Origin of the sequence: Bradyrhizobium stylosanthis (genome assembly GCF_001641335.1) — a bacterium.
GTDB lineage: Bacteria > Pseudomonadota > Alphaproteobacteria > Rhizobiales > Xanthobacteraceae > Bradyrhizobium > Bradyrhizobium stylosanthis.
This window is the reverse complement of the sequence record NZ_LVEM01000007.1, coordinates 1-56179: the sequence shown is the minus strand read 5'-3', so window position 1 is coordinate 56179 and position 56179 is coordinate 1. Positions and strand designations below refer to the sequence as shown.

The following is a 56179-nucleotide window of genomic DNA, read 5'->3' as shown; positions in this document are numbered from 1 at the left end:
GAATTGAGCCTGCATGCCGGCGACCGCGTTTCGCTGGTGCCGGACCCCCAGCGCATTCACCGCTTCGACGACGGCGGCAACGCCCTTCGAGGCTAACAAGAAACGGCAAGACACGGATAAACACCATGTACCTGGAAAAATTCAGATTGAACGGCAAGACCGCGTTCATCACCGGCGGCGGGCAGGGCATCGGCCTGGGCTGCGCCGAGGCGCTGGCCGAAGCCGGCGCCAAGGTCATCATCGGTGACCGTGACAGCAAGGTCGCCGACAGCGCGAAGGCCGAGTTGAAAGCCAAGGGTTTTGACGTCGAGACCGCGATCATGGACGTCACCGACACCAAACGCGTGGCCGAGGTCGCAAGCGACCTCGTCGCCCGCCACGGCAAGGTCGACATCCTGGTCAACAATGCCGGCATTGCCCGCAGCGAGACGCCGGCCGAGACCGTCACCGACGAGCACTGGCTCAACGTCATCGACGTCAATCTCAACGGCACGTTCTGGTGCTGCCGCGAATTCGGCAAGCACATGCTGAAGGCCAGGAGCGGCGCCATCGTCAATGTCGGCTCGATGTCCGGCTTCATCGTCAACAAGCCGCAGGAGCAATGTTTCTACAATGCTTCCAAGGCCGCCGTGCACCATCTGACCAAGTCGCTGGCTGCTGAATGGGGCGCGCGCGGCATCCGCGTCAATGCGGTGGCGCCGACCTATATCGAGACGCCGCTCAACGCCTTCGTGAAGAGCAATCCGAAGATGTACGACGCCTGGATCGGTGGAACCCCGATGGCGCGGATGGGGCAGGTCGAGGAGATCGCCTCGGTCGTTCTGTTCCTCTCCTCGGAAGCCGCGAGCCTGATGACCGGCAGCATCGTGCTGGTGGATGGCGGCTACACTTGCTGGTAGGCTTGTCGCCAAAACTGGCGGAAAGCGACCGGGAGTGACCATGCCGCGAGCGAATATCGGCGTCGACGTGGGGACCACGAGCACGCGGGCAGGGGTGTTTGACGAGGCCGGAACGCTGCTCGCGACCGCGCGGCATCCGATCCGGATCTGGCACGAGCCCGGCGACATCGTCGAACAGTCCTCGCAGGACATCTGGGAAGCCTGCGCCAGATCGGTGCGCGCAGCGATGGCGGAAGCGGCGATTGCGCCGGGCAGCATCGGCGGCATCGGTTTCGACGCGACCTGTTCCCTCGTGGTGCTTGATCCGCAAGGCGAGCCGCTCACCGTCAGCGCCTCCGGCGACGCCCAGCGCAACGTCATCGTCTGGATGGACCATCGCGCCACGGCCGAAGCGCGGTTGATCAACGAGACCGAGGATGCCGTGCTGCGCTATGTCGGCGGCTCGATCTCGCCGGAGATGGAGATGCCGAAGCTGCTGTGGCTGAAGCGGCATCTGCGCGCCAGTTTCGACGCCGCAGGTCACTTCTTCGATCTCGCGGACTATCTGACCTGGCGCGCGACCGGTTCGCTGCAACGCTCGACCTGCACCGTCACTTGCAAGTGGAACTATCTCGCCCATGATGGCGGCGGCTGGAGTGCGCCGTTCTTCAAGCGCATCGGCCTGTCCGACTTCGTCAGCGAGAAATATGCCCGTATCGGCACCGATATCGTCGCGCCCGGCACGCGGCTTGGCGCGGGCCTCACCGGCGCCGCCGCAGCCGAGCTCGGCCTGACGCGTGGCACCCCGGTCGGCGCATCCCTGATCGACGCGCATGCCGGCGGCATCGGTGCGATCGGCGGGCGCGACGGGGCGGGCGGCGCGAGCGATGTCAGCGACCGTCTCGCCTACATCATGGGAACGTCGGCCTGCATCATGGCGACGACAAGGGAGCCGTGCTTCGTGCCGGGCGTGTGGGGGCCTTATTATTCCGGCATGGTGCCGGAGTTCTGGCTCAACGAAGGCGGACAGTCCGCCGCCGGCGCCGCGATCGATCATCTGCTCAAGTCACATCCCGGCCACACGGATGCGAGCGCGGCGGCGCGAAGCGAAGGCGTCGACCTCATCGAGTTCCTCGAACGCCGCATCATCGCGCGCGCCGGCGATGCCAGCCGCGCCGCGCTGCTCGCGCGTGACGTTCATGTGCTGCCCGAATTCATCGGCAACCGCTCGCCCTATGCCGATCCCGACACCCGCGCCGTGATCGCCGGTCTCGATCTCGACACCGACATCGCCTCGATGGAGCGGCTGTTCGTCGCCGGCCTCTGCGGTCTCGCCTATGGCCTCGCCGAGGTGATCGAGGCCTTTGCCGCGCATGGCGTGCACGCCAGCCTCATGATCATGGGCGGCGGCGCCAGCCGCAGTCCGCTGGTGCGGCAGATCATGGCCGACACCACCGGTCTCACCGTCGCGCTGCCGCAGACGAAGGAACCTGTGCTGCTCGGCGCGGCCATGCTCGGGGCGGTGGCCGGTGGCGCTTATGCGTCGATCGGCGAGACCATGGCAAAGATGTCGGCGCTGGGCCGCAAGAGCGAACCGACCGCGCCAGAGATGGCCGGGTTTCACAAGCGCAAGCGGGACGTCTACAAGCTGCTGCGCGAGGTCGATCGCGGCAGCCGTGCCGCGATGCGCGATGTCGCCAGAGGTTGAGAAGAATGCTGTTATCCTGCGGCGATGCGCTGATCGATTTCGTGCCGACGAAAAGCGCGGAAGGGCGCGAGGCGGTGATGCCCGCGGTCGGCGGCTCATGCCTGAATGTCGCGATCGGCATGGCGCGGCTGGGTGCGCCGACCGGTTTTGTGGGCGGCATCTCGACCGACCTGTTCGGGCGGATGATCGCAGACCACGCGAGCGACTCGTATGTCGCGCTCGATCTCGCCACCCGCAGCGAGCACCAGACCACGCTCGCCTTCGTCCGCATCGTCGCCGGCGACTCGCACTATGCCTTCTACGATGCCGAGACCGCGACGCGGAGCTGGACGTATCGGCGCGGGACGATTCCCTTCGCCGACGTCGAGGCCGTCCATGTCGGCTCGACCACGCTGGTCAACGACCAGGGCGCGGCCGAGACAAAGGCCCTGATCGCGGACGCGCGGTCATCGTCCACGATCTCCTTCGATCCGAACTGCAGGCCCAACCTGGTGAAGGACAAGCCGGCCTATCTCGCGCGCATGGCCGAGTTCGCGAAACAGGCCGATCTCATCAAGATGTCCGACGTCGACTTCGCCTATCTCTATGGCGAGGAGCCTTATCAGCGGCGCGCGAGCGCATTGCTGGGGCAGGGCACAAGCCTCGTCGTCATCACCCGCGGCAACAACGGCGCGATCGCCTGGCACGCGGCCGCAGGGCAGATCGAGGTTGCCGCGCCGCAGGTGGTGGTCGCCGACACCATCGGCGCCGGCGACAGTTTTCAGGCCGCGCTGCTGTTCGCCCTGCACAAGCAGGGATGCCTTGTGCGCGAGGGGCTCAAGCAGATCAGCGCTGACGAGCTTCGCCGCACGCTGACCTTTGCCGCCAATTGTGCCGGCCTGACCTGCACCCGTCCGGGCGCCGATCCGCCGTGGAGCCACGAGGTCGAGTGGAGCCTGTAGGCCGCACTTCCCTTCTCCCTTGTGGGAGAAGGTGGCGCGAAGCGCCGGATGAGGGGTTTCTCTCCGCGACGACAGTATCGTAGGGTGGGCAAAGCGAAGCGTGCCCACCACCTTTGTCGTAAACGCGATAGCGTGGTGGGCACGGCGCAAGTGCGCCTTTGCCCACCCTACGTTCCGAGTTCGTGGAGAGAACCCCTCACCCGTCTCGCCGCTTCGCGACGATCCACCCTCTCCCGCAAGGGGAGAGGGGAAGGTCACTACTCACATCCGCGCGACGGCCTTCTCTGCGCATTTGAGGAAGGTGCCGATCAGCGGGCTGTGGGAATCCCGCCGCCAGCACACCGCGATGTCGAGGGAGTCGGTGGCTTCGCGCAGCGGCCTGAACACGATGCCGCGCGGCGCGCCGAGCTGCGCGCAGGCCGGCAGGATGGCGAGGCCTTCGCCTGCCAGCACCAGGCTCATCGCCGAATGCACCGTCTCGACGCGGCTCGCGATCGGCATCACCACCTGGTGCCGGCGGAGCAGGGGGACCACGGCGGACGATGCGGGACCGTGGTCCGGATGCGGAAGCGCGATCAGCGGACGGCCGTGCAATTTCGCCATTGGCACGGAGCTCAGGCGGGCGAGCGGCGAGCGGATCGGCATGGCCAGCATCAGGCGCTGCGTACCGATCCGCGCCACCTGGATCTCGGGATGGTTGATGGCCGGCATGCACAGCGCAACCGTGACGCTGCGATCGAGCACCCGGGCCTCGCGCGTCGAGGCGCTGAGCTCGGCGAATTCGAGGTCGACGCCGGGCACCGAGCGGCGCAGCTCGGGAATGAGCCGCGGCAGCATCGCATTCGCGAGCACGAACATGTAGCCGACCGACAGCCGGCCGCGCCGCCCCGCGGCGACCGCGCGCGCGGCTTCGGCACCGTCCGCCGCCAGCGCCAGCGCCTCGCTGGCGCGTGCCAGCAGCGCCTGGCCCGCCTCGGTCAGGTCCATGCCGCGGGTGCCGCGGCGGAACAGCGGCGCGCCGATCTCGGCCTCGAGCTTGCGGATCTGCACCGAGAGCGGGGGCTGTGCCATCCGCAGCCGCTCGGCGGCCTTGCCGATGCTGCGCGTCTCGGCGACGGCGACGAAATAGCGGAGCCGGCGAAGATCCATTGGCATACCGAAAACGTATGGGTTGGCGTCAAAAATCGTATTGGACGGCGAGTTAACAAAACTGTCATTCTCGCTGTCAATGCCTGCCAACGGTGGTGGGCCTTTCGGAGCGTGATGTCTCGATGAACGGCGATCCCTGTCTGTTGTCCGCAACCGAGCTGCGCGGCCTCGTCGCGACCAAGCAGATTTCCCCCGTCGAGATCGTCAGTGCCGTGCTCGCCCGCGCCGAGGCGCTGCAGGGCGAGTTGAACTGCTTCATCACGATCTGCGGCGACGAGGCGCTTGTTGCCGCGCGGGCCGCCGAGCGCAAGGTGATGGCGGGCGAAGACCTCGGCCTGCTCCACGGCATCCCCGTCACCGTCAAGGACATCGTCAACACCAGGGGCGTCAAGACCACTTTCGGCGCCGTGCCTTACAAGGACAATGTGCCGACCGAGGATGCCGTCGCCGTGGCGCGGCTGCGCAGCGCGGGCGCGATCCTGATCGGCAAGACCACGACGCCGGAATTCGGCAGCAAGTGCCTGACGGACTCGCCGCTGTTCGGCCGCACCCGCAACGCCTGGAGCGCGAAGCGGTCCTCCGGCGGCTCCAGCGGCGGCGCCGCCGTGGCGGTGGCAAGCGGCATCGCGCCGCTGGCGATCGCGACCGATGGCGGCGGATCGACGCGTATTCCGGCCGCTTGCAACGGCGTCGTCGGCCTGAAGCAAAGCAACGGCGTGATCCCGCACAGCCAGGCGCTCGATGCGTTCGGCAACCAGACCTATGTCACGCCGACCACGCGGACCGTCGCCGACACCGCGCTGATGATGCAGGCGATGGCGGGCGAGGACCCCATCGATCCCTGGTCGATCGGCATGCCCGTGCCCGATTTCATCGGCACCGCCGCCCCGCGCGGCGACCTGCGCGGGCAGAGAATCCTGTACTGCCTGACCCCGCCGGGCCGTCCGGCCTCCGCCGAGGTCGCCGCCAATTTCAAGGCCAGTCTCGATCGGCTGGCCGGGTTGGGGGCCGAGCTCGAGGAATTTTCCGCTGACGGTTTCGACATCGAGCCGATCTGGCGCGCCATCAACCACACCGTCTGGCGCACCCGCTTTGCCAAGCTCGCGGCCGAGCACGGGGAGGAGCTCAGCGAAGCCTTTCTCAAGCAGCTCGCGCTCGCCACCGAGGTCAGCGGCGTCGATTACCAGGAGGCGATGTTCGCGCGCACCGCGCTGTTTCGCCGTGTGCAATCGCTGCTTGCGCGCGGGCACTTCCTGGCGATGCCGACCCTCACGCGCACGGCGCTGCCGATCGAGCAGGATCTGTTCGGCACCATCGAGATCGACGGGGCGCATTTCGACAGCGTCCGGCCGCACTGGTTCCCCTGGACCATGCCGTTCAACATGACCGGGCATCCCGCGGTCAGCCTGCCCTCGGGCTTCGCCCGCGACGGCCTGCCGATCGGGCTCCAGCTCGTCGGCCGCTTCCGGGACGATGCCGAATTGCTGCGCGCGAGCGCGCTGTTCGAGGCTGCCAGCGGCCTTCTCTCCCGCTGGCCGGAATGACGACATGCGCAGGCCGCAAAGCCCTTGCCTCGGACGCCCGGACATGTTGATCGTGCCGCAGGTTAGTCCTGAAGCCGAGCGCGCATGAGCGTCTTTGTCCTCCGACGTCTGTTGACCTTGCTGGCGACGCTGGTCGGCGCATCGCTGATCATTTTCCTGGTGCTGGACGCGCTGCCGGGCAACGCCGCGCAGATGCTGATGGGCGCCGACGCCTCGCCGGACGCGGTGCGCGCGCTCACCGTGAAGCTCGGGCTCGACCAGCCGCTGGCGGTCCGTTACCTGCAGTGGATCAGGGGTCTGCTCGTCGGCGATCTCGGCAACAGCTACGTCTACGGCACGCCGGTCGCCGGCCTGATCGCGGAGCGGCTGGTGCTGACCATTCCGCTCGCGATCATGGCGATGACGATCACCGTGACGCTGGCGCTCTCGGCAGGCATCTACACCGCCGCCAACCACAACAAGCTCGGCGACGTCGGCGTGATGTCGCTGACGCAAGTGGGCATCGCGCTGCCAAACTTCTGGTTCGCGATCCTGCTGGTGCTGCTGTTTGCGGTGCGGCTGCAATGGCTTTCGGCGGGCGGCTTCGCCGGCTGGGAGGACGGCGTCTGGCTTGGCGTCAGGTCGCTGCTCCTCCCGGCAGTCTCTCTGGCGGTGGTGCAGGCCGCGATCCTCGCCCGCGTCACGCGCTCGGCGGTTCTGGAAGTGCTGCGCGAGGATTTCGTGCGGACGGCGCGCGCGAAGGGGCTCGGCAAGCGCGAGGTGCTGTGGAGCCACGTGCTGCGCAACGCCATGATCCCCGTGATGACGGTGATGGGCCTGCAATTCGCCAATCTGCTCGCCGGCACCATCGTGATCGAGAACGTATTCTATTTGCCGGGCCTCGGCCGGCTGATCTTCCAGTCGATCGCCAACCGCGATCTGATCGTGGTGCGCAATTGCGTGATGCTGCTTGCGGCCATGGTCGTCATCGTCAATTTCGTGGTCGACGTGCTCTACGCCTTCATCGATCCCCGTATCAAGGTCCACGACCTGTGAGCGCGCCCGTGACCATTGACGCCCCGGTCGCGGCGCGCCGTCTGCCGGCCAAGACCTTCTGGGGCCGGGCGCTGCGCCATCGCAGTTTCGTCCTCGGCGGCACGCTCAGCCTGCTGGTGCTCGCCTCGGCGCTGCTGTCGCTGGTCTGGACACCCTGGTCTCCCTACGAGATCGACATCGCCTCGAAGCTTCGGCCGCCGTCGGCGGCGCATTGGCTCGGCACCGATTCCTTCGGCCGCGACGTCGTCTCGCTGCTGCTCGCCGGCGCGCGCTCGACCATTCTGGTCGGCATCATCGCGGTCAGCATCGGGCTCACCTTCGGCGTCTGCCTCGGCCTGATCGCCTCGGCCAGGCGCGGCTGGATCGAAGAGATCATCATGCGCTTCTCCGACTTCACCTTCGCCTTTCCGGCCGTGCTGTCCGCGATCATGCTCGCCGCGGTGGTCGGCCCCGGCATGGTGACCTCGATCGTCGCAATCGGCATCTTCCAGATCCCGACCTTGACGCGGCTGACGCGCGGCTCGGCCAACGCGATCTGGGCGCGCGAATTCGTGCTGGCCGCCCGCGCCTCGGGGAAGGGCAAATTCCGCATCACCGTCGAGCACGTGCTGCCGAACATCCTGTCGATCCTGATCGTGCAGGTCACCATCCAGTTCGCGCTCGCCATTCTCGCCGAGGCCGCGCTGTCCTATCTCGGTCTCGGCACGCAGCCGCCGCAGCCGTCCTGGGGGCGGATGCTGAATGACGCGCAGACGCTGCTGTTCCAGTCGCCGATGCTCGCGGTCTATCCGGGTGCTGCGATCGCCATCGCCGTGCTCGGGCTCAATCTTCTCGGCGACGGATTGCGCGACCTGCTCGATCCCCGGCTGGCGCGGGAGCGATGACGATGGCTGAGCGCTCCGACATGCCGCTGATCGAGGTCCAGAATCTCGGCGTCCGCCTCAACACCAGTCGCGGGCCGGCACAGGCCGTGCGCGGCGTCAGCTTCTCGCTCAAGCGCGGCGAGACGCTCGGGCTCGTCGGCGAGTCCGGCTGCGGCAAGTCGGTGACCGCATTGTCGCTGATGGGCCTGCTGCCGGACAGCGCGGTCGTGACCGGCAGCATCAAGCTCGACGGCAGCGAGCTCGCCGGGCTCGCGGATGCCGACTATTGCCGTCTGCGCGGCAACCGCATCAGCATGATCTTCCAGGAGCCGATGACGGCGCTCAATCCGATGCACACGATCGGCAACCAGGTCGCCGAGCCGCTGCGGCGTCACAAGAAATATTCGGCGGCACAAGCGCGCAAAGAGGCGATCGCCTTGCTCGACCGCGTCGGGTTGCCCGATCCGGCGCGCCGCGTCGATGCCTACCCGCACCAGTTCTCCGGCGGCCAGCGCCAGCGGATCACCATCGCGATGGCGCTTGCCTGCGAGCCCGACCTCCTGATCGCGGACGAGCCGACCACTGCGCTCGACGTCACCATTCAGGGCCAGATCCTCGACCTGATCGCCGATCTCGTCGAGGAGCGCGGCATGTCGATGATCCTGATCTCGCACGATCTCGGCGTCATCGCCGAGAACGTGCAGCGGATGATGGTGATGTATGGCGGTACCGTGATCGAGAGCGGACCGACCGACGAGGTGTTCCGTCGCATGGGACATCCCTACACGCAGGGTCTGTTCCGCGCCCGGCCGAAGCTCGGCGCGCGCAAGGGGACGCGGTTGAAGACGATCTCCGGCACCGTGCCCGAGCTCGCCGACCTCCCGGCCGGCTGCACCTTCTCCGAGCGATGTCCGCTCGTGATCGATGCGTGCCGCACCGCGCTGCCGCCGGTGGTCGAGGTCGGGCCCGGGCATGGCGTGCGCTGCATCCGGACCGACGTCTCGATGGCCGCGAATGTCGGAGCGCTGTCCGCATGAGCACCGCACCGCTTCTCGATGTCAGGGATCTCGAACAGCGCTACATGCTGCCGCGCGAGAGCCTGTTCCGCCCGCCCGGTCAGGTGCGCGCGCTCAATGGTGTCAGCGGCCAGGTCCAGGCCGGCAAGAGCCTCGGTATCGTCGGCGAGTCCGGCTCGGGCAAGTCCACCTTCGCGCGCGTCGTGATGGCGCTGGAGCGGCCGACCTCGGGGCAGGTCGCGCTGCTCGGCCGCGATCTCAACCGCATCTCGGCGGGCGAGCTGCGGCGCGCCCGGCGCGATTTCCAGATGGTGTTCCAGGACCCCTATGGATCGCTTGATCCGCGCCAGACCATTGCGCGCATCGTCGCCGAGCCGCTGACCGTGCTCGATGGCGCTGACCGCACCACCTTCCGCGACCGCGTTGCGGCCGTGCTGCGCCAGGTCGGCTTGCGCGATGCCGACATGGACAAATATCCGCATGAGTTCTCCGGCGGCCAGCGCCAGCGCATCGCGATCGCGCGTGCGCTGATCACCCAGCCCAAGCTGATCGTCGCCGACGAGCCGGTCTCCGCGCTCGACGTCTCCGTGCAGGCCCAGGTGCTCAACCTGATGCAGGACCTGCAGGAGCAGTTCGGTCTCAGCTACATCCTGATCAGCCACGACCTCGCCGTCGTGGACTATCTCTGCGACGAGGTCGCGGTGATGTATCTCGGCCGGATCGTCGAGCAGGGCAGGCCGGAGGATCTGTTCGAGCATTGTGCCCATCCCTATACGCGGGCTCTCCTGGACGCCGTGCCGCGGGCGCGCGCCGGGGGCGGCCGGCGCCGGCGCGGGGCACAGGCCATCGCCTCGCAATCGGCGGCGGCCAGCGGATGTCCCTATGTCGCGCGCTGCCCGCTCGCCGACCAGCATTGCCGCGAAACCCCGCCTGAGCTACGCAGGGTGGGCGAAGGACACTTGGCCGCCTGCCACAAGGCGGAGGCTGTGATGGCGTTGCCGCAGGCGGCCATGGAAGGTTAGTCTCCGCAGCAGGATTGGCACGGGTTCCGGGATTAGAACAGGCCGGGGAGTTACGAGATGTTCAGGAAATTATCGATCGTCGCATTTGCCGCCGCGCTTCTCGCAGCGCCGCTGCCGGTTCTGGCACAAAGCAAGAAGGACAGCGTCGTCATGGCGATGGCGCTGGAGCCCCCGGGGCTCGATCCCACCAACGCCGCTGCTGCCGCGATCGCGGAGGTCACGCTCTACAACATCTACGAGACGCTGACCAAGATCAATGAGGACGGCTCGGTCTCGCCACTGCTGGCCGAGAGCTGGACCGCTTCGCCCGACCTGAAGACCTATACGTTCAAGCTGCGCAAGGGCGTCAAATTCCAGAACGGCGAAGCCTTCGATTCCGCGGCCGTGAAGTTCTCGTTCGAGCGCAACGCGGCGCCGACCAGCACGAACAAGGACAAGAGCCTGTTCCAGGCCTTCGAAAAGGTCGAGACGCCCGACGCCGACACCGTCGTGATCGCGGTGAAATATTCCGAGCCGAACCTCCCGTTCCTGCTCGGACAGGCCAGCGGCTCGATCGTCGAGCCGAAGAGCGCGCCCACCAACGTGACGCAGCCGGTCGGCACCGGGCCCTATCAGCTCGGGGCCTGGGCCAAGGGGTCCTCGATCACGCTGACCAAATGGGCCGATTATCGCAATGCCTCGGCGGTCAAGCTCTCGAAGGTGACGATCCGCTTCATCTCCGATCCGGCGGCGCAGGTGGCGGCGCTGCTGTCGGGCGACGTCGATGCGTTCCCGCGCGTCGCCGCGGCGCGCGCCCTGGCGCAGTTCAAGGCCGATCCGCGCTTCACGGTGCTGGTCGGCGGCTCCAAGGCCAAGACCATCGTTGCGATCAACCATCGGAAGAAGCCGCTCGATGACGTCCGCGTGCGCCGCGCCATCCTTGCGGCGATCGATCGCAAGGCCATGATCGACGGTGCCGTCGACGGCTTCGGCACGCCGATCGGCAGCTTCTACGTGCCGGGTTCGCTCGGCTATGTCGACACCACCGGCGTCAACCCCTACGACCCCGAGAAGGCCAAGAAGCTCTTGGCAGAAGCCGGCGTCACCACGCCGCTCGAGCTCTCCCTCAAGCTGCCGCCGCCGTCCTATGCGCGGCAGGGCGGCGAGATCGTCGCAGCCCAGCTCGCCAAGGTCGGCATCGTCGCCAAGATCGAGAACGTCGAATGGGCGCAATGGCTGTCGCAGGTGTTCGCCGGCAATGGTCCGCATAATTTCGACCTGACCATCGTCAGCCATGTCGAGCCGTTCGACCTCGTCAAGATCACCGAGCCCGACTACTATCTCGGCTACAACAACGATGCCTTCAACGCGCTCTACAAGCAGATTGTGTCGACGCCGGACGAAGCCGCCCGCGCCAAACTGCTCGGCGACGCCCAGCAGAAGCTGGCCACCGACGCCGTCTCCGCCTACATGTACCAGCCGCAGCTCATCACCATCACCGGCAAGAAGCTGAAAGGCGTCTGGAAGGACGTGCCGCAATACGAGAACGATTTCTCGACCTGGTACTGGGAGTAGGGCAGGCACTTATAGTCTGAGTGGCGCGCGGCTCGTTGCTGTGCCCTCTCCCCCTGTGGGAGAGGGCTGAGAAGCCAGTAACCGCAGACTCACTCGGGTGAGGGGTATGTTTCCGCGGATGACCCTCTCTCGTTCTCGAGCAGCTTGATCCGCGGATAGAGACCCCTCATCCGGCGCTTCGCGCCACCTTCTCCCGCAAGGGGAGAAGGGAGGGGAATGCGCGACGATTTCGGAATTGTCGTACTATACCCCCGTTTTGCCCGACGAGTCAAACCGGCGCGCTGGCCCGTCGGCGCAAGTCATTGATCCCGCAGGCCCCGGCTACTGTGCATGGGGTTGTTTTCGCAGTTTTGGTTGAGGCCGCTCGTTACGCCGCCGCCGGCAGATCCGGATCGGCGATCGCCCCTGCGACGCGGACGCGGACGCGCAGGGCGTTGCCGGGCAGGTAGGCGATCGGCATGTCCTCGACGTCGACGGTCTTGAGGCTGTCGCGCGCGGCGCCGGCCTGGACGGCGCGGTCGGCGGCGATGTCGCGCGCCGCGGCGATCGCGTCCTCGCGGCTGAGGTCGCGGAACACCTGGTCGGCTTCGCCGGAGACCTGCGCGATCGCGGCACCCACCGCATTGGCGCAGTCGCCATGCGGCACGCGGACGATCTCGGAAATGCCCGGCAGGCGATCCGGCACCAGGAAGGCGCCGCCGCCGACGGCGAGCAGCGGCACGTCGCCGGCTTCGGTCTTCATGCGGTCGATGTCTTCCTCCAGCTTGCGCCAGGCATCGCGCATCGCGCCCTCGATCAGGCGCTTCGGCAGGTTGGCGACGCGGGAGCGGTCGCCGATATCGATGAGGCCGGCCGCGACGGCGATGTCGGTGGCGGTGAGGCGCGCGCCGCCGAACACCAGCGCGTCCGACGTCAGGCGATAGCCGACGCTGAGCGGGCCGACGCGGACCGGGTCCTCGTCGACATGGCTACCGCCGCCGAGCCCGATCGACAGGAGGTCGGGCATCCGGAACAGCGTGCGGACGCCGCCGACCTCGACGACCGCATTGGCTTCGCGCGGAAAGCCGTGACGCAACTGGCCGATGTCCGAGGTGGTGCCGCCGACATCCACGACCATGGCGTCGTCGAGGCCGGAGAGATGCGCGGCGCCGCGCATGGAGTTGGTGGCGCCGGAGGCAAAGCTCATCACCGGGAAGGCGGTGGCGATCTCGGCCTGCATCACTGTGCCGTCGTTCTGGGTCAGGAACAGCGGCGCGTCGATGCCGCTGTCGGCGATCGCCTTGCGGAAGGCGGCGACCGTGGTGACCGCGAGGTCGTGCAGGGAGGCATTGAGCAGCGCGGCGTTCTCGCGCTCGAGCAGGCCGATGCGGCCGAGATCGTGCGACAGCGTCACCGCGACGTCAGGGCAGATCTCGGCGAGGATCTCGCGCGCGGTGGTCTCGCAGGAGGGATCGAGCGGGGAGAAGCTCGAGCACACCGCGACCGAGCGCAGGCCCTTGTCCTTGATCTTTCGCGCGGCGTCCCTGAGGCCGGCGACATCCAGCGGCATGAACGGACGGCCGTCATAGTCGTGGCCGCCCTCCAGCATGAAGATCTCGCCGTTGACGAGCGAGGCGAGATCGGTCGGCCAGTCGCAGAACGGCGGCAGCGAGGCGCTGGCGGGCATGCCGATGCGGATCGCGCCGATCTTCTGCACGTGACGCCGCTGCACCACCGCGTTGATGAAATGCGTGGTGCCGATCACGACCGCGTCGACCTTCACCGCGGCGGACGGCTCGGCGCGCAACGCTTTGAGCGCGTCGAGGATGCCCGAGGTCACGTCGGCCGTGGTCGGGCGCTTGACGGAATGGACGACCTTCTCGTCGACGATCAGCACGGCGTCCGTGTTGGTGCCGCCGACATCGATGCCAATACGCTTCATGGGATCTTAAGCTCCAGCCGCAGCGGGCGAGAAGAGGGAACGGAAGTCGAGGTCGTAGCCGAACGCGCGCGGGCCGACGAATTCGAGACCGCGCGGGCTCGTCAGCACCGACGGCGCCGGCAGCGCCACCACGGTGACGCGCTGGCCGTAGCGGATGGTCTCGGTGCCGATGCCGTGGCCGTTGACGCTGTCGAGCACGCAGATCAGGTCCGGCGACGTCGCGATCGCATCCTCATCGCGCCAGGCCACGATCCATTCGTTCTGGAACGAGAGTTTCAGCTTCGTGCCGCGATCGGCATCGCTGCCGTCAACCATGGCGGTGCCGCGCAAAAATCCTTCGGTGGTGCGGCGGGCGACGTCGACGATCTTGCCGGTGAACAGCTTCTTGCCCCCTTCGGTCGCAAGCAGCGCCGCGATCGGATCCTCGTGGCGGCGGTTGGCCTCCTGCACGGCACGGCCGATGCGGATCGCCTTGGTCGTGGTGAAGTGGATGCCCCAGTCCTTCACCTCGCGTCCGGTGCGCGGCGCCTTGCTGGTGGAGGCGATCGAACCCATCTCGACGCAGATCTTGCGGCTCGCCCGCTCCATCCATTTCCAGGTCGGCACCTTGGTCACGACCGCCTCGATGCCGCGGGGATCGTAGAGCGTGCAGGGATAGGGACGCAGGCCGCCGATCGCGACTGAGGTCATCTGCGCCTCGGGGAAGGCGCGGCCCATGCAGTCGGCGTCGATCACGGGGATGCCGAGATGGGCTGCCGCCATCAGCGCCTGCACGCCGTTGCCGCCGCCGATCTCCACCGACATCACGGCGCGGAACTTGATGTTGTTGATCTCTTCCTGCATGCGCACGGCGCGCGCGATGTTGCGGCTGTCGGCGAGGCGCTCCTGTCCGACCAGCGGCGCACCCATGTTCGAGACCACCGCGACCCAGTCTTGGTCGTCGAGGTCGAGCGGCGACATCAATTGCACGCGGGTGCCCTCGGCATAGAGCCGGCGCAGGTTGAGCAGGCCGAGATAGGGGCTGCCGCCGCCGCCGGTGCCGAGGATCCAGGCGCCGACCGCGAGTGCCTCGATCTCGTCGAGGCTGATCGTCTTCAATTCCGCTTTGCTCACGACACCAGCTCCTCGACGATACGGGCCGCGGCGGCGATGCCGAGGATGACAGGGCCCGGATAGGCCGTGCGTACGCGTGCCTTGTTGGCACTGGTGTAGCTGATACAGTCCATCACCACGAGATCAGGCTCGAGGTCAGCCATCGTGCGCGCGGCGTCGTCGACCGCGGCATCGTCCGAGCCGGGGCGCAGCGTGATGCCGACGACCTCGACGCCGTCGCGCTGCCACTTCTTGTCAATCAGCGCGGTCTGCTCGGGCAGCGGCGAAAACACGCCGAGCCGGCCCTTCGGCAGCACGGCCTCGACGAGGTTGTGCAGGACGGCCGAGGGCAGGATGACGAGACCGTCGGCCGCGAGGTTGGGGAATTTGCCCGTGCAGGCCATCAGCGTCACGCCGACGCCTTCGTGCTTGAAGCGAGTGATCTGCTGGCTCGCGCGCCGCTCGACCTCCTTCTTGCTGATGGTGACGCCGTCGCCGCTCGGCAGCAGCGTGAACAGCGTATCGTATCCGTCCATCGGCGGAATGGCGTCGATCTCGGCGCGGCTCATGCCGTCGAGCGCGCCGCGCAGCTCGATCTGGATGCCCGGCGACAGCACGGCGGCGATCTCGGCGGCGACGGTGGGGCGCGGGCTCTGGCCGATCACGACCACCCCGATGCGCTGGTGCTTCAATGGCATGTTCATGTCTAGTCCTTCAAGACGACGAGATCGGCCGGCGTCCATTCGAGTGTGACGCCGTTGCCGGGAACGAACAGGCGGCTCGTGCCTGCATTGGGCTGCTGCACGAGGACGCGATGGCCGCCCGCGAGTTCGACGCGGTAGAGCACGGCGCCGCCGAGGAAGTTGGTGTTCTCGACGATGCCGTGAGCGGAGCTGCCGGCTGCAGCGGATTCAGCGCGCGGGATGAGGCGAATCTTTTCGGGGCGCAGTGCGACGGAGAGAACGCCGGTGCCCTGCATCTCCGAAGGCGGCAGGGCGAGGATCAGGCCCTTGCCGACATCGAGGTTCGGGCCGACGCGCTCGCCGCGGAAGATGTTGGTGTCACCGATGAAGTCGGCGACGAAACGCGTCGTGGGCTGGTTGTAGATCTCGGTCGGCGTGCCGACCTGCTCGACGCGGCCGCCGTTCATCACCGCGATGCGATCGGACATCGCCAGCGCCTCTTCCTGGTCGTGGGTGACGAACACCAGGGTCAGGCCGAGCTTCTTCTGCAGCTGCTTGAGCTCGAACTGCATCTGCTGGCGCAGCTTCTTGTCGAGCGCTCCGAGCGGCTCGTCGCAGAGCAGGACGCGTGGCGCGATGACGATGGCCCGCGCAAGCGCGACGCGCTGCTGCTGGCCGCCGGAGAGCTGCGCCGGGCGGCGATCCTCCAGGCCGGACAGCTCGACCATGGCGAGCGCCGCCTTCACCTTGGCCGCAATGGTCGCCTTGTCCAGTCCGCGCATGCGCAGGCCGAAGGCGACGTTCTCGGCGACGGTCCGATGCGGGAACAGCGCGTAATTCTGGAACACCATGCCCATGTCGCGCTTGTGCGCGGGCACATGGGTGATGTCGGCGCCGTCGACGCGGATCGCACCCGAGCTCGGCGTCTCGAAGCCGGCGATCATGCGCAGCGTCGTGGTCTTGCCGCAGCCGGACGGGCCGAGCAGGGAGAAGAACTCGCCCTGCCGGACGTCCATTGCGACCGCGTCCACAGCGCGCACGCCGCCGTCATAGACCTTGCTGACGCCGGCGATCTCGATCGACGCGCTCATGCGCGGAAGATCCGGTTGACGCGCTGGTCGATCTCGTCCTTGCGCTCGTTGTACCACTTCCAGTCGACCTGGATCAGCTTCGAGACCTTCTCGGGCGTGGTGAGCAGCTTGGCGTCGTACTTGGCGTCGAGCTTCACCTTCTTGTTCGCCGGCGAGTACCACACGGTCTCGGCGAGGCGCTTCTGCACCTCGGGACGAAGCATGTAGTTGACGTAGGCGTTGGCGAGCTCCTTCATCTTGCTGCCGGGCGTGATGGTGAGGACCTGCTCCAGCGACAGCACGCCTTCGCTCGGCGAAACGAAGTCGGTCGGCTGGTTCTGGCCGTCGTAGCGATAGATGCCGGAATCGTGGATGACGCACATGCCGACTTCGCCCGACAGCAGCATCTTCTCCATCGCGCCGGTGAAATCGACGATCTTGATCGGCTTCAGCTTCTCCAGCGCGGCATAGGCCGCATCGAGATCGGTCTGGCCTTTGCCGAACAGCGTGCCGCACATCATCAGGAAGGCCTGGCCGAGGCTGTTGACGGGAATGACATAGCCGCCGCGCACGCCGTTGTACTTGGCGTCCCACAGATCCTTCCACGAGGTGACGCCGCTATAGCCCTTGTCGGTGCGCATGCCGAGGCCAATGGCGCTGGTGAAGATCGAGACGCCGACGATCTTGTCGCTGATGGCGTAGGGATAGACGTCGGCGAGGTTCGGTACGAGCTTGGGATCGATCTTCGGCTCGATCAGGCCCATCTCAGCCGCAGCCCATTGCTCGTTGGAATTGGTATGCAGCACGTCGTAGATCGGAGCCGAGCGCGAGCTCGCCTGGAGCTTGGGAAGATAGGGGAAGGCGGAGTCGGTCTGGAGCTTGCACTTGAACTCGCTCTCGAAGGCGGGGCCGATCTCGGCCTTCATGATGTCGCCCCACTTGCCGCCCCAGCCGGTGATGCGCAGCGTCGGATCGTCGGCGCGCGCGACGTAAGGCGCAGCGATGGTGCCGATGCCGAGCGAGGCGCTCGCGGTCAGAAAGCGGCGGCGGCTGAGCGGTCCCAAAGCTTTCATCATGTCTCGAATCCCTGAGGTTACAATGAGCGGTTACAATTTGACGTAGGAGCGCAGGCCGACGGTGCGGTCGAGCCCGATGACGACGACAAAGGCGAGCACGATCGAGACCACCGAGGCGGCGCCGATGGTGCCGTCCAGATCGAACTTGAGATAGTTGAACAGCGTGACCGGCAGCGTCTCGTTGCCGGGCGAGACCAGGAACAGCGACACCGGGAACTGGTCGAACGAGACGATGAAGGCGAAGATCGCACCTGCGAGCACGCCGGGCTTGATCAGCGGCAACGTCACCTCGAAGAAGGTGCGCACGGGGCTCGCGCCGAGATTTTGTGCGGCTTCCTCGAGGCGCAGGTCGAAGTTGTGAAGCACCGCGAGGGTGGTGCGCACCACGTAAGGCAGCGTCACCAGCGTGTGGCCGGCAACGAGGCCCCAGGTCGGCCGGCCCACGTCGAGCAGCACATAGGTCTGGAACAGCGCAAGTCCGGTGAGGATCGCCGGCAACATCAGGGGCGAGAGCATGGTCGCCACGATCAGCCGCGCGCCGGGCAGATTGCCGCGCGCGAGCGCCAGTGCCGCGGAGGCGCCCAGCGCAGTTGCCGACAGCGTGGTGAGCACGGCGACTTCGAGGCTGAAGCCGAGCGCGTGCATGAAGTCGCGCGAGGCGAAGAACTTCTCAAACCAGCGCAAGGACACGCCGACCGGCGGAAATTGAATGAACGGCGTCGGGTTCAGCGCGAACACGACCACGATCGCGATCGGCGCCAGCAGGAAGACCAGGATGGCGATGTTGATCGCGAGGTAGAGGTAGCGGCCATAAGGCCGCGCGGGTCCCGGCGCGCGCACGGACGCCGTCTGCTGTGCCGCAGGGAGTGAGGGTGAGGCTGTGGTTTGCATCGTTGGCCTCACTGCAATTCGCGCTGGCCGGAGACGAGGCCGAGTGCGCGGTTATAGGCGACGACGAGCAGCAGCGAGATCACGAGCAGCACGATGCCGAGCGCGGCGGCGAAGCCGACGTTGAAGTTCGCCGAGATCTGCTGGTAGATCAGGATCGGCAGCGTCATGATCTGGAAGCCGCCGAGCAGGATCGGCGTGACATAGGCGCTGATCGCCAGCGCGAACACGAGAAGCGAGCCGGCGAGGATGCCGGGCAGGCTGAGCGGCAGCGTCACTTCGAGGAAGGCGCGCAAGGGGCTTGCACCGAGATTTTCTGCGGCCTGCTCCAGCCGCTCGTCGATGCGGCCGATCACGCCGGTGAGCGTGAGCACCATGAAGGGGACGTAGATGTGGACGAGCCCGACCACGATGCCGGTCTCGGTGTACATCAGCTTGAGCGGCTGGGAGATGAGGCCGAGCGACATCAGGGTCTCGTTGACCACGCCCTTGTCGGACAGCAGTGTCATCCAGGCGAAGGTGCGCACCACGATGCCGGTCAGCATCGGTGCGAGAACGGCCATCAGCAGCAATGCGTGACCGGTGCGGCTCTTGATCCGCGCCATCCAGTGCGCCAGCGGATAGCCGATCGCGAGCGCGACCAGCGTGGTCACGAGCCCGATCCGGACCGTGGTCCAGATCACCTCGAGATAGAAGGGATCGCCGATCATGCGGACGTAATGACGCGTGGTGAACGCGACCTTCGGCATCACCACCGGGTTGCCGGTGAGCACGCTCATCACCGCCATCAGCCCGATCGGCAGGAAGAAGAATAGCGCAAACAGCAAGGCGCTCGGAAGAATGAAGAGCGCAAGTCCGTTGGGGCGTGTGGCGGCGGTGCTGTTCATCGTGTCCCCGTCTGGATGCGCGCGGCGTCCTGGTCGGACGTATCGCCGGTCATCCGGCGGAGCTTGGCGGCCATCGCCGCAAGCTCGCGCCGGACATTGGCGCGCTCGGCTGCAGTGGTCGCCTGCACGGAATAGGACACCGCGATCCCGATCATCTCGCCGGTCTCGCCGCTCTTCAGCGCAAAGCCTTGCGAGCCGACGCCCTCGATCGATTCGTCGGCCGCCTCCGATACGCCGGTGCGGCGGATCTCGTCGAGGCGCGTCATCAGCTGCCTGAAGCTCTGCGGCGAGTTGCGCGGCAGCTTGGGGTAGGCCGCGGGGACGCGTGCGCGGATGTCCTCGTCGGAGAGACGTGCCAGCATGGCGCGGCCGTTCGAGGTCGCAAGCGCCGGCGTGCGCTGGCCCGGCGGATTGACGACGCGCAGGGGATTGGAGCCCGGTACTATTCTCAGCACCACCTGCTCGTACCCGTCGAGCACGGCGATGTAGCCGGTGTGCCCGGTGCGCGCGCAGACCTCGCGCAGCTCGCGCTCGGCCATGCTGATGAGATCGTCATGGGCGCGGTGAAGCCGGCCGAGCTCGAACGTAAGAAGCCCCGGCCGGTAGCGGCGCGTGTGCGGATCCTGCTCGAGCAGGCCGCAGTCGCGCAGCGAGCGCAGGAGTCGCGAGGTCGAGCTCTTCGGCTTGCCGGTGAGCGCCATCACATCCGCGAACGACAGGTCCGGCCGCGCGCTGGAGAAGCAGCGGAGGATCTCGATCGCGTTGGTGAGAGCGCTCATGAATGCGGGTCCAAGGTAGTTCCATATTTCGGAACCTTGTCCCAAATTCTAAGCCTGGCGCGGGAACGGGCAAGCGGAAATTTCGCGCAGGCTGGCGCCCGATTGCGCAGCTGTGGCGGAAGGTCGCGTGTTGGCGTGGGGAGGCGGCGCACCGGCCGAGAGGGTGCGCCGCCTGTTGGGATCAGGCCGCTTCGGCGACGACGTTGCCGATCCAGCCGCGGGCGAGCGTTACGTCGGCCTGCGACAGTTGATGGCCGACGGGCAGGACCTTGTGCGTTACGCTGGCGGCGGCTTGCGACAGCAGCGCCGCGAGCCGCGCCGAATTGCTCGCCGGCACGATCGGATCAGCCTGCCCGGACAGCAGCAGCACCGGCTTGCCGCCAAGCTCCGCCTTGGGCGGATCCGACAGCGGCACCATGGCGCGCAGCAGCGCCGCACCTGCGAGCACGTCCGGCCGCAGCAGCAGCAACGCCGCCGCGATGTTTGCGCCGTTGGAGAAGCCGACCGCAACCGGCGCCGCGATGCCGTATTGCTTTCGCGCATCGGAGACGAAGTCGCCGAGCTCGAGCGCCCGGAGGCGCACGTCGTCCTCGTCGAACACGCCTTCGGCGAGACGGCGGAAGAAGCGCGGCATGCCGTGTTCGAGCACGCGGCCGCGCGGCGAGAGCAGGGCGGAGCCGGGCGAGATCATCTTGCCGAGCCCGAGCAGGTCGTTCTCGTCGCCGCCGGTGCCGTGCAGCAGCAGGAGCGGTGGGGAGCCCGCGCTGGTCGCGGGCTCGAAGCGATGGATAAAGTCGGTCATGATGCGGTCTCTTCCAAGCTCGGCAGAACGTCCTCGATCTGCTTGCGATGCTGCTCGAGGAAGCTCGGCAGCTTCAGGTCACGTCCCAGCGTCGCGACGGGCTCGTCGACGGCGAAGCCGGGGATGTCGGTTGCGATCTCGAACAGCACGCCGCCGGGTTCGCGGAAGTAGATCGAGCGGAAGTAGTTGCGATCCCTCTGCTCGGTCGGATGCAGGCCGTGATTGGCGACGAGCTTCTGAGCCATCTGACCCTGCTCGGCGTCATCTGCCGCGCGGAAGGCGATGTGATGGACGGAGCCGCCACCCTGATGCCCGCGCAAGAATCCCTTGGCCTCGTAGATGTCGACGACGCTGCCTTCGGCATCGCCCGGGGCCTTGAAGCGGATCACCGAGCCCTCGCGGCCGGTCTCCTTGAAGCCGAACACGTCGGTGAGCACGGCGGCGGTCTTCGCGGCGCTGTCGAGCAGCAGGGTCACGCCATGGAAGCCGCGGATCGCGTGCTCGGCCGGTACGTCGCCATTGCTCCAGCCCGGCTCGTTCTCGGCGCCGGGGACGCCGACGAGTGCCAGCGCCATGCCGTCGGGATCGGTGAACGGCAGCACGGATTCGCCGAAGCGCTTCTCGAGCGCTTCATAGGCGATGCCCTTCTCGGTGAAGCGCTGCGTCCAGTAGCCGAGCGAACGCTGCGGCACACGGAAGGCGGTCTGGTGGGTTTCGCCGACGCCGCGTCGGCCGGGACCGACACCTGCCCAGGGGAAGAAGGTCAGGATGGTGCCGGGGCGGCCGGTCTCGTCGCCATAATAGAAGTGATAGGTGCCGGGATCGTCGAAATTGACGGTCTTCTTGACGAAGCGCAGGCCCAGATCCCGGGTGTAAAAGCCGAAATTGCGGATGGGGTCGCCGGCGATCGCGGTGACGTGGTGCAGTCCAGACATTGTCGTCCTCCAAATGCGGGGAGCGGTCTTGCTCTCTGGCCGGAAATATCGTTCCGCTTTGGATTGGAGACAATCCATGCAAATATGACGGCTATGTCTACGATTTGGAAACAATCGGGCGGGCCGGGCCTTGGATAAGGTCGCCAGCCTCCGGGCCTTCGTGAAGGTGGTCGAAAGCGGCAGCTTTGCCGAGGCGGGCCGCCAGTTGCGGCTGTCGCGCTCGGCGATCAGCAAATACATCGCCGACCTTGAGGAGAGCCTCGGCGTTCAGCTCCTGAACCGGACCACGCGGCACGCCAGCCCGACCGAGAACGGCCAGCGCTATTTCGAGCGCGCGATCGTGATCCTCTCGGAGATCGAAGCGGCGGACCAGGCGGTGACGCAGGCCCAGTCGGCGCCGCGGGGACTGCTCCGCGTCAACGCGCCGATGTCGTTCGGCACGATGCGGCTGGGTCCCGTCCTCGCCGACTTCATGGCGCGCTATGGTGAGCTTCAGCTCCAGATCGTGCTCAGCGACGATCTGCTCGATCCCGTCCAGGACGGCTTTGACGTGACGTTGCGGATCGCGGAACTGGAATCCTCCAGCCTGATCGCGCGAAAAATCATGCCGGTGGCACGCATGATCTGCGCCTCGCCGGATTACCTCGCGCGCCACGGCACGCCTAGGCATCCGCAGGATCTGCGCGAGCACACCTCGCTGACCTACGGCTTCCTGCTCACCGGCAACCAATGGAAGCTCACCGGCGCGGACGGCGATCACTGGATCCAGCCGGCCTGGTCGCTCTGCGTCAACAATGCCGAGGTGCTGCGCGACGTCGCGATCAAGGGCAGGGGGCTCGCGCTGCTGCCGGAGTTCATCGCGACCGACGCGCTACGGAAAGGCGAGCTGCGGACGGTGCTGGACAATTATTCCGCGCCGCCGCTCGCGCTCTACGCTGTCTATCCGCCGACGCGGCACCTGTCGGTGAAGGTGCGGCTGTTCATCGATTTTCTGGTGGAGCGGTTTGGGCGGGAGGAGGAGGCATCAAGCCAGAGGACGTGATCCGTCCGGATCGTCGTCCTATTTCTTGCCGTCGAGAAACTGGCGCACTGCCTTCACGGTTGCCTCTGGTTGCTCCTCCATCAACCAGTGTCCGGCGTCCGGAATGACGACCTCGGTAACGTCAGTCGCGGCGTTGCGCATCACGACGGCTTCCATCTTGCCGAACGACTTCTCACCGCCGACTGCCAGCACGGGAATGGTCAGCTTTGTCGCGATCGCCTTCTTGTTGTCCTCCGCGTCGGTGCGGATCGCCCTGAACTGGGCGAATGCAGCGCGCATGGCGCCGGGGCTAGCATAGATCTCCGCGTAATGTCGGCGCGTCGCCTCCGTGATCTTCGAGGGCGCACCGGCGAAATCATTCCAGAAGCGGTCGAGATAGATGCGCTCGCGGCCCTTGACCAGCCGCTCCATGTCGGGGCCTCCGAGATCGAAATGCCACAGCAGCGGGCTGCGGACGACTTCGTCCCACGGCGGCACGCCGGGCACCGGGGCATCCATGACGACGAGCTTCTCGGTGAGGTCGCGGTACCGGGCCGCATAGGCGTAGGCCACCATGGTGCCGATGTCGTGTCCGATGACGACTGCCTTGTCGATGCCGAGCGACTGCAGGACCGCGCGCATGTCCGCGGCCTGACCCCATTTGTCGTAGCCCTTGTCGGGCTTGTCCGAGAGGCCCATGCCGCGCAGGTCAGGCACAACGACGGTGTGATCGCGCGCAAGGTCGGCGCCGAGCTTTGCCCACATGTCGCCGGTGTCGCCGAAGCCGTGGATCAGGATGACGGCCGGCCCTTTGCCGCCGACACGGACATGGATCTGCGCGCCGTTGGCCGGGATGGTTTTCGCTTTGAAGGTGGAAGGGAACGACTCCTCGGCGCGGGCGGCAGGCACAAGCAGCATGAGCAGAATGGCGAGATATATTGCGCGCACGGGCGCCCCCTTATCGTCCTGAACGTCAGTGCGTGTCCGTACCCTGCTCTTCCGGCCGGAGCAACTCATCCAGCGCGCTCATCGAGGCCTTCTGGAGTGCGGCGAGTTCGCGTGCGGCGCTCTGGTGCTCGGCTGGCGACATCGAGGGCGCTGCCAGCTCCACCTCGCGGCAGCGCTCGAACAGGCGCACGAGGCCCAGCGCGCCGGCGGCACTGCCGAGCTGATGTGTCAGGCGCGCGAGCTGCTTGTGATCGCCGACCGCGGCGGCCTTGGCGATGTCCTCGATCAGTCTGTCGCTGGTTTCCTGCAGCAGATCGTGGAGCTTGGCGATTTGCGTGGGGCCGAGCAGTTCCTTCTGGTCGTCGAGGAAATGCCGGTCGATCAGCGCGCCTGTGGCGAGCTGGGCGGCGGCCGGCTCGTCCTTTGTGTCCTCGAGCGCTTCGCGCAGCGCATTGATCAGGATCGGCTTGCTGACGACCTTGGCGATGCCCGCGCCGGTGAGCCGCTCGCGGGCGCGGCTGGACACGTCGGCGGTCACGGCGATGATGCGCGGCTTCTTCGGCAGATCGAGCTTGCCGATCCGCAAGGCCGCTTCGACGCCGTCCATGTCGGGCATGTGAAGGTCCATCAGGATGACATCGAAGGCCTGATCGCGGGCGAGGGCGACGGCGGAGGCGCCGTTGCCGGCGAGGGTGGGGCGATGGCCGAGCCGGTTCAGAATGGCTTCGCCGACCTCGCGATTGACGGGATCGTCGTCGACCAGCAGCACGCGAAGCTGCCGCGACGGCGGCGGCAGCGCGCCTTGCGCGATGCCGCTCGCGGCGCGGCCGAGCGGCACTTCCAGCGTGAAGGTGCTGCCTTGGCCTGGTGTGCTTTCCACCCGCAGCTCACCGCGCATCAGACGCGTGAGGCGCCGTGCAATGGCAAGGCCGAGGCCGGTGCCGCCGAACCGCCGCGCGATGCTGTCGTCGGCTTGCACGAAATCTTCGAAGATGCGTTCATGCATGTCGGGCGCGATGCCGATGCCGGTATCGCGGACCGTGATGCGCAGGAGAACGTGATCGTCATGCGGCTCGGCTGTCGCGTTCAGGCCGATCCCGCCGCGCGGGGTGAATTTGATGGCATTGCCGATCAAATTGAGCAGGATGCGGTTGAGCCTGACGGGATCGCCGTGCACCGACGCGTTGACCGTTGCATCGCAGGCGAGGTCGAAGGAGAGGCCCTTGCCGAAGGCCTGCGGACGCATCAGGTCGGCGGCGGTCTCGATCAGCTGGTCAAGGCGGAAGTCGCGCGTCTCCAGCGCCTCGGTGCTGGCCTCGAGGCGCGCATATTCCAGGATCGCGTCGACCAGTGCGATCAGCGTTTCGCCCGATGCCGCCGCGGTCGCGAGGTGGCGGCGCTGGGGCTCGCTGAGGCTGCCGTCGTCGAGCAGCTGCAGCACGCCCATGACGCCGTTCAGCGGCGTGCGCAGCTCGTGGCTGACGACCGCGAGAAAGCGCGACTTGGTTTCGTTGGCCTGCACGGCAATGCTGCGGGCGCGCTCGGCGGCATCGTGCTCGGCGAGGGCCTGATCGCGCGCCTTCTCCAGCTCCGAGGTCCGTTCGGTGACCTTGCGCTCGAGCGTCGCGTAGGAGTCGCGCAGGTGAGCGGCCATCAGGTTGAACTGGTCGCCGAGTGCCTCGAGCTCGTCGCCGGTCTTGATCGCGAGCCGCTGGCCGAGATCGCCGCTGCCGATGCGCTTTGCGCCCTGCGTCAGCATCTGGATCGGCACGGTCATGCGCCGGCTGAGGAAGAGCGAGACCAGCACCGCACCGGCAAGGAGCACGACCAGGAGAAACGTGGAACGTCCGATCGAGGCATAGATCGGCGCGTAGGCTTCGGTAAGCGGCAGCTCGACGAACACCAGCCAGCCGAGCGAGGGCACCGTCGCATAGGTCGAGAGCACGCGCTGACCCGACAGGTCCTCCTTGACGAGGCCGCCCGACGGCGGGCCCACGCCGTCGAGCGCGGCGCGCACGTCCGCATGCCCCGAGAGATCGCTTCGTTGCAGCGCCGGCCACAGATCCGGATGCGCGATCAGGACTCCCATGCGGTCGACCACATAGGCCTTGCCGGTGTTGCCGACCCTGATCCCGGCGACGAGATCCCAGATGAAGCGCAGATTGACTTCGGCGACGACGACATTTGGCTCGCGGCCGGTGCCGCGCGTGGCGATCGTCATGAACGGCTCGGTGTCGCCGAAGAAGTAGACCGGCCCGTAATAGGCGCGGCGTTCATTGGCGCCGCGGAAGGCAGACGAGGCGGAATGGTCGGTCTTGCTGCCGACCCTGTCCGCGACGCGGCGCGACACCCGCACCTGCTCGCGGCCCTGCGCGTCGAGCTCGGTGATCTCGGCGATGGCGGGCGAGAGCCGCAGCAGGCGGATGGCGTTCAGGCGATCGTCTTCGTTGGTCGAGAGCTCCGGAGGCAGGCGCGAGAGCCATCTGATCTGGCTCTCGATCTGGCCGACGAACTGGCCGATCTGGATCGCTGCGCTCGCGGCCTGCTCGCGCTGGGTGGCCGCGAGCAGCTGCTTCTGCTCACGATAGGAGAACCAGACGTCGAAGCCGGTGTTGATGGCGAGGGCGGCAAAGGCGAGCGCGACGATCGAGTAGAGATATTTCCGGAACAGCCGGCCGGGGGGCGTCCGCAAATGTCCCTGGTCGGCCGCCTCGTTCACTCGCGGATCTCGTCGGCGCGCGCGAGCAGCGTGAACGGAATCGTCAGTCCGAGCGATCGTGCGACCGTGCGGTTGATCAGAAGCTCGTATTTGCGCGGCGATTGCACCGGCAGATCACCGGCCTTGGTGCCGCGCAGGATCAGATCGACATAGTCGGCCGAGCGCACCTCGAGCGTCGGCCCGTAGCTCATCAGTCCGCCCGCATCCATGAAATAGTGAAATGGATAGATCATCGGGACGCGATACTTCGCCGTGGCCGCGATGATGGCCTGGCGGTTCACCACCAGGAAGCTGTCGACGAGCGAGATCATCGCTGCCTTGGGCGGCTCGGCAAAACGGCCGATCGCCTCGTCGACCTCTCCCGCCTTGCCGACGGGCGTGAGGACCACTTCCACGCCGGATGAAGCGGCCTCCTGCTCGAGCGAGTCGAGATAGTAGCGCCCGGCGCGAGGCGTCGTCGCCGGATTGAACAGCACGCCGACGCGCCGGATGTCAGGCACGGTCTCCTTGATGAGCTGAAGCCATTTGCCGCCCATCTCGGGAGTGCTGCTGGTGAAGCCCGTGACGTTGCCGCCGGGATGCGCGAGGCTCGCGACGAAGCCGTTGCCGACGGGATCGTTGGCGGTCGCGAAGACGATCGGGATCGTCTTGGTGGCCGCGAGCACGGCCGCGGTTTCGCCGGTCGAGCCGGTCAGGATGACGTCCGGCTTGAGATCGACGAGCTCCTGCACGGCGCTCTTCAGCTTGTCGGGCCCGCCGAAGCTCGAGCGGAGCTCTAAGCGGAAATTGACCCCTTCGACCCAGCCGCGCTGCCTTAGTCCCGCGACGAGACCGCCAAGCCGCGTGGTCGCGGCTTCGGTCATGCTTCGTTTGGTCAGTTCGTCGTCGAGCGACAATGCCGTCAGCGAGCCGACGATCCGGATGCGATCGCCCGTTGCGCCGAGCGCAAGGAAGCCCGCAGCAGTTGTCCCTGCAAGGCGAAGGAAATCGCGGCGGGCGACCGCCGGCGCAGCGCGGGCAGAAGCGGGCCGCTCAATCATGAAATGTTTCGCAAAAGTTGTCCCTGCCGCTGTGCATATCCTGAAAGGCTAGCAACCACAATTGATGAAAGCAGGCTTATGAATGCTCATTCGCAGCCATGGCAGCCCGGTACCGTAATTTTACGCGGGCAGGGCGTCGTGTGCTTCGGGCTTTGTCTCTTCTGTGACGCTTCGTGACACCGTGCGGCGTTGCCCACTAGCGCCGCAGCGTGAATTCGTCCGCGCCGCGCCGGTGCTCCCATTTCGCCTGCTCGAGCTCCGGCCTGTCGCATTCGGCTTCCGGATAACCGACGCAGAGATAGGCGATGAACTTCCAGCTGGCGGGCACGTCGAGAATGGCGTGGATGCGATCGGGGTTCAGGATCGAGACCCAGCCAAGGCCGATGCCGTCCGCGCGCGCGGCGAGCCACATCGCGGTGATCGCGGCGACCACGGAATATTCCGTCGTCTCCGGCATGGTGGCGCGGCCGAGGCCGTGGCCGATGTCGCTGGCCTTGTCCGCGAACACGGCGAGATGTCCGGGGGCCTGTTCGAGGCCCGACAGTTTGAGCGTGGCATAGCGCGCCGCGCGTTCGCCGGAATAGCAATCGAGCGCATCGGCATTGCACGCCCTGAAATCCTCGACCACGGCGCGGCGGCGCGCGGCATCGTCAACGACGACGAAGCGCCAGGGCTGGCTGAGGCCGACCGAGGGCGACAGGCAGGCGGTCTCGATCAGGCGGTCGATGGCGCCTTCCGGCAGCGGATCACTGCGAAAACGGCGCACGTCGCGGCGCCACACGAACAGCTCGTGAAGGTGCCGGCGGAAGGTGTCGTCGAACTCGACCATGAGATCAGCGTCCCATCTGGAAGGCTGCGGCGACCAGCAGGATCAGGATTTCGCCGACCTGCTCGAAGGCGCCGAGAATGTCGCCGGTCTGCCCGCCGATCTGGCGGATGGCGAGACGCGCCAGCATCAGTCCGGCGAGCGAGAGCAGGGTCAGGCCGACCAGCGCCTTGCCCGGCCCCAACGCCAGGGCAAGCACGAGCGTTCCAACCGCGAAGGCGATCGCGATGCTGCGGCCGGGCGGCACACCTGCGCTCGCCGACAGCCCGTTGGGCCGCGCCGGCGGCACCAGCGACATGAAGGCCGGCACGCCCGCGCGTGCAGCAGCATGCGCGGCGCACAGCGCGAACGTGACGGCCAAAGGACTGGAGATCGTCGCGAGCGCGCTCCAGCGCAGGCCGAACGACAGGATCAGCGCGCACACGCCGTATGTGCCGATCCGGCTGTCGCGCATGATCTCGAGCTTGCGCTCGCGCGTGCGGCCGCCGCCGAGCCCGTCGGCGGTGTCGGCAAGGCCGTCCTCGTGCAGCGCGCCCGTGATGAGGGCCGTCGTCGCGAGCGCGAGGAGGGCGGCAAGGTTCGGCGCCAGTCCAAAGCGGATGGCGACCTTGTAGACGAACGCGCCGGCAAGGCCGACCAGAAGGCCAGCGATGGGCAGGGCCCAGGTCGCGCGCGCAACGGTGCCGTCGGCGGCGGGCTTCGACGATGCGACGGGAAGGATCGTGACGAACGATGCCGCCATCCTGAGATCGGCGACGATGTCCTTGAGAAGCTCCGCGCGCGGCATCATTTCAGTTTCATCGGCAGGCCGGCGACGACGAACTCGACCTCGTCGGCGCACTCGGCAATCGTCTGGTTCATGATCCCCGCGGCGTCGCGATAGAGGCGCGCCAGCGCATTGTCGGGCACGATGCCGAGGCCGACTTCGTTGGTGACGAGGACAACCGGGCTGTTGAGGCGGGGCAGGGCGGCAGCCAATGCGTTCACTTCGCGCTCCCAGTCGCGCCCGGCATGCATCAGGTTGGAGAGCCAGAGCGTCAGGCAATCCACCAGCCGCGCGCCGCCGCCGTCGCTTGCGACGAGCGCGCCGACGAGATCGAGCGGCACTTCGCGCTCGATCCAGTCGGTTCCGCGGCGCGCGCGATGCTTGGCGATGCGCGCCTCCATTTCCCCATCCAGCGCCTCGGCCGTCGCGACGTAGACGGGCTGCCCGGGAAAGGCGCGCGTGCGCATCTCCGCACGCTTGCTCTTGCCCGATCGCGCTCCGCCGGTGATCAAGATGACGGCCATCAAAGTCTCCTGTGGGCCTGACTAATCACCAAACGCGGTCAAAGACAAAGCCGAAATCAGGCAGGCAGGGGCTTGCGCTCGCCCCCCGCTTTGCGCAACAGGGGCGGGACAGGAGGCGGGTTTGGGCTTTGCGGGCGCGATGGTGGTGGCGATGGCGGTGGATGCCCTTCTGGGCTGGCCGTCATGGCTGTTCGCGCGCATCGGCCATCCCGTGACCTGGCTTGGACGGGCGATCGGTGCCATCGATGCCGCCTGGAATCGCGAGTCCGATCCGCCGGCGCTCCGCCGCGCTGCCGGCATCGCCGGCGCAGTTCTGGTGATCGCACTCTCCGTAGCGATCGGCTGGGTGATTCAGAACTTGCTTCAGGCCTTGTTTCCTTGGGGATGGGTGCAGATCGTGCTGGCCGGCGTTCTGGCCTGGCCGCTGGTCGCGCTGCGCTCGCTGCATGATCACGTCGCCGCCGTCGCAACGCCGCTGCTGGCCGGCGACATCACCGCGGCCCGCGAGGCGGTCGCGCGCATCGTCGGACGCGATCCCGCGGCGCTCGACGAGGCCGGCATCGCGCGCGCGGCGATCGAGAGCCTCGCCGAGAATGCGTCCGACGGGATCGTCGCGCCGGTGTTCTGGGGCGCGCTGTTCGGCCTGCCTGGGATACTGGGCTACAAGGCGATCAACACGCTGGATTCCATGATCGGCCATCGCAGCGCGCGTCACGAGGCGTTCGGCTGGGCCGCGGCGCGCATCGACGATGTCGCCAACTTCATTCCGGCACGCCTGACCGGGTTTCTGTTCGTGCTGCTGGCACCGAGGCGAGCCGAGGCGCTGTCATGCATGACGCGCGATGCGCGCCGCCACCGTTCGCCCAACGCCGGCTGGCCGGAAGCGGCGATGGCCGGTGCGCTTGGCGTCCGCCTCAGCGGCCCCCGCATCTACCACGGCAGCGTCACGAACGAGCCCTGGCTTAACGGCGGCGTGCGCGATCCGCTGGCCGCCGACATCGGCGAGGGTTTGGCGGTCTACCGCCGCGCCATGCTACTGCTCGCCGGCCTGCTTGCGATCCTCGCCTTCGCGTGAAAGAACGGGGCATGCGCGAGCACGGTGGAAATCTCGATCTGGCCCAGCAGCGGTTTGGCGGGCGGACGGACGACTGGATCGATTTGTCGACCGGGATCAACCGGGTGCCTTATCCCGTCGGCGATTTGAGCATGCGTGCGTGGACCGCGTTGCCGCCGCCTGCCGAGATCGAGGCGCTGCATCAGGCGGCGCGGCATGCCTATCGCACGAGCGCTGCGATGGTCGCGATGGGCGGCGCGCAGGCCGCCATTCAACTCCTGCCACAACTCGCGCCGCCGGGCCGGGCCCGCATCCTCGCGCCGACCTACAATGAATATGCCGGCGTTCTGTCGGCTGCCGGCTGGGATGTTCAGGAGGTCGGGGAGCCCGACGCGCTGGCAGGCGCGGATATCGCCATCGTCGTCAATCCCAACAATCCCGATGGTCGGTGTTTTGCGCCAAGGGATTTGCTGGCGCTGCTGCCGCGCGTCGGCCGTCTCGTGATCGACGAAAGCTTTGCCGATGCCGTTCCGCAGCTATCGCTCGCACCTGAAGCCGATCGGCCGGGGCTGCTGATCCTGCGCTCGTTCGGAAAGTTTTATGGTCTTGCCGGCCTCCGGCTAGGCTTCGTGATCGGCCATGCCGCCGACATCGGCAAGCTCGCGGCGGCGGTCGGGCCCTGGCCGGTCTCGGGCGCGGCGATCGCGATCGGCTGCCGCGCATTGCGTGACGATGCATGGGGCGAGGCGACGTCGGCGCGGCTGGCTCGCGATTGTGCCCGCCTCGATGACATGGCGCGCGCGCAGGACTGGACGCTCATCGGCGGCACGCCGCTGTTCCGTCTCTACGAGACGCCTGACGCGCTTGCCGCGCAGGAGAGGCTGGCGCGTGGCCAGATCTGGTCGCGCGTGTTTGCGCAAAAACCGACATGGCTGCGGCTCGGGCTTCCCGGCAGCGAAGCCGAATGGTCGCGCCTCGCCGAGGTCCTAGCGCGCTAGCGCCAGCAGGCCTTCGACGTCGAGATGCGTCTCGATGTGGTCGGCGAGGGCCTCGAGCGCGCTTTCGACCCGGGCGTGATACGGCTCCTCGCCTGCGGGGACATCGAGCTTCGCGAGATAGGCCCTGCGAAAATCGTCCGACGTGAACAGGCCGTGCAGATAGCTGCCCTGCACGCGGCCATCGCCGGAGATCGCGCCTTCCGCTTCGCCGTTCAACGTTGCGAACGGCCGGCGACGATCCGGTCCGTCGGTGCGGCCGATGTGGATTTCGTAGGCCTCGATCGGCTGATCGGTGGCGGCATGCACGGCCGCAACGCGCGTCAGCGTTTTTTGCGGGCTCATCACCGTCTCGACATCCAGTAGTCCGAGCCCCGGCGTGTCGCCTGCGGGGCCTTCGATGCCGTCAGGATCGGCAACGCTGCGGCCCAACATCTGATAGCCGCCGCAGAGGCCGAGCACATGGCCGCCGCGGCGGTGATGCGCGAGCAGATCGATGTCCCAGCCCTGCGCGCGCAGGAAGGCAAGATCGCCGCGGGTGGATTTCGAGCCGGGAATGATGACGAGGCGGACGTCGCCGGGGATCGCTTCACCCGGACGCACCATCACGAGATCCACGCCGGGCTCTAGCTTGAGCGGATCGAGATCGTCGAAATTCGCGATCCGCGACAGCGCGAGGCAAGCGATCTTGCACTGGCCCGGCTTGCGCGCATCGCTCAGGCCCAGCGCATCCTCGGCCGGCAGCTCGCCGGCGCGCGCAAACCACGGCAGCACGCCGAGGCCGCGCCATGCGGTCTTCTCCGCGATCAGCTTGTAACCGTCGTCGAACAGCGTGGGATCGCCGCGGAACTTGTTGATGACGAACCCCTGGATCATCGCGGCATCATCAGGGTCGATTACCGTTTTGATGCCCACGAGCTGCGCGATGACACCGCCGCGATCGATGTCGCCGACCAGCACGACCGGCACATCGGCCTTGCGGGCAAAGCCCATATTGGCGATGTCGGACTTGCGCAGGTTGACCTCGGCCGGACTGCCGGCGCCTTCGACCAGCACCAGGTCGGCGCGCGCCTTCAGCCGTTCGAAACTCTCCAGCACCGCGCCCATCAGCGACGGTTTCATGGCCGCATATTCGCGCGCCCGCGCGGTCGTGATGCGCTTTCCATGCACGACGACTTGCGCGCCCACATCGGTCTCAGGCTTGAGCAGCACCGGGTTCATGTCGGTGTGCGGCTCGACGCCGGCGGCCAGCGCCTGCAACGCCTGCGCACGCCCGATCTCGCCGCCATCGACGGTGACGGCGGCGTTGTTCGACATGTTCTGTGGCTTGAAGGGGAGTATACGCAGGCCGCGGCGCGTGAAGGCGCGCGCAAGGCCGGCGACGATGAGCGACTTGCCGACGTCCGAGCCGGCCCCCTGGATCATCAGCGCGCGCGTCATCGCAATCAGAACTCGACGCCGGCCTGCGCCTTGATGCCGGAGCGGAACGGGTGCTTCACCAGCGTCATCTCGGTGACGAGATCGGCGATCTCGATCAGCTCGTCCTTGGCGTTGCGGCCGGTGAGCACGACATGCGTCATCGCAGGCTTCTGCGTTGTCAGGAATTCGACCACTTCGGCGATGTCGAGATAGTCGTAGCGCAGCGCGATGTTGATCTCGTCGAGCACGACCATGCGCAGGTTCTCGTCGAGAATCAGCTCCTTGGCCTTCTCCCAGCCGGCGCGTGCGGCGGCGATGTCGCGGGCGCGGTCCTGCGTCTCCCAGGTGAAGCCTTCGCCCATCGCGTGGAACTGGCAGAGGTCGCCGAAATGCCCGGTGAGCAGGCGCCGCTCGCCGGTATCCCAGGCGCCCTTGATGAACTGCACGACCGCGCAGGGGAAGCCGTGGGCGACGCAGCGCACGATCATGCCGAAGGCCGAGGAGGACTTGCCCTTGCCGGCGCCGGTGTGGACGATGATGAGGCCCTTTTCGCCGCTCTTGGTCGCCATGATCTTGTCGCGGGCGGCCTTCTTCTTCGCCATTTTCTGGGCGTGCCGGGCGTCGATTTCCTCGGCTGTTTGGGTATCCGGTTCAGGCGTCATCGGTCCCGGTCCTTCGGCTTGACAAGAGGCGGCCGGGGGCAAATGGTGGCCCGGCGCTGGTTCCTGTCCTATGACAGGCGAAGAGGGAATGCGATAGGGTCCGAATCGGCAAGATTTGGGTTCAAAACGCAGCCGCCCCCGCGACCGTGACCGGAGAGATGCCCGAAGCCACTGACCCCTCACGGGATCGGGAAGGCGGGGATCGAAGGGCCAAAACCCTGCTCCGCAAGCCGGGAGACCTGCCAGCGCGGACGAGTTTTGGACCGGCGGACGGGGTGTTCCGCGACGGGGAAACGGCCTCTCAAGTCAGGGTCCGTGCGCCTCATCGCCGCCCGCTGACTATCCTGGAAGAGGCGATGACCGTCACACTTCACGTCTGTATTACCTGCCGCGCCGGCCAGACGCTCGGCGAGGGCGAGACCACGCCCGGCAAGCGGCTGCATGGCGCGATCCTCGAGGCCGGCGTGCCCGAGGGCGTCAACGTGGTTCCCGTGGAATGCCTGTCTGCATGCAGCCAGGGCTGCTCGGTCGCGCTCAGCGCGTCCGGCCGCTGGTCTTATGTCTATGGCCGCCTGTCGGACGCCAATGCGCAGGACGTCGTCGCGGGCGCCGCGGCCTACGCGGCCGCGCCTGATGGAATCGTGCCCTGGCGCAGCCGTCCCGAAATCTTCCGCAAGCAGTCGCTTGCCCGCATTCCTCCCCTTACCGTCATTCCCGAGGCCGCCGAATGAACTCGCTCGCAAAAGTACCCGTCACTGTGGTCACCGGCTTTCTCGGTTCCGGCAAGACGACGCTGATCCAGCATCTGCTCAGCAATCCCAACGGCAAGAAGCTCGCGGTGCTCGTCAACGAGTTCGGCAGCGAAGGTGTCGATGGCGAAATCCTGAAGTCCTGCGCTGACGCCAATTGCCCGGAGGAGAACATCGTCGAGCTCGCCAATGGCTGCATCTGCTGCACGGTGGCCGACGATTTCATTCCGACCATGGAGCAATTGCTGGCGCGCCCGGTGCGGCCCGATCACATCCTGATCGAGACCTCGGGGCTGGCACTGCCGAAGCCGCTGCTGAAGGCGTTCGACTGGCCGGAGATCCGCTCTCGCATCACGGTCGATGGCGTGATCGCGCTCGCCGATGCCGAAGCCGTCGCGGCCGGCCGCTTTGCGCCCGATCCGGATGCGGTCGAAGCGCAGCGCGCCGCGGACGAGAATCTCGACCACGAGACGCCGCTGTCGGAAGTGTTCGAGGATCAGATCGCCTGCGCCGACATCGTGCTCTTGACCAAGGCCGACCTTGCCGGCAGCGCTGGCATCGAAGCCGCCAAGGCCGTGATCACCGCCGAGATGCCGCGCCGCGTGCCGATGCTGCCCGTGACCGACGGCGCAATCGATGCGCGCGTCATCCTCGGCCTTGGAGCAGCCGCCGAGAACGATCTTGCCGCGCGTCCCTCGCACCATGATGGCGAGGAGGAGCACGAGCACGACGATTTCGCCTCCGTCGTGATCGATCTTCCTGAGGTGGCGGATGTCGATGCACTCGTTGCATCGGTGCAGAAGCTGGCGCGCGAGCAGAACGTGCTGCGCGCCAAAGGTTACATTGCCGTCGCCGGCAAGCCGATGCGGCTGCTGCTGCAGGCGGTCGGCGAGCGCGTGCGTCACCAGTTCGACAAGCCCTGGGGCGCGGGCAACAGGCAGTCAAAGCTCGTCGTGATCGGCGAGCACGGCGATATCGACGAGGCTGCGATCAAGGCGGGATTGGGAGTCTGATGCACGTCGTCTTCCGCGAGAGCCGCGGTCTCGAGGAGACCGCGACGCCAAGAGACATCGGCCAGGACCCGGCCGATCTCGTGGTGCTCTCGTATTCGGATTCCGACCTTGCCGCGTTTGCGGCCGGCTGGCGGCGCGGGCGGCGCAGCCTGCCGTCGCTGCGGCTCGCCAATCTCGCGGAGCTGCGTCATCCGCTCTCGGTCGATACCTATGTCGAGCGCACGCTGTCGCAGGCGCGCGGCATTCTGGTGCGGCTGATCGGCGGCGAATCCTACTGGCCGTACGGGCTCGCGGCTCTGCAGCAGCTCGCGAAGGATCGCAATATCGTGCTGGCCGTGCTGCCCGCCGATGGCCGCGACGACGTCAGGCTCGATGCATACTCGACCCTGCCGGTTTCGACGCTGCGCCGGCTCAAGGTGCTCTGTGACACCGGCGGCCCGGTCGCGGCGCAAGCGGCGATCGCGCAGCTTGCGTTGGCCTCCGGGCTCTATGCAGGTCCGGTCGTCGGCGAGACGAGCGTGCCCGAGATGGGCTTTTATGATCCCGCGCGCGGTGTCATTGCTGCGCCGGCGGGCGGAGCGAAGCCGCTCGCGCTCGTGACGTTCTATCGCTCCTATCTCACGGCCGCGGATACCGGCCCGGTCGATGCCCTGATCGCCGCGCTGCGCGAGAAGGGCTTTGATGCGTATGGCGCGTTCGTCACCTCGCTGAAGGGCCCGGGCGTTGCGGGCTGGCTGCGGGACTGGCTTGCGCTGAATGCACCGGCCGCCATCGTCAATGCGACGGCATTTTCTGCGATGGGCGAAGACGGCACCACGCCGTTCGATGCCGCGTCATGTCCGGTCTTCCAGGTCGCACTTTCGTCGGCGCGGCGCGAGGATTGGGCGGACTCGCTGCGCGGCCTGTCGCCCGGCGACCTCGCGATGCATGTGGTGCTGCCCGAGGTCGATGGCCGCGTGTTCACAGGCGTGGTGAGCTTCAAGTCGGCGGCAGAGCGCGATCCCGATCTGCAGTTCTCGCATCTGGCGCACAGGCCAGATGAGGATCGCGTGAACGCCGTCGCAGCGCGCGTGGCCGCCTGGCGGCGACTTGCGGAGAAGCCGGTTGCCGAGAAGCGGCTGGCGATCGTGCTCTCGAACTATCCGGGCCGCCCGCACCAGATCGCGCATGCGGTCGGGCTGGATGCGCTGGCGTCGGTCGAGGCCTTGATATCCGATCTCGCGGAAACCGGCTTCGATGTCGAGCCGGTCCATGCGCTCGGCGAAACGCTGCTGAACCGGCAACTCACCTGGAGCGTCGCCGACTACCGCGCGGCGCTCGCGCGGTTGCCGCAATCCTTGCAGGATGACCTCGCGCAAGCCTGGGGCGCGCCGGAGAGTGATCCCAGCTGCCGCGATGGCGCATTCCAATTCGCGGCCGTCGCTTGCGGCCAATCGATCGTCGCGGTCCAGCCGGAGCGCGGCGATGCGGTGGCGCGCGATGCCGACTACCACGATCTCGGCCGCACGCCGCGCCATGCCTATGTCGCGTTCTATCTCTGGCTACGTGAGCAGTGCTACGATGCCCTCGTGCACATGGGTGCACACGGCACGCTGGAATGGCTGCCCGGCAAGTCCGTGGCGCTGTCGTCCGCGTGCTGGCCGGAGGCGCTGATCGGCCATCTCCCGGTCATCTATCCTTTCATCGTCAACGATCCCGGCGAGGCCGCGCAGGCCAAGCGTCGGATCGGCGCGGTGACGATCGGCCATCTCCCGCCGCCGCTCGAAAGCTCCGTCGTGCCGGAAGGACTGCGCCGGCTCGAGCGGCTCCTCGACGAATATTCGACCGCCGATGGTCTCGATCCCGCGCGCCGGCAGCGACTGATCGCCGCGATCCGTGACGAGGCGCGGGCCGCAGGGCTCGAAGACGATCTCGGCCTCGATGCATCGGCTGCACCCGCCGAGGCCATTCCGCGGATCGACCGCTTCGTCTGCGACCTCAAGGAGAGCCAGTTCGGCGACGGCCTGCACGTGTTCGGCCGCGGCACCTGCGGTAGCGCCGAGCGGGATGCGCTGCGTGCTGCGCTCGCCGGGCAGCGCGTCGCGCCGGGGCCGTCGGGCTCGCCCTATCGCGGCCGTCAGGACGTGCTGCCGACGGGACGCAATCTTTTTGCCGTCGATCCGCGCGCGGTGCCGACGCCGTCCGCGCATGCGCAAGGCATCAAGCTTGCCGAAGAGCTGCTGCGGCGCCATCTGCAGGATCACGGCGACTGGCCGAAGGGTCTTGTGGTCGACCTCTGGGGCTCGGCGACGATGCGCACCGCGGGCGAAGAGTTCGCCATGGCGCTGCATCTCGCCGGTCTTGCGCCGCGCTGGGATCACGCTTCGGGCCGCGTCACCGGCTACGACATCGTCGCGCCGGCCGAACTCGGCCGTCCCCGTATCGACGTCACGCTGCGGGTATCGGGCCTGTTCCGCGATGTCTTCGCGGGTCTTGCGCAATTGTTCGAGACTGGATCGCAGGCGCTCGCCTCGCGCGAGGACGAAGGCGAGGAGAACCCGTACCGTCACCGCGCCTCCCGCGTGTTCGCGCCGCGGCCCGGACAATACGGCGTCGGCCTCTCGGCAATCCCCGATGCCTTCACACAAGAGACGCGCGACGCCGCCGGCGAAGCCTGGCTGTCGGCCTCGTCCTGGGCATTCTCCGCCGATGGCGAGATCAGGCCCGATCGCGCCGGCATCGAGCAGCGGCTCGCCGCCGCCGACGCGTTCGTCCACGTCCAGGACTTGCCCGAAACCGATCTGCTGCTCGCTGCGGATTATGCCGCGCACGAAGCCGGCGTCGCGGCGGCGGCCGCCCATCTCGCTGCAGCCGGACCATCGCTTTATCACCTCGATACGACGCGCCCCGAGCAGCCGCATGCGCGCACGCTGACCGAGGAAATCTCCCGTGTCGTCCGCGCGCGCGCAGCCAATCCGGCCTGGATCGCCGGCATGATGCGCCACGGTTTTCGCGGGGCGGCCGAGATCACCGCGACGCTGGAGCACATGGCCGCCTTTGCGCATCTCGCCGGCGCCGTGCCGCCGCATCTGTTCGATCTCTATTACGACGCGACGCTGGGCCACGACGACGTCCGCGCCTTCATGGCGCGTGAAAATCCAGCGGCCCTTGCCGCGATGGAGACATGCTTTACCCGCCTGCACGAGGCTTCACTCTGGCGAACCCGCCGCAATTCCATTGCGGCTGCGTTGCGGGAGGCCTCATGAGCGCGGTCATGGTCAAGGGCTGGTGCCCGGGCGCGCTCCGGCCGATGCAATCGGGCGACGGGCTTGTGGTCCGCGTGCGGCCGTTCGGCGGGCGGCTCGATGCGGCGCAGGTCTCCGGACTGGCGCATCTCGCCGAACGTCATGGCAATGGCCTGATCGACGTCACCAGCCGCGCCAATCTCCAGATCAGGGGCGTCAGCGAAAACAGCCATCGGCTGCTGCTCGATGGCCTGGCGCAACTGGCGTTGCTCGATCCCGACGCCGATACCGAATCCCGCCGCAACATCCTGGTGACGCCGTTCTGGCGCGTGGGTGACGAGACCCAGGCGCTGGCCGCCGAGCTCGAAGAGGCGCTCGAGAACAGCCTGCTCGCGCTTCCGACCAAGTTCGGCTTTGCCATCGACGACGGCAGCTCGCGCGTGCTCGCCGGCGATTCTGCCGACGTGCGGATCGAGCGCGATCGTGCCGGAGCATTGCTGGTGCGCGCCGATGGTGCCAGGCGCGGCCGTTTGGTCGCGCGCGGCGAGGCCGTCGCCACTGCGCTCGCGCTCGCGGACTGGTTCGTGTCTTCGGGTGGCGCCAGGGGCGGGCGAGGGCGCATGGCCGCGCATCTCGCGGCCGGCGCGGAATTGCCCGAGGTGTTGCGGGGTGAAGCCGAACCCGCGCCGGTCATGGCGGCGGCGCGTCCCGGCCTTTATCCGCAGGGCGCGATGGTCGGCGTGGCCTTCGGACAGATGCCGCACGGGACGCTCAACCAGTTAGCCGGTTGCGGACATGCACTGCGCATGACGCCGTGGCGGATGGTCTTGAGCGAAGACAAGCGGACGATGCCGTCCGCGGCCGGCCTCATCACCGAGGCCTATGACCCGGCGCTGCGCGTCATCGCCTGCAGCGGTGCGCCGCGCTGTCGCGAGGCCCACGCGGACACCCGTGCTCTCGCCGCCGCGCTTGCGCCGAACATCGGCGCGGCCGCACGCCTGCACGTCTCCGGCTGTGCCAAGGGCTGCGCGCATTCCGGCGCGGCCGCGATCACGCTGGTCGCGACCGGTGCGGGGTTCGATCTCGTCCGCGGCGGATCGACCCGCGACGAGCCGATCCTGCGCGGGCTGAACCGCGACGACATCGTCGGCAATCCCTCCATCCTGCTGGGAGGGCATTGATGCCGCACGTCTACGAAACCGATGGCGCAGCGATCTACCGCCAGTCCTTTGCGACCATTCGCGCCGAGGCCGATCTTGCCCGCTTCGCGCCCGATGAAGAGCAGGTCGTGGTGCGGATGATCCATGCCGCCGGCATGGTGGGGCTCGAGGCGCATATCCGCTTCACACCGGGCATGGCGACCGCTGCGCGCGCAGCGTTGCAGAAGGGCGCCCCGATCCTGTGCGATGCGCGCATGGTCTCGGAAGGAATTACGCGCGCCAGATTGCCCGCGGCGAACGCCGTGATCTGCACGCTCGGTGATCCCACCGTGCCCGCACTCGCCCAGTCCATGCGCAACACACGCTCGGCCGCGGCGCTCGAATTGTGGCGGCCGCATCTCGACGGCGCGATCGTCGCGATCGGAAACGCGCCGACGGCGCTGTTCCACCTCCTCAACATGCTGGAGGACCGTGATTGCCCGCGGCCGGCGGCGATCATCGGCTGTCCGGTCGGCTTCGTCGGCGCCGCCGAATCCAAGGCCGCGCTGATGGCCGATCCGCCGGTACCGGCGCTGACGGTTGAGGGCCGCCTCGGCGGCTCAGCGATCACGGTCGCAGCCGTCAATGCGCTGGCGAGCCGGAGCGAATAGCGATGGGACGCATCATCTGCTGCGGTCTCGGCCCCGGTGATCCCGATCTGATGAGCGTGCGCGCCGACCGCACCGTGCGCAGCGCCGCGCATGTCGCCTATTTCCGCAAGAAGGGTAGGCCGGGTCAGGCGCGGCGCATCGTCGACGGCATGCTGGCGGCCGGCGTGACCGAATATCCCATGGAATATCCGGTCACGACGGAGATTGCCTTCGACAGCCCCGAATACGTGCAGCTGCTCGCCGGCTTCTATGACGAATGGGCCGAGCGCCTGGCGCGGCTTTCGCGCGCCGTCGATGTCGTCGTGCTCTGCGAGGGCGATCCCTATTTCTACGGATCCTTCATGCATCTGCACACGCGCCTACAGGGCCGCGTCGAAATCGAGGTGATCGCGGGCATCCCCGGCATGGTCGGCTGCTGGAACGGCGTCGGCCGGCCGATCGCGCTCGGCGACGACGTGACGACGGTGCTGATGGGCACGCTTCCCGAGCACGAGCTCGAGCGCCGCATGCGCGATTCCGATGCGCTCGTCGTGATGAAGACCGGCCGCAATCTTGCGAAGGTGCGCCGCGCGCTCGCATCCGCCGGCCGGCTCGACGACGCCTGGCTGGTCGAGCGCGGCACCATGCCGGGCGAACGCGTCGTACGGCTCGCCGAGATCGACGCCGCCGACTGTCCTTACTTTGCGATCGTGCTCGTGCACGGCAAGGGCCGGCATCTGGACGCCGCCGAATGACGGGCACGCTGACCATCGCGGGCCTCGGCCCGGGCAGCGAAGCGCTGGTGACGCCCGAAGTCACCGCCGCGCTCGCGACCGCGACCGACATCCTCGGCTATGCGCCTTACGTCTCGCGCGTGCCGCCGCGGCCGGGCCTGACGCTGCATCCGTCCGACAACCGCGAAGAGCTGCGGCGCGCGAGCGAGGCCCTGCGGCTTGCCGCCGAAGGCGGGCAGGTCGTCGTCGTCTCTTCCGGCGATCCCGGCGTCTTTGCGATGGCATCCGCCGTGTTCGAGGCGCTCGAGCAGGCGCCGCGCTATCGGGACTTGCCGATCCGCGTGCTGCCCGGCATCACCGCGATGCTGGCAGCTAGCGCGCGCGCCGGCGCGCCGCTCGGCCACGATTTCTGTGCGATCAATCTCTCTGACAATCTCAAGCCTTGGGCCGTGATCGAGAAGCGCCTGCGCCTTGCGGCGGAAGCTGATTTCGCCATCGCGCTGTACAACCCGCGCTCGGCAAGCCGCCCGGAGGGCTTTGGCCGTGCGCTGGCGCTGCTGAAGGAAGCCGGCTGCGGCGAACGTCTCATGATCTTTGCGCGCGCGATCAGCGCAGCCGACGAGAAGATCGAGACCGTGACGCTGAACGAGGCGCGGCCCGAAATGGCCGACATGCGGACGCTGGTGATTGTCGGCAATTCGCAGACGCGGCGCGTCGGCCGCTGGGTCTATGCGCCGAGGCGGGTCGAATGACCGAGCCACTGCATCACGTCGGTGACGCTCTCGACCCGCGGTCGCTCGGGCAGCTCTGGCCGCGAGATCATGATCACGGGCACGCCGAGAATGCGCGCCGCGTCGATCTTGGCGCGCGCGCCGTCGCCGCCGGAGTTGCGGGCGACGATCCAGCCGATGCCACGCGTGCGCATCATCTCCAGCTCAGCTTCGAGCATGAACGGGCCGCGCGACACGATCACGTCCGCGGAAAAGGGCAGGGGCGCTTCGGGGGGATCGACGAAGCGCAGTGTGTAGGTGTGCTGCGGTTTGCCGGCGAACGGAGCGATGTGCTGGCGGCCGATGGCAAGGAACACGCGTGCGGAAGTCGCAGGCAGCGCGGCGACCGCCGCGTTGACGTCCGCGACCTCGATCCAGTTGTCGCCTTGCGTTCTTTCCCAAGCCATGCGTTCGAGCGCGATCAACGGCGTACCGGCTTCGGCGCACGCCGCGACCGCATTGCGGCTCATCTCGGCAGCGAAGGGATGCGTCGCGTCGATGACATGCGTGATGCCTTCGCGCCTGATATAGTCGGCAAGCCCGCTCACGCCGCCAAAGCCGCCGATGCGCGTCGGCAACGGCTGGTCGGCGGGCGCGCGGGTGCGGCCGCCGTACGAATACACGGCGTCGATATGTGCTTGCGCGATCGCCGCTGCGAGCAGGCTCGCATCGGCCGTTCCGCCCAGAATGAGGGCGCGCGTCATGACTGATCCCTTGTTTGATCCCTGGCTGACCATTATCGGTATCGGCGAAGATGGCCTTGCCGGGCTGTCGGAGGCAAGCCGAAAGGCGCTTGCGAAGGCTGAAACCGTATTCGGTGGTGAACGCCATCTCGTGCTGGCGGATGTCGGCGCCCGCGGCCGTCCGTGGCCGGTGCCGTTCGATGCGAGTGTCGTGCTCGGCTGTCGCGGCCGCCCGACGGCCGTGCTGGCGTCCGGCGATCCCTTCTGGCACGGCGCAGGTGCAAGCCTCGCTGAAAAACTCGACGCAGGCGAGTGGATCGCGCACCCGGTGCCATCGACATTCTCGCTCGCTGCGGCGAGGCTGGGTTGGCGCCTCGAATCCACGGTCTGTCTCGGCCTGCACGCCGCGCCATTCGAGCGTCTCGTGCCGCATCTGGCGCGAGGCGCACGCGTCCTTTGTCTCGTGCGCGACGGGAAGGCTGCGGGCGATCTTGCGACATGGCTGAGTGCGCGTGGCTGGGGCGCCTCGTCCTTCTGGACGCTCACAGCGCTCGGCGGGGCGCGCGAGAGCATCGCTGAGCACCGTGCCGACAGCTTTGCGGGCGATGTCGCTGCAAACCTGGTCGCGTTGGCGATCGAGGCGAAGGGCGGGCAGGGCATTCCCCGCAGCTCCGGGCTTTCGGACGATCTCTTTCTCCACGACGGCCAGATCACCAAGCGGCCGGTGCGCGCGCTCGCGCTCTCGGCGCTGGCGCCTCGACCGGGCGAGAGGCTGTGGGACGTCGGCGCCGGCTCGGGCTCGATCTCGGTCGAGTGGGCGCTGTGCGGCGGGACAGCGACCGCCGTCGAGATGCGCGAGGATCGTGCCGCGAACATTCGCAGCAATGCCGCGGCGTTTGGACTGGCACACCGGATCACCGTCATCGCGGGGACCGCGCCCGAAGCGCTCGCCGCGCTGGACCCGCCGGATGCAGTCTTCATCGGCGGCGGTCTCGATCGCGCGATGTTCGATGCGATCTGGTCCCGCCTTGCGCCGGGTGCGCGACTGGTTGCGCATTCGGTCACGCTGGAGACGGAAGCGCTGCTGGGCGAGCTGCATCAGCGTCACGGCGGCGAGCTGATGCGGGTGGAGATCGCGCATGCCGCGCCCCTCGGCCGCTACCGGTCCTGGGAGGCGGTGCGGCCGGTCGTGCAGTGGAGCGCGGTCCGATGAAGGTCGCCGGATTCGGATTCAGGAAGGATGTCACGCTCGCTTCGCTGCGCGACGCGCTGCTGGCTGCCGGCGGGCCGGAAGGGCTTGCGGCCGTGGCGACCGTCAGCGACAAGGCCGACGCGGAGGCGCTGAAACAGCTCGCGCTGGAATGCGGTGTCCCGATCAAGGCCGTCCCGGCCGATAGGCTTGCGAAAGTCGATACGCCCACGCAGTCGACAATCGTCGCGGAAAAATTCGGCACCGGATCGGTCGCCGAAGCTGCGGCGATCGCAGCCGCAGGCCCGCGCGCGCGCCTGATCGCAACACGGGTCGTCTCGCAGGATCGGACCGCGACCGCCGCGATCGCGGAAGGAGACGGCGCATGACCGTGCATTTCATCGGCGCCGGGCCTGGGGCCCCCGATCTTCTCACCTTGCGTGGCCGCGACCTGATCGCGGCCTGTCCGGTCTGCCTCTATGCCGGCTCGCTGGTGCCCGAAGGCGTGCTGGCGCATTGCCCGCCCGGCGCGCGCATCGTCAACACCGCGCCGCTGTCGCTCGACGAGATCATCGCGGAGATCGCCGCCGCGCATGCCGAGGGCAAGGACGTCGCTCGCTTGCATTCCGGCGATCTCTCGATCTGGTCGGCGATGGGCGAACAGCTGCGGCGCCTGCGTGCGCTCGGCATTCCCTTCACCGTCACGCCCGGCGTTCCCTCGTTCTCCGCCGCGGCGGCCGCGATCGAGGCCGAGCTGACCTTGCCGGGCCTTGCCCAGACCGTGGTGCTGACGCGCACGCCCGGCCGCGCCAGCGCGATGCCCGAGGGCGAGAAGCTCTCCGCGTTCGCCGCCACCGGCGCGGTGCTTGCGATCCATCTGTCGATCCATCTGCTCGACACGGTCGTCGCCGAGCTCACGCCGCATTACGGCGCGGATTGTCCCGTCGCCATCGTCTGGCGCGCGAGCTGGCCTGAGCAGCGCATCGTCCGCGCGACGCTTGCGACGCTCGATGCCGCCGTGGGCAGCGAGATGGAGCGCACCGCGCTGATCCTGGTCGGCAGGACGCTGGGCGCTGCGGATTTCGATGAGAGCCGCCTTTATGCCGCCGACTACGACCGCCGCTATCGGCCGGTCGGCGTCGAGCCGCGCTTTCCGGAGGCGTCGTGATGGCCGCTGGCCTCGTCATCTCCGCGCCGGCCTCGGGCGTCGGCAAGACCACGCTGACGCTCGCGCTCGCGCGCGCCTGGCGTAATCGCGGCCTTAGGGTGCAGTGCTTCAAGAGCGGCCCCGATTACATCGATCCCGCCTTCCACGCAGCCGCGACGGGCCGCGCCTCCGTCAATGTCGATAGCTGGGCGATGGACCGCAGCACGATCGCGCATCTCGTCAGCCGCGGCGCGGATGCCGACATTGTCCTCGCCGAGGGCTCGATGGGCCTGTTCGACGGTGTCGCCGCGCGCGGCGTCTCCGGGACCGGGGCCTCGGCGGACATCGCGGAGATGCTGGGCTGGCCGGTGGTGCTGGTGATTGATCCCTCAGGACAGGCGCAGACGGCAGCGGCGATCGCCGCTGGCCTGCGCGACTATCGCGCCGGCGTGCAGCTTGCCGGCGTCGTGCTCAATCGCATCGCCAGTCCGCGCCATGAGGACCTGGTGCGGCGCGCGCTCAACGATTCCGGAATCGCCGTGTTCGGCGCGCTGCCGCGTCATGCCGAGATCAGTCTGCCGAAGCGGCATCTCGGTCTGGTGCAGGCGGAGGAGCAGGCCGAGATCGGCAAGCTGATCGACGAGGCCGCGCGTTTCGTCGCCGAGCACGTCGATCTCGACGCGGTGCTGCGCGCGGCCGCCGGCTGGTCGCCGCAGCCAGCCGCGAACGGCCTCAACGTGACGCCGCCCGGCCAGCGCATCGCGCTTGCGCGCGACGCGGCGTTCTCCTTCGTCTATCCGCACATGCTGGAAGCCTGGCGCGCGGCGGGCGCGGAGATCTCGACATTCTCGCCGCTGGCCGACGAAGTCCCTGATACCGCCGCCGACGTGTGCTGGTTGCCCGGCGGCTATCCCGAGCTTCACGCCGGAAAGCTCGCGGCCAATGCGCGCTTCCGAAATGGCCTGCGCACCTTCGCGGAGACGCGACCGGTGCACGGCGAATGCGGAGGCTATATGGTGCTGGGAACTGCGTTGACTGATGCCGAGGGCGTCCGCCACGAGATGACGGGCCTGCTCGGATTGGAGACGAGCTTTGCCAAGCGCCGCATGCATTTGGGCTATCGCCTTGCAGCGCTCGCAGCGCCCATTCCGGGGCATCAAGCCGGCGCACGCCTGCGCGGCCACGAATTCCACTACTCGACCATCCTTGCCCAGCCCGATACGCCGCTGGCGGTCGTGCATGACGCCACCGGTGCCGTCATCGCCGAGACCGGCTCGCAGCGCGGCCGCGCCACGGGCACCTTCTTCCATCTGATCGCGGAGGACCGGTGAGCGGTTTTGTCACCTTCATCTCCGCCGGTCCCGGCGATCCCGAGCTGCTCACGCTCAAGGGCGCCGCGCGGCTGCGCGAGGCCGACGTCGTGCTCTACGACGACCTCGCCTCCGGCGCGATCCTCGACCTCGCCCGGCCCGGCGCCAATCTCGTCGCGGTGGGGAAGCGGGCGGGGCGGCCCTCGACCAAGCAGCACCACGTCAATCGCCTGCTGGTCGACTATGCCGTCACAGGCGCGCGCGTGGTGCGGCTGAAGTCGGGCGATGCCGGCATTTTCGGCCGGCTTGAAGAGGAGCTGGAAACGCTGCGCGAGGCCGGCATCGGCTACGAGATCGTTCCCGGCGTCACTTCTGCCTGCGTCGCCGCCGCGCAAGCCGGCATTCCCCTGACCCGGCGTCACACCTCGCGCCGGGTGCAGTTCGTGACCGGGGCCGACGTCACCGGCGAGCTGCCGCCGAACCTGAACTGGGCGGCGCTGGCGGATCCTGAGGCGACCACCGTCGTCTATATGGGACGCCGCACCTTCCCGGCGCTTGCCGCAAAATTGATTGAGCATGGCCTCGCCCCCGAGACTCCGGCGCTGTTCGCCGAATCCCTCGGCCGCGCCGACGAACGGCTGGTCCGAACCACGATTGCCGAGCTGGCCGAGCAGCTTGCCCGGGGCGGGGCGGCCTCGACCGCGGCGGTCATCCTGTTCGGCGCGCTGGCGGGGGAATAAGTGTCATGACGCGCGTCGCCGCCGTTCGGCCCTTGCGCCCGGCGGACGAAACAGGCACACAGGACGGGCATGGTGCTCGACACGGCGCAAAGCGCCGGAGCATAATCGGGAATGGGGATGGGCGGACCCAGTTGCGGCGCCCAAAACCCCAGCCGCCCCCGCGACTGTAAGCGGTGAGGGGCTCCGATCAGCCACTGGGCCGCAAGGCTCGGGAAGGCCGGAGAACCCCAGTGAACCGCGAGCCAGGAGACCGGCCGTGCATGTTTTGAGGCCAAGGCCGTCGGGTGTGACGGCAGGAAGGAACTGAGCCATGCATATTGAACCCGGAATCGTGACGGGCGCCAAGCTCGTGTTGAGTTACGCAACCGGCATCGCCGCAGGCGGCGTCGCCCTGAAGCTCGCGGTCGAGACTGTGCGCGAGCAGGGCTTCGGCTCGCTCGCCGTGCGGACGCTTGCGACCACCGCGCTGGTCTTCACCTTCTTCGAGATCCTGCCGCACTTCCCGGTCGGCGTCTCCGAAGTCCACTTCATTCTCGGCTCGACCTTGTTCCTGTTGTTTGGCGCGGCGCCCGCAGCGCTCGGCCTTGCATTTGGCCTGCTGCTCCAGGGCGTGTTCTTCGAGCCTGCCGACATCCCGCAATACGGCATGAACGTTACGACGCTGCTGGTGCCGCTGTTCGGCATCCACGCGATCGCCTCGCGGATCATTTCGCGCAACACCGCCTATGTCGATCTGAAGTACCGCCAGGCACTGGCGCTCTCGACGACCTATCAGGCCGGCGTGATCGGCTGGGTGGCGTTCTGGGCGCTCTATGGCTCGGGCTTTGCCATGAGCAACCTCGCCAACATCGCGACGTTCGCGGCCTCCTACGCGCTGGTCATCGTGATCGAGCCGCTGGCCGATCTCGCGGTTCTGGCGCTGGCGAAGTCGCTGCGCGGTGTCACTGCGCCGGGTCTCGTCACCCCGCGCCTGCACAACGCAGCCTAAGAGATCAGGGGCGGCCGCAAGGGCCGCCCCATACTCCCGATGCTCACGCTCTCCCTGATCGGCATCGGTTGCGGCGATCCCGGGCAACTGACGCGTGCTGCGATCGACGCGATCAACGCGGCCGATCTCGTCCTGATCCCGCGCAAGGGAAGCGCCAAGTCCGATCTCGCCGATCTCAGGCGGACAATCTGCGCGGATGTTCTCACCAATCAGGCCACTGATATCGCCGAGTTCGATCTTCCGGTGCGCGACGCGGGCGAAGCGGACTACCGGAAGGGCGTGGACGATTGGCACGATGCGGTCGCAGCCGCATGGTCGCAGACAATCGCAAGCCATCTCCGCGGCGACGGCAAGGTCGCGCTGCTGATATGGGGCGATCCGTCGCTGTACGATTCCTCGCTGCGCATCGCGCGGCGGCTCGATCCCCTACCCAGGATCGAGGTCGTGCCCGGCATCACCTCGATCCAAGCGCTGTGCGCGGCGCATGCGCTGCCGCTCAACGACATCGGCGAGCCCTTTCTGGTCACGACGGGCCGTCGCCTGCGGGATGGTGGCTGGCCGCAGGGCGTCGACACGGTGGTCGTGATGCTCGACGGCGGCACGGCATTCCAGTCGCTCGATCCGGAAGGGCTTCACATCTGGTGGGGCGCCTATCTCGGCATGCCCGATCAGATCATCCTGTCCGGCGCGCTCACAGTTGCCGGCCCGCGCATCGTCGCGCTGCGTCAGGAAGCGCGCGAACGCCACGGCTGGATCATGGACAGCTACATTCTCAAGCGCAGGCCGTAAGCGAGGCAGCATGCTCCCCGGATGGGTCTATAAAAAGTGCCCCGAGATTTCCGCCGCCCATCGCGACGCGGCGATCGCGCGGCAGGCGCAACTGACAAAGCCGACCGGCGCGCTCGGGCGGCTCGAGCAGCTCGCGATCGAGCTCGCCGGCCTGCAGGCGACCGAAGAGCCGCGTGCGGCGCGCGTGCCCATTATCGTCTTCGCCGGCGACCACGGCATCGTCGCGCAGGGTGTCTCGGCCTATCCGCAAGCCGTGACCATCGCGATGATGGCGAATTTCGCCTCGGGCGGCGCCGCGATCTCGGTGCTCGCGCGCGAGCTGGGCTCAAGCCTGGAAGTCGTCGACGCCGGCTCGCTGGCGGAACAGGCGATGGCGGGCGTCATCACCGACAAGCCGCGCAACGGCACGCGCGATTTCAGCGTCGAGGCAGCACTCACGCCTGAGGAACTGGCGTTTGCCTTCGAGGCCGGCCGGCGCGCCGTCGCGCGCGCGGAGGCGAGCCAGCCTGACCTGCTCATCTTCGGCGAGATGGGCATCGGCAACACCACCGCCTCCGCGGCGATCGCCGCAAGCCTGCTTGGCGTCAGTGCCGAGGAGATCGCGGGCAGCGGCACCGGCATCGATGCAGCCGGCCGCGCGCGCAAGGCGCGTGTGATCGACACCGCGATCGCGCGTCATGGCGTTGCGGGCGCGTCGGCCGAAAAGATCCTGTGTGCCGTCGGCGGCCTTGAGATCGCGGCGATCTCGGGCGCGATCATTGCGGCTGCGCAAGCCCGCATCCCCGTGCTGATCGACGGCTTCATCGTGTCGGTCGCGGCGCTCGCGGCCGCGCGGCTCAATCCGTCGTGCCAGCCGTTCCTGCTGCCGTCGCACCAGTCGGCGGAGCAGGGGCACCGTCTCGTCCTGCGTGCACTCAACGTGCAGCCGCTGATCAGCCTCGATCTCAGGCTCGGCGAGGGATCGGGCGCCGCCATCGCGCTGCCGCTGGTGCGCGCGGCCTGCGCGCTCCACAACGGAATGGCGACCTTCGCGCAGGCCAATGTGCCTGACAGGCCTAGCTGATCCGCTGATTGACGGAGACGACGCGCCATCCGCTCGCGAGCCGGTCGATCCTCGTCAGCGACAGCGGATCGATCACGAAGCGCAGCGCCGCTGCCGGTGTGAGGTCCAGCGCGATGCACAGCGCGGCGCGGATGGTGCCGGAATGGACGACGAGCGTCGCGGAGCCTGGGCCGATCCGCGACAGGCCCAGCCGGACGCGCGCGACCTGATCCTCGAAGCTTTCGCCGCCAGGCGGCAGTCCGCGCGCCGGATCGCTCCAGAATTGCGCATATGCATCGCCTCCGGTCGCGGCGAGCTCATCGTGCCTGCGGCCCGTCCAGTCGCCGAAATCCTGCTCGCCGAATTCGACCATCAACTGAGGCTCGAGCCCGAGCGCGTGTGCCGTCTCGATCGTGCGCCGCAGAGGACTCCCATAGCTGGCCGCGTCCTGTGGCAAGCGCTGCCGCAACGCCTCCAGCTGCGCGCGATCGCCGAGATCGGCCGGCGCGTCGGCGGCGTGGATCGTCCCTTTGGCGCCGTCCACGGGGGCATGTCGGACCAGCCAGAAGAAGGTCTCGCCTTCCATGCTTATCTCCAGGGAAGTTGGCAGCTGTGGCAATAACGCCGCAGCTTGCACATTGACTCTGTCTTGATCGTAATCCTAGATGCTCGCGACGGTTTCCCCGAATTGGGATGAAAAGGGAATGCGGTGCGGGGACATTGTCCCCAATGCCGTGGCTGCCCCCGCAACTGTGAGCGGATAATCCTTCGTCAGAAGCCACTGGGCCCTCGGTCCCGGGAAGGCGACGAAGCGGTGACGACCCGCGAGCCAGGAGACCTGCCGTCAGCCGTGGTCACACGCGAAGATGTCGGTCGGGGAGTACAGACATTCGGCTTCATCGGAAGGCTCAGGCCCAGGGTGAGACCTCGTTCGCGGTGACGTGCCACTGACGTCATACCGAGGTCCACGACCGTGTCTTCCGTCCGTACCGCAACTCCGCGCAGCGTCCTGCTCGCGTCCGCAGCTCTCACGTCATTGATCACTATTCCCGGCGCGCTGGCGCAACAGGCTCGCGAACCGCTGCCGCGGGTCGAGGTATCGCCTGCCCAATCCGGCAAGCGGGCCAAGCCGGCCGCGCGGGAAGCCCAGAGCACGCGCCGTCCAGTGCCGCGTCGGTCTGCAGCCGCAACGGCCGCTTCAACACCGGCGGTGCCGGGCGCGGCCGGGCCGGGACAAGCGCAAACGCCGCTCAACAGCAACGCGGTCGCCGAGAGCGCTTCGCGCCTTGGCCTGACCGTGCGCGAGATACCTGCGACCGTGGAAGTGATCTCGGCCGCGACCATGCGCGAGCAGGGCTATCGCACCGTTTCCGAGGTCGCGCAGGGCGCCGTCGGCGTCACCTCCGGCGACGCGCCCGGGGAGCCGGCGGGATTCTCGATGCGCGGCTTCACCAACAGCCAGATCAACACGCTCTACAACGGCATCAAGATCGGCCCGCAGAACATGACCTCGCGGATCATGGACACGGCCAATCTGGAAGCCGTGGAATTCTTGAAAGGTCCGGCGTCGCTGATGTCGGGCGAAGGCGCCGCCGGCGGCTCGATCAATTTCGTCACGAAGCAGCCGCACACCGGCGCGATCCGTAACGAGGCTGATTTCTCGTACGACTCCCTGAATTCGTTCCGCACGCATTACGGCTCCGGCGGCAGCACCAACGTTCAGGGTCTCGATTACCGCTTCGACATCAGCCGCTCCTCGCTCAACGGCTTTGTCGACGACACCTATACCAAGACGCTCGACGTCTCGGGACAGCTCAACTACCGCATCTCCGACAACCTCAAGGTCTGGGGCGCGATCGAGTACCGCGAGGATCGCGGCAAGGCCTATTGGGGGGCGCCGCTGGTGCCGGTCGCCTTCAGCGGCTCGCATGCGACGAGCGGCATCGTCTCCGGTAACTACGTCTCGAACTACAACGGAACCAATCTCGGTGCGGTCACCATCGACGACCGGACCTTCAACACCAACTACAACGTTCTCGACAACCGCAACGTCGGACAGGAGGTCTGGCTGCGCGGCGGCTTCGAGCTGAAGCTCGCGCCCGACCTGACGCTGAAAAGTCAGGCCTATGGCTATGGCGCAGAGCGGACCTGGTTCAACAACGAGATCGAGGCGTTCAACTCCGCGACGAACCTGGTCGATCGCGAGCGCTTCTATGTCGCGCACAGCCAGCGGCTGGTCGGCAACATCACCGATTTGCTCTGGGATGCGAACATCGCAGGCTTCGACAACCGGCTGGTCACGACGCTGTCGACGAGCTATCTCGATTTCGTCCGGCCGGGCGCGGCGAATTTTCCGGGCGACTCCGTGTCGCTGGTCAATCCCGATCGCGGCTTCTACGGCCTGCTGACGACGCAGCAGCAGACCGCGCGGATCGACAACGAGGCGCTGTCGTTCGAGGATAGGCTGAAGCTGAGCCGGACCTTTGCGCTGGTCGGCGGCTTGCGTGTCGAGCATATCGGGCTCGATCGCAATTCGACCGACAAGAACGGACTGGAGAAGGCGGGCTTTCCCTACACGAAGGACTGGGCGCCGGTGACCGGCCGCATCGGCTACACCTGGGAGGCCGTGCCCGGCCTGACCTTCTTCAGCCAGTACGCGACCGGCGCGGACGTCTCGGCCAACAACATCTTCCTGCTCTTGCCCACCCAGCCGCTCGACCTGACGACCGCACGCACCTATGAGACCGGCGTCAAGCATCTGTTCTGGGACAACCGGGCGGAGTGGTCGTTCTCGGCCTACGACATCCAGCGCAAGAACGTCTATGCCGCGGCCGGCGGCATGCTGCTCAACATCGCCGGGCGGCAGGAGTCGAAGGGCGTCGAGCTCGCCGCCGCGGTGAGGCCGATCGATCCGCTGCGTCTCTGGGGCAACATCGCCTATGTCGATGCGCGCTATGCCGACTTCAATTTCGTCGGCGGCTCGTTCTCCGGCAATACGCCGCCGAACGTGCCGCGCATCGTTGCGAATGCCGGCGCATCCTACCGCTTCTTCACGCCCTGGCCGGTGGAAGTCGGCATCACCGGCCGCCATGTCGGCGACCGCTACAACACCGACGCCAACGTCGTGACGATGAAGGCGTACACCGTGGCCGATGTCTACGCCTTCGTCGACATCCCCAAGGCCGTGTTCAATGCGGTCGATCAGGCCCGTCTGACCTTCCGGGTGCGCAATATCGCCGACAAGCGCTACGCGATCTGGGGCGATCCGTTCTATCCCGACCAGATCCTGCTGGGCGCGCCGCGCACCTACGAGCTCTCGGCCGCGTTCAGATGGTAGGGCGCTGACCGCATGATGGGCGCGATCGTCCTGCTGCATCGCTGGCTCGGGATCGCGTTCTGCCTCCTGTTCGCGATGTGGTTCGCGAGCGGAATCGTGATGCACTTCGTTTCGTTTCCGTCATTGACGGAAGCGGAGCGGATCGCCGGACTGGCGCCGGTGGATCGTGCGCGGGTCGCCGTAGCCGTTGCGGGCGCTGTGTCAGCCAGCGGCGTCACCGACGCTACGCGCGTGCGGCTTGTTGAGCGGAGCGATGGGCCGGTCGCCATCGTGTCCGGACGGTCGCGCATGCGCGCGGTTCGTGCCACCGACGGCCAGGACGCATCGGTGCGCTCGCCCGAGGTCGCGCTCGCCATCGCACGAGATCATGCCCGCCAGCGCGGGCTCGATGCCGCGCATGCGGCCGTCGTTGCGCATGCGGACCACGATCAATGGAGTGTCCCGAACGGCTTTGATCGCCATCGGCCGCTGTTTCGCGTTGCTCTCGGCGATGCCGCCGGAACGGAGGTCTACGTCTCGTCGCTAACAGGGGAAGTCGTTCTGGATACCACCCGGAGCGAGCGGGGATGGAACCTTGTCGGCAGCGTCCTGCACTGGATCTATCCGACGGTGCTGAGAAGCCATTGGCAGCTCTGGGATCGCGTGGTCTGGACCCTGTCGCTGCTGGCCCTGATCGCGGCGGTGCTGGGCGCGGTGCTCGGGATCGTGCGGGTGAAGATGCAGGGAAGCCGGCTGTCGTCGCCTTTTCGGGGCTGGCACGCCCTGCATCACATCATCGGTCTCGTGGCGACTGTCTTTGTGCTGACCTGGATCTTCAGTGGCTGGCTTTCGATGGATCATGGCCGGCTGTTCTCGCGCGGGCAGTTGACCACGGCGGAAGCCGGCGTGGTGTACGCCGCGCCGGATTGGCGGACGGCTCTGCCGCTCGATCAAAATCCCATCTCGCCCGAAGCTCGCGAGGTCGAATGGTTCGCGTTCGGCGGCAATCTCTATCGACGCGAGCGGCGTGGGGTCGACAAGCAGATTGTGGTGCGGCCAGACGGCGCGGAGTCGCCGGACCTCGGCGCACAGGAGGTCGCAAGTGTGGCGACGCGGCTGGCGTCAGGCTGCGGCTTGCCTTCCGTTGTTGCCGATCACGACGACTATCCCGCGCAATCCACTGTTCCCGGGACGCCGGTCTACCGTTCCCGGTGCGGCGATGCCTGGCTCGATGTCGACGGTGCCGAAGGCAGCGTGCTGCAGAGACTGGATGGCTCGCGGCGGGCCTATCGCTGGTTCTACACCGCGCTTCACACGCTCGATTTTCCCGTGCTCATGGCGCATCCGCGTCTGCGCGATGTCGTGGTCGTCGGCCTCTGCGTGCTCGGACTGCTATTTTCGGTCACCGGCATCGTCATCGGGTGGCGGCGTTTGCGTTCGACCTTCGCGGCTTGAGCCGCCTCTCGGACAAATCATATGCACCATGCAAAATCCGGGTTGCGCGGCCAGGGGCAGGCGAGGATGATTGTCTGAGGGGCGCAGCGGTGCGTTCTCTCAACGGGACGATCGTGATCGATGTCAATTCAGCGCAAGCGCCTTGGTATGATCACGCCGTCCTCCAATTCGGTGCTGGAGCCCGCGACCTGCGCCATGGTGCATGGCGTTCCCGGCGTCACCGCGCATTTCTCGCGCTTCCGCGTCACCGAGATCGCACTCGATGCGGCGGCGCTGAACCAATTCGATGCCTCGGTGATGCTGCCGGCGGCGGACCTGCTGGCGGACGCCAAGGTTGATGCGATCGCCTGGAACGGCACCTCCGCAAGCTGGCTCGGCATCGGGCGCGACCGGAGCCTGTGCGAGGCGATCACGGCACGCACGGGCGTGCCGGCGACGACGTCGACGCTGGCCTGCGTCGATGCCGCCCGCGCGCTCGGCGCCAAACGCGTCGGCCTGGTCTCGCCTTATACCGACGACGTGCAGCGGCGCATCGCCGATGTCTGGGCCGGGGAGGGGATCGCCCCGCACGCGGAGCGGCACCTGGGGTTGCGTGACAATTTCTCCTTCGGAGAGGTGGCTCCGGCGACGATCGCGGACATGATCCGCGCCGTGGCAGCGGAGGGCGCGGACGCGGTCGTCATCCTCTGCACCAATCTCGACGGCGCCGCGCTTGCCGCCTCGCTTGAACGGGAATTGGACATCGCCGTGCTCGACTCGGTCGCGGTCACGCTGTGGCGGACGCTTGGTCTCGCCGGCGGCGACATCCGTGCCCTTGCGCCGTGGGGGCGGATATTTCAGACAATGCCAGTCATCAAGTGACGGAGACATCAGTGACGCAGCTCGATCTCGCCATTCGCGGCGGCACTATCGTGACGGCCAGCGACGAGTTCCGCGCCGATATCGGTATTCGCGACGGCCGCATCGTCGGCATCGCCGAGCGCATCGAGGGCGCGGCGCGCGAGATCGACGCGACCGGCCTGCTGGCGCTGCCGGGTGGCATCGACAGCCACGTCCACATCTCGCAAGCCTCGGGCCCCGACGTGGTGATGGCCGACGACTTCGCTTCCGCAACGCGCGCGGCGGCCGCCGGCGGCAACACCATGGTGCTGCCCTTTGCGCTGCAGGAGAAGGGGACGTCGCTACGGACCTGCGTCGAGAATTATCGCAAGCTCGCCGAGGGCGAATGCTATATCGACACCGCCTTCCACCTCATCATCTCCGATCCGACTGCGGTCGTGCTCGGGCAGGAACTGCCGGCCCTGGTCAAGGACGGCTATACCTCGTTCAAGGTGTTCATGACCTATGACGACCTCGTGCTCTCCGACAAGCAGCTGCTCGAGGTGTTCGAGGTCGCGCGCCGCGAGGAGGGCGCCGCGAGGAGG

At 67.5% G+C, this 56179-nt stretch carries 53 protein-coding genes and 3 riboswitches (1 of these 56 cut by a window edge); of the genes, 32 read left to right on the top strand and 21 right to left on the bottom strand.

Features of this window, described 5'->3' with window-relative positions; all coding sequences use genetic code 11:
• The 4 genes in view from A7X65_RS37105 to A7X65_RS37090 are tightly spaced (at most 40 nt apart) and all read left to right on the top strand, a layout consistent with a single transcriptional unit that may run on beyond the window.
• Positions 1-96: the final stretch of an ABC transporter ATP-binding protein gene (locus A7X65_RS37105; protein WP_063694362.1), read on the top strand. It extends 876 nt beyond the left edge of the window; the window shows 96 of its 972 coding nt (coding positions 877-972); the start codon falls outside the window, past its left edge; the stop codon is at positions 94-96.
• Positions 97-125: 29 nt separating this feature from the next.
• Positions 126-899 carry an SDR family NAD(P)-dependent oxidoreductase gene (locus A7X65_RS37100; protein ID WP_063694361.1) on the top strand — a complete coding sequence of 258 codons (774 nt, stop codon included), beginning with the start codon at positions 126-128 and terminating at the stop codon, positions 897-899.
• Between the two features lie 40 nt (positions 900-939).
• Positions 940-2586 carry an FGGY-family carbohydrate kinase gene (locus A7X65_RS37095; protein ID WP_063694360.1) on the top strand — a complete coding sequence of 549 codons (1647 nt, stop codon included), beginning with the start codon at positions 940-942 and terminating at the stop codon, positions 2584-2586.
• 5 nt (positions 2587-2591) lie between these two features.
• The gene (locus A7X65_RS37090) at positions 2592-3527 is read left to right on the top strand and encodes a carbohydrate kinase family protein (RefSeq protein ID WP_063694359.1); all 936 of its coding nucleotides are present in this window, start codon (positions 2592-2594) and stop codon (positions 3525-3527) included.
• A gap of 261 nt (positions 3528-3788) precedes the next feature.
• Here the strand turns inward: A7X65_RS37090 and A7X65_RS37085 are convergent, their stop codons facing one another.
• Positions 3789-4676: a LysR family transcriptional regulator gene (locus tag A7X65_RS37085; protein WP_063694358.1), complete on the bottom strand. Its 888-nt coding sequence runs from the start codon at positions 4674-4676 to the stop codon at positions 3789-3791.
• 122 nt (positions 4677-4798) lie between these two features.
• On the opposite strand from A7X65_RS37085, the gene A7X65_RS37080 reads away from it, so the two are divergent.
• The 6 genes from A7X65_RS37080 to A7X65_RS37055 all read left to right on the top strand — a co-directional run bounded on the left by A7X65_RS37080 (position 4799) and on the right by A7X65_RS37055 (position 11710).
• Positions 4799-6220, top strand: a complete 1422-nt coding sequence (locus A7X65_RS37080) for an amidase (protein WP_063694357.1) — start codon at positions 4799-4801, stop codon at positions 6218-6220.
• An 84-nt stretch (positions 6221-6304) separates the two neighbouring features.
• Positions 6305-7255: an ABC transporter permease gene (locus tag A7X65_RS37075; RefSeq protein WP_063694356.1), complete on the top strand. Its 951-nt coding sequence runs from the start codon at positions 6305-6307 to the stop codon at positions 7253-7255.
• Positions 7252-8139 carry an ABC transporter permease gene (locus A7X65_RS37070; RefSeq protein ID WP_063694355.1) on the top strand — a complete coding sequence of 296 codons (888 nt, stop codon included), beginning with the start codon at positions 7252-7254 and terminating at the stop codon, positions 8137-8139. Before A7X65_RS37075 ends, A7X65_RS37070 begins: the two co-directional genes overlap by 4 nt.
• 2 nt (positions 8140-8141) lie before the next feature.
• Positions 8142-9155 (top strand): ABC transporter ATP-binding protein, encoded by a 1014-nt coding sequence (locus A7X65_RS37065; RefSeq protein WP_063694354.1) that lies wholly within the window; start codon positions 8142-8144, stop codon positions 9153-9155.
• Positions 9152-10156 (top strand): ABC transporter ATP-binding protein, encoded by a 1005-nt coding sequence (locus tag A7X65_RS37060; protein WP_063694353.1) that lies wholly within the window; start codon positions 9152-9154, stop codon positions 10154-10156. Before A7X65_RS37065 ends, A7X65_RS37060 begins: the two co-directional genes overlap by 4 nt.
• Positions 10157-10213: 57 nt before the next feature.
• A complete protein-coding gene (locus A7X65_RS37055) occupies positions 10214-11710 on the top strand; it encodes an ABC transporter substrate-binding protein (protein ID WP_063694352.1) in 1497 nt (498 codons plus the stop codon).
• A 367-nt stretch (positions 11711-12077) separates the two neighbouring features.
• On the opposite strand, the gene A7X65_RS37050 is transcribed toward A7X65_RS37055, so the two are convergent.
• The 10 genes from A7X65_RS37050 to A7X65_RS37005 form a co-directional block, all read right to left on the bottom strand.
• Complete coding sequence (locus tag A7X65_RS37050; RefSeq protein ID WP_063694351.1) at positions 12078-13631, bottom strand: hydantoinase/oxoprolinase N-terminal domain-containing protein; 1554 nt, start codon at positions 13629-13631, stop codon at positions 12078-12080.
• A gap of 6 nt (positions 13632-13637) precedes the next feature.
• Positions 13638-14744, bottom strand: coding sequence for an S-methyl thiohydantoin desulfurase family protein (locus A7X65_RS37045; RefSeq protein WP_063694350.1), 1107 nt, complete (start codon positions 14742-14744; stop codon positions 13638-13640).
• Positions 14741-15427, bottom strand: coding sequence for an AroM family protein (locus A7X65_RS37040; RefSeq protein ID WP_063694349.1), 687 nt, complete (start codon positions 15425-15427; stop codon positions 14741-14743). Before A7X65_RS37040 ends, A7X65_RS37045 begins: the two co-directional genes overlap by 4 nt.
• Positions 15428-15429: 2 nt before the next feature.
• Entirely contained in the window at positions 15430-16497 is a 1068-nt protein-coding gene (locus A7X65_RS37035; protein ID WP_063694348.1) for an ABC transporter ATP-binding protein, read from the bottom strand.
• Positions 16494-17552 (bottom strand): ABC transporter substrate-binding protein, encoded by a 1059-nt coding sequence (locus A7X65_RS37030; protein ID WP_145662962.1) that lies wholly within the window; start codon positions 17550-17552, stop codon positions 16494-16496. The genes A7X65_RS37035 and A7X65_RS37030 overlap by 4 nt, the downstream gene beginning before the upstream one ends.
• A gap of 30 nt (positions 17553-17582) precedes the next feature.
• The gene (locus A7X65_RS37025) at positions 17583-18443 is read right to left on the bottom strand and encodes an ABC transporter permease (RefSeq protein WP_063694347.1); all 861 of its coding nucleotides are present in this window, start codon (positions 18441-18443) and stop codon (positions 17583-17585) included.
• 8 nt (positions 18444-18451) lie between these two features.
• Positions 18452-19327 (bottom strand): ABC transporter permease, encoded by an 876-nt coding sequence (locus A7X65_RS37020; protein ID WP_063694346.1) that lies wholly within the window; start codon positions 19325-19327, stop codon positions 18452-18454.
• On the bottom strand, positions 19324-20106 hold the full coding sequence (locus A7X65_RS37015) for an IclR family transcriptional regulator (protein ID WP_063694345.1): 783 nt from the start codon (positions 20104-20106) through the stop codon (positions 19324-19326). The genes A7X65_RS37020 and A7X65_RS37015 overlap by 4 nt, the downstream gene beginning before the upstream one ends.
• A 181-nt stretch (positions 20107-20287) precedes the next feature.
• A complete protein-coding gene (locus tag A7X65_RS37010; RefSeq protein WP_063694344.1) occupies positions 20288-20908 on the bottom strand; it encodes an alpha/beta hydrolase in 621 nt (206 codons plus the stop codon).
• Positions 20905-21843, bottom strand: coding sequence for a ring-cleaving dioxygenase (locus A7X65_RS37005; RefSeq protein ID WP_063694343.1), 939 nt, complete (start codon positions 21841-21843; stop codon positions 20905-20907). The genes A7X65_RS37010 and A7X65_RS37005 overlap by 4 nt, the downstream gene beginning before the upstream one ends.
• A 130-nt stretch (positions 21844-21973) precedes the next feature.
• Here A7X65_RS37005 and A7X65_RS37000 point away from each other — a divergent pair, with 130 nt between their 5' ends.
• Entirely contained in the window at positions 21974-22885 is a 912-nt protein-coding gene (locus tag A7X65_RS37000; RefSeq protein WP_063694342.1) for a LysR family transcriptional regulator, read from the top strand.
• A gap of 18 nt (positions 22886-22903) precedes the next feature.
• On the opposite strand, the gene A7X65_RS36995 is transcribed toward A7X65_RS37000, so the two are convergent.
• The 6 genes from A7X65_RS36995 to cobU all read right to left on the bottom strand — a co-directional run bounded on the left by A7X65_RS36995 (position 22904) and on the right by cobU (position 29687).
• Positions 22904-23782, bottom strand: a complete 879-nt coding sequence (locus tag A7X65_RS36995; protein ID WP_063694341.1) for an alpha/beta fold hydrolase — start codon at positions 23780-23782, stop codon at positions 22904-22906.
• A gap of 55 nt (positions 23783-23837) precedes the next feature.
• Positions 23838-26531 (bottom strand): hybrid sensor histidine kinase/response regulator, encoded by a 2694-nt coding sequence (locus A7X65_RS36990; protein WP_063694340.1) that lies wholly within the window; start codon positions 26529-26531, stop codon positions 23838-23840.
• The gene (locus tag A7X65_RS36985) at positions 26528-27571 is read right to left on the bottom strand and encodes an ABC transporter substrate-binding protein (protein ID WP_063694339.1); all 1044 of its coding nucleotides are present in this window, start codon (positions 27569-27571) and stop codon (positions 26528-26530) included. Before A7X65_RS36985 ends, A7X65_RS36990 begins: the two co-directional genes overlap by 4 nt.
• 196 nt (positions 27572-27767) lie before the next feature.
• Positions 27768-28400, bottom strand: a complete 633-nt coding sequence (gene bluB, locus A7X65_RS36980; protein ID WP_063694338.1) for a 5,6-dimethylbenzimidazole synthase — start codon at positions 28398-28400, stop codon at positions 27768-27770.
• Positions 28401-28404: 4 nt separating this feature from the next.
• Positions 28405-29187 (bottom strand): adenosylcobinamide-GDP ribazoletransferase, encoded by a 783-nt coding sequence (cobS, locus tag A7X65_RS36975; RefSeq protein WP_063694337.1) that lies wholly within the window; start codon positions 29185-29187, stop codon positions 28405-28407.
• The gene (gene cobU, locus A7X65_RS36970) at positions 29184-29687 is read right to left on the bottom strand and encodes a bifunctional adenosylcobinamide kinase/adenosylcobinamide-phosphate guanylyltransferase (protein WP_063694336.1); all 504 of its coding nucleotides are present in this window, start codon (positions 29685-29687) and stop codon (positions 29184-29186) included. The genes cobS and cobU overlap by 4 nt, the downstream gene beginning before the upstream one ends.
• Positions 29688-29808: 121 nt before the next feature.
• On the opposite strand from cobU, the gene cbiB reads away from it, so the two are divergent.
• Together cbiB and cobD are read left to right on the top strand one after the other, a co-directional pair.
• The gene (gene cbiB, locus A7X65_RS36965) at positions 29809-30762 is read left to right on the top strand and encodes an adenosylcobinamide-phosphate synthase CbiB (RefSeq protein WP_063694335.1); all 954 of its coding nucleotides are present in this window, start codon (positions 29809-29811) and stop codon (positions 30760-30762) included.
• Positions 30763-30773: 11 nt separating this feature from the next.
• Complete coding sequence (gene cobD, locus A7X65_RS36960) at positions 30774-31739, top strand: threonine-phosphate decarboxylase CobD (protein WP_063694334.1); 966 nt, start codon at positions 30774-30776, stop codon at positions 31737-31739.
• On the opposite strand, the gene A7X65_RS36955 is transcribed toward cobD, so the two are convergent.
• Positions 31728-33176 carry a cobyric acid synthase gene (locus A7X65_RS36955; RefSeq protein WP_063694333.1) on the bottom strand — a complete coding sequence of 483 codons (1449 nt, stop codon included), beginning with the start codon at positions 33174-33176 and terminating at the stop codon, positions 31728-31730. The genes cobD and A7X65_RS36955 overlap by 12 nt on opposite strands.
• Before the next feature lie 5 nt (positions 33177-33181).
• Entirely contained in the window at positions 33182-33817 is a 636-nt protein-coding gene (cobO, locus tag A7X65_RS36950; RefSeq protein WP_063694332.1) for a cob(I)yrinic acid a,c-diamide adenosyltransferase, read from the bottom strand.
• 40 nt (positions 33818-33857) lie between these two features.
• Positions 33858-34078, top strand: a riboswitch (cobalamin riboswitch).
• 95 nt (positions 34079-34173) lie between these two features.
• Here cobO and A7X65_RS36945 point away from each other — a divergent pair.
• Genes A7X65_RS36945 through cobJ form a run of 7 tightly spaced genes read left to right on the top strand, consistent with a single transcriptional unit; the run spans position 34174 to position 42078 of the window.
• Positions 34174-34548, top strand: coding sequence for a DUF1636 family protein (locus tag A7X65_RS36945; RefSeq protein ID WP_063694331.1), 375 nt, complete (start codon positions 34174-34176; stop codon positions 34546-34548).
• A complete protein-coding gene (gene cobW, locus A7X65_RS36940) occupies positions 34545-35579 on the top strand; it encodes a cobalamin biosynthesis protein CobW (RefSeq protein ID WP_063694330.1) in 1035 nt (344 codons plus the stop codon). The genes A7X65_RS36945 and cobW overlap by 4 nt, the downstream gene beginning before the upstream one ends.
• Entirely contained in the window at positions 35579-38824 is a 3246-nt protein-coding gene (gene cobN / locus A7X65_RS36935; protein WP_063694329.1) for a cobaltochelatase subunit CobN, read from the top strand. The genes cobW and cobN overlap by 1 nt, the downstream gene beginning before the upstream one ends.
• Positions 38821-39984, top strand: a complete 1164-nt coding sequence (gene cobG, locus A7X65_RS36930) for a precorrin-3B synthase (protein ID WP_063694328.1) — start codon at positions 38821-38823, stop codon at positions 39982-39984. Before cobN ends, cobG begins: the two co-directional genes overlap by 4 nt.
• The gene (locus A7X65_RS36925; protein WP_063694327.1) at positions 39984-40613 is read left to right on the top strand and encodes a precorrin-8X methylmutase; all 630 of its coding nucleotides are present in this window, start codon (positions 39984-39986) and stop codon (positions 40611-40613) included. Before cobG ends, A7X65_RS36925 begins: the two co-directional genes overlap by 1 nt.
• Positions 40614-40615: 2 nt before the next feature.
• On the top strand, positions 40616-41347 hold the full coding sequence (locus A7X65_RS36920; protein WP_063694326.1) for a precorrin-2 C(20)-methyltransferase: 732 nt from the start codon (positions 40616-40618) through the stop codon (positions 41345-41347).
• Complete coding sequence (cobJ, locus tag A7X65_RS36915) at positions 41344-42078, top strand: precorrin-3B C(17)-methyltransferase (protein WP_063694325.1); 735 nt, start codon at positions 41344-41346, stop codon at positions 42076-42078. The genes A7X65_RS36920 and cobJ overlap by 4 nt, the downstream gene beginning before the upstream one ends.
• On the opposite strand, the gene A7X65_RS36910 is transcribed toward cobJ, so the two are convergent.
• Positions 42054-42800 carry a cobalt-precorrin-6A reductase gene (locus A7X65_RS36910; RefSeq protein WP_063694324.1) on the bottom strand — a complete coding sequence of 249 codons (747 nt, stop codon included), beginning with the start codon at positions 42798-42800 and terminating at the stop codon, positions 42054-42056. The two genes, cobJ and A7X65_RS36910, sit on opposite strands and share 25 nt — an antisense overlap.
• Before the next feature lie 10 nt (positions 42801-42810).
• Between A7X65_RS36910 and A7X65_RS36905 the strand changes: the two genes are divergently transcribed.
• The 8 genes from A7X65_RS36905 to cobT all read left to right on the top strand — a co-directional run bounded on the left by A7X65_RS36905 (position 42811) and on the right by cobT (position 50005).
• Positions 42811-43992 (top strand): bifunctional cobalt-precorrin-7 (C(5))-methyltransferase/cobalt-precorrin-6B (C(15))-methyltransferase, encoded by a 1182-nt coding sequence (locus A7X65_RS36905; RefSeq protein ID WP_063694491.1) that lies wholly within the window; start codon positions 42811-42813, stop codon positions 43990-43992.
• Complete coding sequence (locus tag A7X65_RS36900) at positions 43989-44357, top strand: cobalamin biosynthesis protein (protein WP_063694490.1); 369 nt, start codon at positions 43989-43991, stop codon at positions 44355-44357. The genes A7X65_RS36905 and A7X65_RS36900 overlap by 4 nt, the downstream gene beginning before the upstream one ends.
• Positions 44354-45136 carry a precorrin-4 C(11)-methyltransferase gene (gene cobM / locus A7X65_RS36895; protein WP_063694323.1) on the top strand — a complete coding sequence of 261 codons (783 nt, stop codon included), beginning with the start codon at positions 44354-44356 and terminating at the stop codon, positions 45134-45136. Before A7X65_RS36900 ends, cobM begins: the two co-directional genes overlap by 4 nt.
• A complete protein-coding gene (locus A7X65_RS36890) occupies positions 45136-46446 on the top strand; it encodes a cobyrinic acid a,c-diamide synthase CobB (RefSeq protein WP_063694322.1) in 1311 nt (436 codons plus the stop codon). The genes cobM and A7X65_RS36890 overlap by 1 nt, the downstream gene beginning before the upstream one ends.
• Positions 46443-47165 carry a uroporphyrinogen-III C-methyltransferase gene (cobA, locus tag A7X65_RS36885; protein ID WP_063694321.1) on the top strand — a complete coding sequence of 241 codons (723 nt, stop codon included), beginning with the start codon at positions 46443-46445 and terminating at the stop codon, positions 47163-47165. The genes A7X65_RS36890 and cobA overlap by 4 nt, the downstream gene beginning before the upstream one ends.
• Positions 47166-47218: 53 nt before the next feature.
• Positions 47219-47438: riboswitch (cobalamin riboswitch) on the top strand.
• Positions 47439-47475: 37 nt separating this feature from the next.
• The gene (locus A7X65_RS36880) at positions 47476-48153 is read left to right on the top strand and encodes an energy-coupling factor ABC transporter permease (protein ID WP_063694320.1); all 678 of its coding nucleotides are present in this window, start codon (positions 47476-47478) and stop codon (positions 48151-48153) included.
• Between the two features lie 39 nt (positions 48154-48192).
• Positions 48193-48942 (top strand): precorrin-6A synthase (deacetylating), encoded by a 750-nt coding sequence (gene cobF, locus A7X65_RS36875; RefSeq protein ID WP_063694319.1) that lies wholly within the window; start codon positions 48193-48195, stop codon positions 48940-48942.
• Positions 48943-48952: 10 nt separating this feature from the next.
• Entirely contained in the window at positions 48953-50005 is a 1053-nt protein-coding gene (gene cobT, locus A7X65_RS36870; protein WP_063694318.1) for a nicotinate-nucleotide--dimethylbenzimidazole phosphoribosyltransferase, read from the top strand.
• Here cobT and A7X65_RS36865 read toward each other — a convergent pair.
• Positions 49998-50570 (bottom strand): histidine phosphatase family protein, encoded by a 573-nt coding sequence (locus A7X65_RS36865; protein ID WP_063694317.1) that lies wholly within the window; start codon positions 50568-50570, stop codon positions 49998-50000. The two genes, cobT and A7X65_RS36865, sit on opposite strands and share 8 nt — an antisense overlap.
• Positions 50571-50642: 72 nt before the next feature.
• A riboswitch (cobalamin riboswitch) is annotated at positions 50643-50844 on the top strand.
• Between the two features lie 113 nt (positions 50845-50957).
• On the opposite strand from A7X65_RS36865, the gene A7X65_RS42955 reads away from it, so the two are divergent.
• From A7X65_RS42955 to A7X65_RS36845, 4 genes are all read left to right on the top strand, one after another.
• Positions 50958-53321 carry a TonB-dependent receptor gene (locus A7X65_RS42955; protein ID WP_063694316.1) on the top strand — a complete coding sequence of 788 codons (2364 nt, stop codon included), beginning with the start codon at positions 50958-50960 and terminating at the stop codon, positions 53319-53321.
• Positions 53322-53333: 12 nt separating this feature from the next.
• On the top strand, positions 53334-54755 hold the full coding sequence (locus tag A7X65_RS36855; protein ID WP_063694315.1) for a PepSY domain-containing protein: 1422 nt from the start codon (positions 53334-53336) through the stop codon (positions 54753-54755).
• 120 nt (positions 54756-54875) lie between these two features.
• A complete protein-coding gene (locus A7X65_RS36850; protein WP_063694314.1) occupies positions 54876-55616 on the top strand; it encodes a maleate cis-trans isomerase family protein in 741 nt (246 codons plus the stop codon).
• 11 nt (positions 55617-55627) lie between these two features.
• Positions 55628-56179, top strand: a 552-nt coding sequence (locus A7X65_RS36845; protein ID WP_245324046.1) for an amidohydrolase family protein, incomplete at its 3' end; no start/stop codon positions are given.

What these genes read in the sequence shown, in the direction of transcription:
- A7X65_RS37095 (WP_063694360.1), top strand. Translation starts at nt 940, where the DNA reads ATGCCGCGAGCGAATATCGGCGTCGACGTGGGGACCACGAGCACGCGG.
- A7X65_RS37035 (WP_063694348.1), bottom strand. Translation starts at nt 16,497, where the DNA reads ATGAGCGCGTCGATCGAGATCGCCGGCGTCAGCAAGGTCTATGACGGC.
- A7X65_RS37060 (WP_063694353.1), top strand. Translation starts at nt 9,152, where the DNA reads ATGAGCACCGCACCGCTTCTCGATGTCAGGGATCTCGAACAGCGCTAC.
- A7X65_RS36985 (WP_063694339.1), bottom strand. Translation starts at nt 27,571, where the DNA reads ATGATTGAGCGGCCCGCTTCTGCCCGCGCTGCGCCGGCGGTCGCCCGC.
- A7X65_RS37085 (WP_063694358.1), bottom strand. Translation starts at nt 4,676, where the DNA reads ATGGATCTTCGCCGGCTCCGCTATTTCGTCGCCGTCGCCGAGACGCGC.
- A7X65_RS36850 (WP_063694314.1), top strand. Translation starts at nt 54,876, where the DNA reads ATGTCAATTCAGCGCAAGCGCCTTGGTATGATCACGCCGTCCTCCAAT.
- cobJ (WP_063694325.1), top strand. Translation starts at nt 41,344, where the DNA reads ATGACGGGCACGCTGACCATCGCGGGCCTCGGCCCGGGCAGCGAAGCG.
- cobM (WP_063694323.1), top strand. Translation starts at nt 44,354, where the DNA reads ATGACCGTGCATTTCATCGGCGCCGGGCCTGGGGCCCCCGATCTTCTC.
- A7X65_RS37025 (WP_063694347.1), bottom strand. Translation starts at nt 18,443, where the DNA reads ATGCAAACCACAGCCTCACCCTCACTCCCTGCGGCACAGCAGACGGCG.
- cobF (WP_063694319.1), top strand. Translation starts at nt 48,193, where the DNA reads ATGCTCACGCTCTCCCTGATCGGCATCGGTTGCGGCGATCCCGGGCAA.
- A7X65_RS37005 (WP_063694343.1), bottom strand. Translation starts at nt 21,843, where the DNA reads ATGTCTGGACTGCACCACGTCACCGCGATCGCCGGCGACCCCATCCGC.
- A7X65_RS36865 (WP_063694317.1), bottom strand. Translation starts at nt 50,570, where the DNA reads ATGGAAGGCGAGACCTTCTTCTGGCTGGTCCGACATGCCCCCGTGGAC.
- A7X65_RS36925 (WP_063694327.1), top strand. Translation starts at nt 39,984, where the DNA reads ATGCCGCACGTCTACGAAACCGATGGCGCAGCGATCTACCGCCAGTCC.
- A7X65_RS37020 (WP_063694346.1), bottom strand. Translation starts at nt 19,327, where the DNA reads ATGAACAGCACCGCCGCCACACGCCCCAACGGACTTGCGCTCTTCATT.
- bluB (WP_063694338.1), bottom strand. Translation starts at nt 28,400, where the DNA reads ATGGTCGAGTTCGACGACACCTTCCGCCGGCACCTTCACGAGCTGTTC.
- A7X65_RS37050 (WP_063694351.1), bottom strand. Translation starts at nt 13,631, where the DNA reads ATGAAGCGTATTGGCATCGATGTCGGCGGCACCAACACGGACGCCGTG.
- A7X65_RS36900 (WP_063694490.1), top strand. Translation starts at nt 43,989, where the DNA reads ATGAAGGTCGCCGGATTCGGATTCAGGAAGGATGTCACGCTCGCTTCG.
- A7X65_RS37075 (WP_063694356.1), top strand. Translation starts at nt 6,305, where the DNA reads ATGAGCGTCTTTGTCCTCCGACGTCTGTTGACCTTGCTGGCGACGCTG.
- A7X65_RS36910 (WP_063694324.1), bottom strand. Translation starts at nt 42,800, where the DNA reads ATGACGCGCGCCCTCATTCTGGGCGGAACGGCCGATGCGAGCCTGCTC.
- cobO (WP_063694332.1), bottom strand. Translation starts at nt 33,817, where the DNA reads ATGACGCCTGAACCGGATACCCAAACAGCCGAGGAAATCGACGCCCGG.
- A7X65_RS36855 (WP_063694315.1), top strand. Translation starts at nt 53,334, where the DNA reads ATGATGGGCGCGATCGTCCTGCTGCATCGCTGGCTCGGGATCGCGTTC.
- cobU (WP_063694336.1), bottom strand. Translation starts at nt 29,687, where the DNA reads ATGGCCGTCATCTTGATCACCGGCGGAGCGCGATCGGGCAAGAGCAAG.
- A7X65_RS37040 (WP_063694349.1), bottom strand. Translation starts at nt 15,427, where the DNA reads ATGAACATGCCATTGAAGCACCAGCGCATCGGGGTGGTCGTGATCGGC.
- cobN (WP_063694329.1), top strand. Translation starts at nt 35,579, where the DNA reads ATGCACGTCGTCTTCCGCGAGAGCCGCGGTCTCGAGGAGACCGCGACG.
- A7X65_RS36945 (WP_063694331.1), top strand. Translation starts at nt 34,174, where the DNA reads ATGACCGTCACACTTCACGTCTGTATTACCTGCCGCGCCGGCCAGACG.
- cobD (WP_063694334.1), top strand. Translation starts at nt 30,774, where the DNA reads ATGCGCGAGCACGGTGGAAATCTCGATCTGGCCCAGCAGCGGTTTGGC.
- A7X65_RS36880 (WP_063694320.1), top strand. Translation starts at nt 47,476, where the DNA reads ATGCATATTGAACCCGGAATCGTGACGGGCGCCAAGCTCGTGTTGAGT.
- A7X65_RS37015 (WP_063694345.1), bottom strand. Translation starts at nt 20,106, where the DNA reads ATGAGCGCTCTCACCAACGCGATCGAGATCCTCCGCTGCTTCTCCAGC.
- A7X65_RS37010 (WP_063694344.1), bottom strand. Translation starts at nt 20,908, where the DNA reads ATGACCGACTTTATCCATCGCTTCGAGCCCGCGACCAGCGCGGGCTCC.
- A7X65_RS37065 (WP_063694354.1), top strand. Translation starts at nt 8,142, where the DNA reads ATGGCTGAGCGCTCCGACATGCCGCTGATCGAGGTCCAGAATCTCGGC.
- A7X65_RS37090 (WP_063694359.1), top strand. Translation starts at nt 2,592, where the DNA reads ATGCTGTTATCCTGCGGCGATGCGCTGATCGATTTCGTGCCGACGAAA.
- cobS (WP_063694337.1), bottom strand. Translation starts at nt 29,187, where the DNA reads ATGATGCCGCGCGCGGAGCTTCTCAAGGACATCGTCGCCGATCTCAGG.
- A7X65_RS37055 (WP_063694352.1), top strand. Translation starts at nt 10,214, where the DNA reads ATGTTCAGGAAATTATCGATCGTCGCATTTGCCGCCGCGCTTCTCGCA.
- cobW (WP_063694330.1), top strand. Translation starts at nt 34,545, where the DNA reads ATGAACTCGCTCGCAAAAGTACCCGTCACTGTGGTCACCGGCTTTCTC.
- cobT (WP_063694318.1), top strand. Translation starts at nt 48,953, where the DNA reads ATGCTCCCCGGATGGGTCTATAAAAAGTGCCCCGAGATTTCCGCCGCC.
- A7X65_RS36890 (WP_063694322.1), top strand. Translation starts at nt 45,136, where the DNA reads ATGGCCGCTGGCCTCGTCATCTCCGCGCCGGCCTCGGGCGTCGGCAAG.
- A7X65_RS36955 (WP_063694333.1), bottom strand. Translation starts at nt 33,176, where the DNA reads ATGACGCGCGCGCTGATGATCCAGGGGGCCGGCTCGGACGTCGGCAAG.
- A7X65_RS37030 (WP_145662962.1), bottom strand. Translation starts at nt 17,552, where the DNA reads ATGATGAAAGCTTTGGGACCGCTCAGCCGCCGCCGCTTTCTGACCGCG.
- A7X65_RS36920 (WP_063694326.1), top strand. Translation starts at nt 40,616, where the DNA reads ATGGGACGCATCATCTGCTGCGGTCTCGGCCCCGGTGATCCCGATCTG.
- A7X65_RS36995 (WP_063694341.1), bottom strand. Translation starts at nt 23,782, where the DNA reads ATGCTGCTTGTGCCTGCCGCCCGCGCCGAGGAGTCGTTCCCTTCCACC.
- A7X65_RS37080 (WP_063694357.1), top strand. Translation starts at nt 4,799, where the DNA reads ATGAACGGCGATCCCTGTCTGTTGTCCGCAACCGAGCTGCGCGGCCTC.
- cobG (WP_063694328.1), top strand. Translation starts at nt 38,821, where the DNA reads ATGAGCGCGGTCATGGTCAAGGGCTGGTGCCCGGGCGCGCTCCGGCCG.
- A7X65_RS37100 (WP_063694361.1), top strand. Translation starts at nt 126, where the DNA reads ATGTACCTGGAAAAATTCAGATTGAACGGCAAGACCGCGTTCATCACC.